The following is a 57,516-nucleotide window of genomic DNA, read 5'->3' as shown; positions in this document are numbered from 1 at the left end:
AAGCCGCCAAGTTGCTTGCCCGGGCGCGCGGTGATCAGGCTGACCAGACCGCCGGTGGAATTGCGGCCGAACAACGTGCCTTGCGGTCCTTTCAGAACTTCCACGCGCTGAAGGTCATACATGGATGTGTTGATGCTGAAGGAACGGTTGGTGAAAAACCCGTCGCGGGCAATCGGCACCGAAGGATCGCCGATTTCGGTCACGTCCGTCGAGGCAATGCCGCGCACCGCGATATAGCCCGCGCCATTGCGCGCGGTGAAATTAACGCTGGGGTCGACGCGCGAGAGATTGGCAACGCTGGTGACGCCCGCCGCGGTCAGTTCCGCGCCGCGGTAAACGGTGAGCGCGACCGGCGTCTTTTGAGCGCTGGATTCCACGCGGTTGGCGGTCACGACAATGTCGGGCACGCCTTTGTCATCGCTCTTCGCCTGCTTGCCCGGCGCCGTCTGCGCCAGCGCAGGCGAACAGGCAACCAGCGCCGTTGAGGCCATTATGACTTTGAAAATTTTACCCATGTCGCTCCTCCCATTTTGCCGCTCATTTTTCGAGCGCGCTCCTCATAGGCTTTTGGGTACCGCGCTATCGGCCGGCTCACCCTTTATCTAAACGACGTTTAATTACTATCTAAACACGAGTCAACTCGAAGCGTGACACGCCGCGAAATTTTGGTTGGAGACTGTGAGAGGTCAGCCCTGACGAACGTAGCGATGACGGAACGCACCCATCCCAATCGCGCCCTTCCCAGCTTTGCTCATACCTTCAGGCGCCCAGAGGGCTGCGCGAACCGATCAGAAAAGAGGGAAGCTGATATTGACCCACTTACGCTTCGGACTTGAGAAATAACGGTAATCCGGCAGCTACAAACACGACCTCATCCACCGTTTTCGCAAGGCGCTGATTGAGCCATCCGGCCGCATCGCGAAAGCGCCGCGCCAGCGCATTGTCGGGCACGATGCCCAGCCCCACTTCATTGGCGATCAGCGCAATCGGCACGCGGCAATCGGCCACCGCCGCGCACAAGGCCTCGCCCGCCGCGTCGCAATCCCGCTCCGCCAAAATCAGGTTCGACACCCAGAGCGTCAGACAATCGACCAGCACCGCCCCATGCTGCGCCGCAGCAACAGCCTCAGGCAAATCGAGCGGCGCCTCCAACGTGTGCCATCGCGGCCCCCGGTCGGCCTGATGATGCGCGATCCTTTCGGCCATTTCCGCATCAAACGCCTGCGCCGTGGCGATATAGGTCAAATCGCCCGCCATGCTCTCGATCCGCGCCTGCCCATAGCTGCTCTTGCCCGAACGCGCGCCACCAAGGATCAGCAACGAGTTCATGCCGCCCCCCGCGCCAGCGCGATCAGCCCGTCCATATCCAGATGCTCCTCCAACGCGGCGGCCACGGCATCCAGCGCCGCATCGACCCCGGCGGCATAATCGCCCCCATCCGACGCCGCCCCCAACCGCGCCAGCAAAGCCCCGCGCAAATCGGTCGAGCCAAACAACCCATGGCAATAGGTGCCCATCACGCGCCCATCGGCGCTGATCGCGCCATCCTCCTGCCCATCATCAAACCGGGCGAAGGGGTGCGCCGCGCCGCTGGTCTGGCCCATATGCATCTCATATCCGGCAAAATCCGCGCCCAGCGCCTCGCCCCGCACCTGCCGCAGCATTTTGCTCTCGCCCAGCACCGTGGTCACATTCAGCAGGCCCAGCCCCGCCGCCTCGCCGGGGACGCCCTCAATGCCTAACGGATCGGCAATGCTGCGCCCAAGCATCTGATACCCGCCGCAAATGCCCAGTACCACCCCACCACGCCGATGGTGCGCCAGAATGTCGATATCCCACCCCTGCGCCCGGATCGCGGCCAGATCGGCCATAGTCGCCTTCGATCCGGGCAGGACGATCAGCCCCGCCTCCGCCGGGATCGGCGTCCCCGGCGGGATCATCACCACCTCGACCCCGCTCTCCATCTTCAGCGGATCAAGATCATCGAAATTGGCAATGCGCGGCAGGATCGGGCAGGCCACGATCAGCCGGTCGCCCGCCATCCGGCGCCCCTTTTCCAGCACCACCGCATCCTCGCTGGGCAGGCGCACCACATCGCTCAGCCAAGGCACCAGCCCGAAACCGCGCCAGCCGGAGCGCTGCTCAATGGCTGCATAACCATCGGTAAACAAAGCGGGATCGCCGCGAAACTTGTTGATGATAAAGCCATGGATCATCGCGGCATCCTGCGGATCAATCACCGCCCGCGTGCCCACCACCGAGGCGATCACCCCGCCCCGGTCAATATCGCCCACCAACACCACCGGCACGCCCGCCGCGCGGGCAAAGCCCATATTGGCAATGTCGCCCTCGCGCAGGTTGATTTCCGCAGGCGATCCTGCGCCCTCGACCACCACAATGTCGCATTGGTCCTGTAACCGCGCAAAACTCTCCAGCACTTCGGGCAGCAGCCCCCGCCGCCCCTCGCGGAAATTGCCAGAACCCAGCGTGCCGCGCACCCGGCCATGAACCACCAGTTGCGATGTCCGGTCGGCCTGAGGTTTGAGCAAAACCGGGTTCATATCGGTGTGCAACGGCACTCGCGCCGCCAACGCCTGAAGCGCTTGCGCCCGCCCGATCTCACCGCCATTGACGGTGACGGCGGCATTGTTCGACATATTCTGCGGCTTGAAGGGCAGGACGCGCAGACCCCGATTGGCCAACGCCCGGCAGATCCCGGCAACCAGCACCGATTTGCCGACATCCGATCCCGTGCCCTGCAACATTATCGCAGCCATATTGCCCCCACGACCACAAACACCATCACGCAAGCCCGCCGATAAATCGCCAACGCCCGCCCCAGATCCTCCCAGCGCGCAGGCGGTCCATCGCCGATCCATACCTTGTCGCGCAAGACGCCATCATAGCTGATCGGCCCGGCAAGGCGCACGCCCAGCGCCCCCGCCATCGCCGCCTCGCTCCACCCCGCATTGGGCGAGGCATGGCGGCGGCAATCGCGCCACATGATCCGCCATCCGCCGCCCACCAGACACAGCGCCACCCCGGACAATCGCGCCGGGATCAGATTGACCAGATCGTCCGCCCGCGCCGCCGCCCAGCCGAAATCGCGCAGGTCCGGCTCCGGGTGGCCGATCATACTGTCGGCCGTATTCAAAGCCTTATAGGCCCAAGCCCCCGGCAGGCCCAGCACCAGCAACCAGAACAGCGGGGCCAGCACGCCATCGCAAAAGCTCTCGGCCAGACTTTCGATGGCGGCGCGCGCCACGCCGTTTTCGTCCAGATCCGCCGTATCGCGCCCGACGATCATCCCCACCGCCCGCCGCGCCGCCGCCGAATCGCCCATCCTCAAAGCCCGCCAGACCGCGCGAACATGATCATCCAGACTGCGCATCGCCAGCGCGGGCCATGCCATCGCCGCCGCCAGCAGCCATCCCGCAGGCCCCAGCGACAGGGCGGCATATTGCAGCGCCCACGCCCCGCCGCCCGCCACGATCAGCAACAGCGCCACCGTGAACACGCCCGCCACGCGCCGTGCCGCCGCGCCGCCGCGATTGCCGATATGCTGCGCCCCATTGATAATCCGCGCAAACAGGCCCACCGGATGGCCCACCCAACGATAGAGCCATCCCGGCCAGCCCAGCGCCACCTCCAGCACCATCGCTCCCAGCGCCACCGGATCAGCCATTCCGCAAAGCCCCGGCCAATCTCACCCACTCCATCTCTGCCGCCGGAATGCCCAGACGCAGCCAATGCGGGTTGTAATCAAACGGGCGGGTCAGAATGCGATGGTGCGCCAGCCGGTCAAACAGGCCATCGGCCCCTTCGATCAGCCGGAAATGCGGACATTCGCCCAAAACCTTGAACCCATGAGCCGCCAGCAGATCGTCCATCCGCCCCGCCCGCGCCGCCAGATCGCGCCGCGCCTGCGCGATCCATGGCCCATCGCGATAGGCCGCCACGCCCGCCACCAAGGCCCCCGCCCCCAGCGGCCAATCGCCCAGAATGGAGCGCAGCATCGCCACCACCGGCCCCGGTCCCAGCACAAAGCCGAGGCGCAGGCCGGCAAGGCCAAAAAACTTGCCAAAGGAGCGCAGCACGATCAGCCGGTGCCAATCGCCAACGCGGCTCGCCACCGAAACCTCGGGCGTGGCATCGGCAAAGGCCTCGTCCACCACCAGCCAGCCATCGCGCGCGGCCAGATCATCATGCCATGCCTGCAAATCCCGCGCAGGAGTGATCCGCCCATCGGGATTGTTCGGATTGGCCAGCAGAAAGGCGCGCGCACCGCCCGGTCCATCAGCCGCCTCGCCATCGGGAAAGGCCGAAGCATGGGTGCGATAGGCGGGCCAGCGATAGGAACCCGCGCCAATCCATTGCCCGATCAGGCGCAGCGCCATCTCGCTGCCCGGCACGGCGCAGCAATAGTCGGGCGAGACGCCAAAATGCGCCGCCGCCCCCGCCTCCAGCGCGACCAAAGCCTCACGTTCGGGCAGGCGTTGCCAGTCAGCCTCGATGGCGCCGGGCCATGGCGCGGGGTTGATCCCGGTGGACAGATCGAGCCAGTCCTCGCCGCCGAAATACCGCGCCGCCGCCGCCAGAGCGCCACCGTGATGGGTAAAACCCTCGCTCATCGCGCGCAGACCATGGCGAGCAGCAGCGCGGTTTCAACCAGTTCAATCCCCGCGCCATGACCATCGCCAGAAATGCCGCCTATCCGCCGCCTGATCCAAAGCGCCCATAGAGCGATCGCCGGAACAACCATCACCAGCCAAGGCGCAACGGGCAAAGCGAGCGCCAGCCCAGCGCCCCACATCACCACATGCCGCCAGCCCACGCCATCGCGAAACAGCGTACCCAACCCTTCATGCAGCGAGGGCAGCACCAGCGTCCAGACCAACGGCCCGACCCGCGCCGCCGCAGCCACCGGCACCAGCCAGAGCGCATCCCCGACATCATGGAGCAGCACCAGTTTGGCCAGCAATTGCATGACGATGGCCACCGCGCCGAAACTGCCGATATGGGGGTCGGACAGAACGGCCTTTAGGCGCGCCGGATCCTTATGCGCCGCGCCCGCCGCATCGGCCATATCGCCCAGCCCGTCGAGATGGAGCGCGCCCGTCATTCCCACCCAGGCCGCCAGTCCGCCCAGCGCGCCCAGCCACGGATCGACCCGCCCCAGCGCCCAGACGGCACCCGCCACGCAGCCCCCCACCACCAGCCCGGCGGCGGGAAACCAGCGCATCGCTTTGGCGTAATCCTGCTTGTCCGCCTCTATCGCGGGCAGCGGCAGGCGCGTCATGAATTGCAGCGCGAGGATCAGATGTTTCATGCGATCAATTCCGTCACCTGCGCCCCATCGCCCCACAGGCGCAGGCTGATCCGCGCGGCATAGGGCAGATGAAAGGCCCAAGTCTGGCGATAGGTCAGGCCCAGCAGCAGGCCCAGCGCCGCGCGCATCGGCCCGGCATGGGTGATGACCAGCGCGTCCTCCTCAATGGCCAGCAAGGCCTGCGCCACGCGGCCCTGCATATCGCCCCAGCTTTCACCGCCGGGGGGCGGATTGGTCTGCGGGTCATCCCAGAATGGCGCGATGGCCCCGCCCAGTTCAGCCGGATCTCGGCCCTCCCACGCGCCAAAATTCAGCTCACGCCAACGCGGATCGATGGTCAGCGCCAGATCCAGATCCTGCGCAATCCCCTCGCCCGCCATCCGCGCGCGCGACAGGTCCGATGCAATCACCCGCGCCGCCGACAAACCATGGGCGCGCGTCCGGCAGGCGATCAGACCCTCCGCCGTGGGCGCCACATCGCTGTGGCCATTGAGGCACCCCGCCCCCTCCACCGCGCCATGGCGGATCAGGTGGAGCGTCCGCGCCTTCACCCCATTCTTCACAGGGCCCCGGCCACTTCGGCCTGCGCAAATGTGGCCATTTCGGCATGGGCGGCCAGAGCGCTGCGCACCAGTTGCGCGGCCACCGCCGCCCCGCTGCCCTCGCCCAGTCGCATAGCCAGATGCAGCAGCGGAGCGAGGCCAAGATGGGCCAGCAGGCGGGCATGGCCCCCTTCGGCCGAGCAATGGGCGGCCATGCAATGTGCGGTGATGTCGGGCTCCGCCGCGGCGATGGGGGCGATCGAGGCGCAGGCGATAAAGCCATCGAGCAGCACCGGAATCCGCATTCCCCGCGAGGCCACAATCGCGCCCGCCATCGCCGCGATCTCGCGCCCGCCCAAGCGGCGCAACGCATCGAACGGATCGCGGATGTCGGCACCATGCAATGCCAGAGCCTCATCCACCACGGCCACCTTGCGGGCCACGCCCGGCGCATCGAGGCCCGTGCCTCGCCCGGCCCAATCGGCCCCGCCCCCGCCAAAGGCCTGCGCGCAAAGCGCGGCGGCGGGGGTGGTGTTGCCGATCCCCATCTCGCCCACGAACAGCAGATCGGCGCGCGGATCGACCGCGCCTGCCCCCGCGTTCAGGGCCGTAAGGCATTCCTCCTCGCTCATCGCCGGGGCTCCCGAAATGTCCTGCGTCGGGCGATGCAGATCTATAGGAACAATCGTCAGATGCGCCCCGCAGGTCCGCGCCAGAGCATTGATCGCAGCGCCGCCCTGATGGAAATTGCCCACCATCTGGACGGTCACTTCGGGCGGATAGGCGCTGACGCCCTTGGCCGCCACGCCGTGATTACCGGCAAAGACGATGCCCTGAAGATGATCGAGCGCGGGGATTTCACGCCCGCTCCACCCGGCCATGAACAGAGCGATTTCCTCCAGACGGCCCAGCGATCCGGCAGGCTTGGTCAATTGCGCCTGACGCGCGGCGGCGACGGCGATGGCCCCCGCATCTGCGGCGGGCATAGACGAAAGCGCGGCAAGGAAATCCGCTGGGCAAGCAAACGCGGTCATGCGACGACAAATCCTTCGGGGGGGGTGCGGGTGATGAAATGGCCCTTCACGCCCGCGGGCCATTGGCGATAGGGCACCTGCCCATGCTCGCTGGCCGCATGAAGCGCGGCGTAATCAAGGATCGCGCGGGCCGCATCGCCATCGGGCGCAAAATCACCCAGCACATAGCCGATCCGCCCCGGCGCGCGGATCTGCACCACGCAATGCCGCTGGCAGGCGAACAGGCAGGGCATTTCCTCCACCCCGACCTCGGCCAAAGCCGGATCACCCTCTTGCGCCCGACGCAACGCATCGGCCAACAACGCGCCGCCGCGCCGCCCCTCATCGTCCTCACGCGCATCGGCCGAAACCCGACATGTCGAACAGACCACCACGCATGGCCCTTGATCCACCGCGCGCAGCATTACCGGAAATCCGCATATAATTCGGGCATGACTATTCCCTCGGCCAGACGTTCACGCCCCGCCCGAGGCGCCCAAGCGACATGCACAAGCATCCCGCCCGAAAGCCCATCCGGCAGAGCCACAATGTCGCTGTCGAGGAAAACCCCGTCCGCGCCGCACACCCTGTCGGAGCGAAAAACGACGGCGTCAGGCAGGTCTCCTGGCTCGCGGGTCCATGCCGGTTCGGCCGCCTTCTCAAGGGGTTACCCCCTCAATGGCATCGGGCCGATGGCTATCCGCTCACAGTTGCAGGGGCAGCCCGGGTCTTGAACCCGTGTTCCCTTTTGATCCCCTCGCGGGGAACCTGTCGCTTGGGGCCGTGGGTATCGGGCGCGGGGGCAAAGGTCAAGCCAAGGTCAAATTGAAAAGGGGCCGGAAATCTCCGACCCCTTTTGGCATCAGTGCGCGGCGGCCGTGTCAATCGGCCCCTTGGGCTTTGGCACCAGCCAGACGATCATGGCGGCGGCCACAAAGCAGACCGCAATAATCGCGAATATATGCACCGTTGCCACCATCACGCTCTGCCCCTGAACCAATTGGGTCAGCGAGGCGATGGCGCCTTCGTTGCTTTGTCCGCCATCGACCATACCGTCGATGGTGGCCTGCCCCTGCGGCATGGCCCCGGCAATCGCGCTCTGCGCGCGGGTGGCCTCGTTTTCCCAACCCGTCTGCACCAGCGAGGTGGCAAAGGCCCCCGCGACGGTGCGCATGAAATTGGACACGCCCGCTGCATTGGCTTCCTCGCCCGGATCGACGCTGGCCATGGCAAGGCCGATGGTGGGGATGAAGAACATCACCATGAAAGGCCCGGTCATCAAGGTGGGCAAAGCCGCCTGCCAGAAGGTGACATCGCTGTTGAAGGTCGTGCGCCATGCGGCAAGCCCGGCCAGCCCCATGATGCCGGTGAAGATGATCTTGCGCGGGTCCATCTTGGCCGCCAATTGGCCGACGATGGGCGCGGACAGGACGGCGAACACCCCCATGACGCCTGTGGCATAGCCCGCCCAGGTGGCGGTATAGCCAAGGTTCTGCTGCAACCACAAAGGCAGGATCACGACCGTGGCGAAGAAGGCGCCAAAACCCACCGAATAGGTCAGCGCCGAGGCCGTAAAGCCGCGATGGCGAAAGATGCGCAGATCGACAATCGGGTTCTTTTCGGTCAGTTCCCAGATCATGAAGCAGGCAAAGCCGATTGCGGCAATCACCGCCAGCGCCTGAATTTCGAACGAGGCGAACCAGTCATGGTTGCGGCCTTCGTCCAGCAGGATCTGAAGCGCACCGACCCACACGATCAGCAGACCAAGGCCGACCATGTCGATAGGTGCCTTGACGATGTCATCGCGCCGCCCGCGCAGCAGCGCCATCAGCAAAAGACCACCACCCGCCGCAATCGGCGCGCCGATAAAGAAGATCGAGGGCCAGCCGACATTATCGCACAGCGTCCCGCCCAGCACCGGCCCGACAATCGGCCCGATCAGCGTGGTCATCGCCCAGATCACCGTGCCCAGCACCTGCTTTTCAGGCGGCAAGAGACGCAGCATCAAAGTCTGCGCCAGAGGCATGATCGGCCCCCCGCACAGGCCCAGTGCCACGCGGCAGGCCACCAGCATGCCCAGCGAGGTGGACATGCCGCAAAGCGCCGATAGCACCGCAAAGGCCAGATAGCAGGTGAGAAACACCCGCATCGCGCCAAACCGGGCCGAAAGCCAGCCGGTCAACGGCACCGTGATCGCCTCGGCCACGGCATAGGATGTGATCACCCAGCTGCCCTGAGACGAGGAAACGCCCAGCGACCCGGCGATGGTGGGCACCGAGACATTAGCGATGGTGGTGTCGAGCACCACCAGAAAATTGCCCAGCGCAATGGCCAGCACCACCAGCCATAATTGCGCCCCCTCCAAGGGCCGGTCAGGAGAGGTGGCGGCGATCATTTCGAAACGTCGATGTCAGCCGTCATCGACAGGCCGACGCGCAAGGGATGCGCGGCCAGTTCCTTGGGATCGAGCGCCACGCGCACGGGCAGGCGCTGAACCACCTTGATCCAGTTGCCCGTGGCGTTCTGGGCCGGGATCACGGCAAAGGCCGCGCCCGTACCGCCCGAAAAGCCCACGACCTTGCCATGATAGGTGACCGAGGAGCCGTAGAGATCGCTCTTGAGCGTCACGCTCTGTCCGGCATGGACCTTGGAAAGCTGGACTTCCTTGTAATTGGCATCGACATAGGCCGCATTGACCGGCACCACCGACATCAGGCCCTTGCCCGGCTCGGCGCGCTGGCCCACCTGAACCGAGCGGCGCGCGACAATGCCGTCAAAGGGCGCGCGGATGATCGTGCGTTCCAGATCGACCTTGGCCTGATCGCGCGTGGCGCGAGCGGCAAGGACTTCGGGGTTGGTTTCGGGCGTGGTGTTTTCGATCAGCACGCGGTTGGCCTCGCGCGTGCCATTGGCGGCCTGGCGGTTGGCCCCGGCCAGCGACACGGCGGCCTCGGCGGCGCGCAGATTGGCGGTCGCGGTGGCCAAAGCGCTGCGCGCCACGGTCAGTTCCTCACCCGAAACCGAGCCGGATGCGGCCAGAGCCTCGCGGCGCTTCATATCCACGCTGGCCTTTTCCAGATCGGCGCGGGCGGCGGTCAGGCTGGCGGCGGCGCGGGCTTCATCGGCGGCGCGCGCGGCAATCTGGGCGCCCAGGCCAAGGTCGGTGGCCGACAGCCCCTTCACCCGCCGTTCGGTCAGCGCCAGATTGGCCTCGGCCTTGGCCAGAGCGATACGCGCATCGGTGTCGTCCAGACGCACCAGCACATCGCCCTTTTTCACCGCCTGCGTGTCCGACACCAGCACTTCGCGCACGGGGGCTGTCACCTGCGTGGTGATCTGCGCCACATCGGCGCCGACATAGGCATTGTCGGTTTCGACATGGTTCGACGCGATCAGCACGTCATAGGCGGCGTAAGCCACCGCAATCGCGGCAATGCCAAGGCCCAGCCGGGTGAACATCTGTTTGCGCTTGCCCGTATTGGCGGCGTCATTCTGAGCGTCGATGGTTTCCACTTCGGGCTCCACATCATGTTCGTGAATACGGGCGACAGTCGAGTGAGGAGAGGACATGGGGGGAACTCCTTAAGCCTGAAAGCCGCCGCCCAGCGCGCGCACCAGCGCGACATCCAGGGCGAAAGCACGTGTTTTGAGGGCAGCCGTGGCACGGCGCGCGGCAATCAGTGAATCTTCGGCCACCAGCACATCGAGCACCGTGGCCAATCCGCCGCGATAGCGGTTGTTGGCGACATCCCACGCCGATTGGGCGGCGGCCTGCGCGGCCTGCGCGCTGGAAAGGCGGCGGGTCAGTTCCTGACGGCTGGTGGCGGCATCGGCAATTTCCTGAAGCGCATGGACCAGCGTGCCGTCATATTGCGCGACGGCCACCGCATAATCGGCCTGCGCCCCGCGCTTGCGCGCCACCAGACGCCCGCCGTCAAAGATCGGCAAGGTGACGGCCGGGCCGACCGAGCCATATTCCGAACCGGATTTGACCAGATTGGACAGGCCCAAAGATTGCAGGCCGATCAGCGCCGACAGGTTGATATTGGGATAGAAAGCGGCGCGGGCAACCTTGATGCGTTCCCCGGCGGCCTCGGCACGGGCGCGCGCGGCGACCATATCGGGACGGCGGCCCAGCAATTGCGCCGGAATATTCTCGGGCAATCCGGGGCTGGCCAGATGGGACACGGCGGGGCGCGCAATCGACAGGCCGCGATCCGGCCCTGCCCCGATCAGCGCGGCAAGCCGGTGGCGGCCCAGCGCGATCTGTTCGTCAATCGCAGCCAGATCACCCTGCGCGCTGGCCAGATTGGCGCGGGCGCGGGCCACGGCGCCTTCATTCTCCAGCCCCTGATCGCGGCGCTGTTCGATCAGTGAAAGCGTCTGCGCGCGGATCTTGGCGGCCTCTTGCGCGGCATCCTGTTCGGCATAGGTCGCGGCCAGATCGGCATAGGCGGTGGCGATGCCGGTCGAAACCGCCAGACGGGCGGCGGCGGCCTCGGCCTCGGCGGCCGAGCGATCGGCCTTGGCGGCGCGCAGGGCGGCGCGGTTCTTGCCCCAGAAGTCGATTTCCCAGTTCAGGTTGAGCGAGGCCTGACCGGTCTCGCGCCATCCCTTGGGGGCAAAGGCGGCGGGGAAGAGGTAGTTGTAGCTCTGCTTGGCCAAGCCGCCATCGGCATTGCCCGACAGGCGCGGCATGAGCGCGCCGCGCGCATCGCCAACCGTAGCGGCGGCGGCGGCATAGCGCGCCTGCGCCACGCGCAGGTCGGTCGCGCCCTCCATCCCTTCGGCAATCAGCGCCGAGAGCTGCTCGTCCCCATAGGCCCGCCACCAGCCATCGACCGGCCATTGTCCCTGGGTATCGGACAGGCTCTGGCTGGCGGCGAACGTTTGGGGGGCCTTGGGCGCCGGGGATGGGAGGGGGTTGGCGCCCAAGGCAGGCGTGGCCAGCAGGCTGCCCGCCAAAAGGGTCAGGGCTGCTGTGGGGTGCCACGCCGGGGGGAGGAAGCGACTCATTTGCTCACCTTTAAAACCATACTGAACGGTTCAGTTATCGATTTTGCTTGCTTCGTCAAGAGAAAACTGTACAGGCCAGTTTAGAAAAGAGAGGGACATATGCGGCAGAAATCTGATTCCCGCCGCCAATGCATTCTGGAAGCGGCCACAAGCCTGTTTCGCGAAGTCGGCTTCGGACGGGTCAGCATGGCCCAGATCTCGGCGCGTGTTGGTGGTTCAAAAGCTACTCTTTACAGCTATTTCCAGTCCAAGGAGGAGCTGTTCGCCACCGCCATGATCGAAGCCATGGAGGAACAGGGTCAGGCCATGATCGACCTGCTGGACCCCAGCGAACCCGATGTTCGCAAGGTCTTGCAGCGCTTTGGCGAGACCTATGTGAACTTCATCGCGCTGCCTCAGCATCTGTGCTGTGTGCGCACAGCGATTGCCGAGGGCGGGACCAATAACGGTCTCGGCGCCACGCTCTACCGCCTTGGTCCCAAGCGCGGATGGGAAGAAATCGCAGGTTATATTGCCGCGGTGATGGAGCGGGGCAACCTGCCCAAAGGGGACGCGAAGATGGCCGCGATGCATTTCAAGGGCATGCTGGAATCGGGCGCGCTCTATCCGATGCTCTATGGCGCAGAGCCCGAACTGGACACCAAGACCATGGTGACGGGCGCGGTGGATGCTTTCCTGCGCGCCTATGGCTAGCGGTGTCATTTGGGCGATGATTATCGCTCGGTTTCGTGTACCGTCCGGTTAAGCCCGACAGGCTCAACCGGAACGGAGATTATGACCACAGATTCCCCAGCGCGCAGCATCTTCCTCTGCGCGGGATGCACAGGCCTTGCCTATTTCGCGGTGGGCCTGCCTTTGGCGGTGCTGCCGGGATGGGCGCTGAAACTGGGCTTTGGCCCGGTGGTGGCCGGTTTTCTCATTTCCGCGCAATATGTCGCCACGGTGCTCAGCCGCATCGTGGTCGGCCCGATGATCGACCGTTCGGGGCCGCGCCGGGCCATCGTGCTGGGCTTTGTCTGCTGCCTTGGCGCAGGGATCACGACCGTTGCCGCGCTGTGGATCACCGCACCGATGGCGGCCATGGCGGTGATGATGGCATCACGCATTCTGCTGGGTTTCAGCGAAAGTCTGGTCAGCACCAGCGCGATGGCATGGGGCATCATGCAGCTGGGCGCGCATCAATCGGCGCGGATGATCTCGTGGAACGGGATCGCCACCTATGCCGCGATTGCGGGCGGCGCCCCGGCGGGCGTGTGGATTTTCGGGCTGGGCGGAGTGATGGCGCTGGGCGTGGCGCTGCTGCTGCTGGGCGCGGCGGGGCTGGCTTTCGTCTGGCCTCAACCGGCGGCCCGCGTGCCGAGCGCCCAGCGCTGGCCGATGCGCACGGTGTTTGGCGCCGTGCTGCCCTTTGGCGCGGCGCTGGCCATGGCGACCGTCGGCTTTGGGGTGATAACCTCTTTCGTCACGCTTTATTTCAACGCCTTTGGCTGGGCCGATGCGTGGATGGCGCTGACCGCTTTTGGCTGCGCCTTCATCGTCTCGCGCCTGTTGTTCGTGCGCAGCGTGGCGCGCCATGGGGGCCTGCCGGTCTCGGCGGTGTTCATCGCGGTGGAACTGGCGGGTCTGGCCATCATGGCCGCCGCGCCCAGCGCGCATCTGGCGATTGCCGGGGCGGCGGTAACCGGCTTTGGCTTTGCGATGGTGTTTCCGGCGCTGGGCGTGCTGGTGATCGAGCGCGTACCCGAACAGAGCCGGGGCACGGCGCTCAGCACCTTCGCGCTGTTCATCGATGTGGCGCTGTGCCTGACCGGGCCGCTGGCGGGCGCACTGGCCCAACATGCGACCTATGCCGCGCCTTTTGGCGGCGCGGCAATAGGCGCTGGGCTGGCGTTGGGGATGGTGGCGCTTTTGATGCTGCGGCCTAAACCACAGCCTTGACGATCAGGAACAGCACCGAGGGCGCAAGCAGGCAGCCCAGCCCGGTGTGGAACGTCGCCGTCAGCGCGCCATAGGGCACCAGTTTCTCGTCAGTGGCGGCAAGGCCCCCTGCCACGCCGCTGACCGTTCCGGCAAGACCGCCGAAGATCATCGCGCTGCGCGGATTGTTCAGGCCCATGAAGCGCGCAGCCATCGGCGTGGTGGCCATCACCAGCACGGCCTTGAGCACACCCGTGGCGATGGAGAGCGCCATCACCGGCGAGGATGCGCCCAGCGCCGCCCCCGTCACCGGCCCGACGATATAGGTGACCGCCCCCGCGCCCAAAGTGGCAAGCGAGACGGCATCGCGATAGCCGAAACTCCACGCGATGCCCGCGCCCACGGCAAAGGGCACCACCGTGCCCAGCAGCAGTGCAAAGGCGCCCAGCAGGCCCGCCTTGCGCGCCTCGATGGGATCCACCTCAAAGGCGGTGGCGACAATGGCAAAGTCGCGCAGCATCGCCCCGCCCATCAGCAACAGTCCGGCAAAGGCGGGCACATCGGCCAGCCCCTTCTTGCCCCCGGTGATGATACCGCCATACCAGGCCAGCGCCAGCGCAGCCATGATCGCAATCGCGCTGGCATGGATGCGACCGGCAAACAGCAGGCGCGAGAGCATCGCACTGATCCACATCAGCGCGCCGACCGCCGCAAAGGCGAGCACCAGCGACTGATCGGCGATGACCTTATGGGCGATCTCAATCATGATGGGTTCCTGCGGTTCGGCTGAGCAGCGCGACAAGGCCAAAGCAGATCGCCACGACAACCACGCCGGTCAGCACCGCCATCGGCCCGCCTTCCAGCGCCGCCAGCACATTTTGCTGCGCCGCCATGGCCACGACGATGGGAATATACATGAAGGCCCAGAACTCGACCCCCAGCTTCAGCCCCGGCGTCAGCCGCCCCGTCCGCGCCAGCCACAGCCGCGCCGCGATCAGCAGCATCATCGCAATGCCCACCCCGCCGACATTGGCCTTTACATGCAGCGCCATGCCCAAAGCCTCGCCCAGCGCCACGCCGATCAGCGTGCAGAGCGCGAGCAGCGCAGTTCCATAGATTGCCATTACATCCCTCTCCTGCGCCCGTATTTTTCAGCGCCGCTATTCTCAGCGTCCCGCAGTAAATCTTTCCAGCGCCAGCGAGGCGTTGAACATATGCGAGCGCATACAGCGCGCCGCCTCCTCGCCATCGCCGCGCATGATCGCGGCCAGCAATTCGCCATGCTCGGCCCGCGATTTGGCCGGGCGGCCGCCCCCGCGCAATTGCGTGCGCCGAAAGGCCGCCATCCGGTCGCGCAGGCCCAGCGCCTGTTCGGCGATGAAGGCATTGTGGGTGCCTTCATAGATCGTCTGGTGGAAATCCCAGTTCATCCGGTCATAGGCGTCAATATCGCCCGCCGCGACCATCGCCTCGGAATCCTCGTGAAGCTGGGCCAGACGGCTGCGCTCGACCGGGTTCATGCGATAGGTGGCCAGACGCACGCACATGGCCTCGATCTCGGCGCTCATTTCGAACATGTCGATGATGCGCTGGGTGCTGACGCCCGAGACGACCGCGCCGCGCCGAGGCCGCATTTCGACCAGGCCCACGGCGGACAATTGCCGGATCGCCTCTCGCACCGGCGTGCGCGAGGCGCCGAAGCGGTCGCCGATCTGCTGCTCGTCCAGCGCGCTGCCCGGCGCCAGTTGCCCGGTGGTGATCTCATCGGCCAGCGCGATGCGGATGCGTTCGGAGAGCAGCAGATTGGGCGCTTCCTCAGACATGATCCACCCCGTTTGCCATCGCGCCGCGTGTATGCGATAATTTTCTCATTCCCACTTCTTGCATACACTAGAACCGCAATCAACCATGTTGTATGGGCGTGCGTTCACGGATTCCCAAAATCGGTTCAAGGGACACATCATGGCGCAAGACCTCTTCTCGATCTTCCTCAACCGCAGCATCGCCGCGCCCGATGCGCCCTTTCTGATCCTGCCCGATGGCGGCGCGATCACCTATGCCCAAGCCGTCGCGCGCAGCGGGCAGATGGCCAATCTGTTCCGCGCCTCCGGCGTCAAGCCCGGCGACCGTATCGCGGTTCAGGTGGAAAAAAGCGCCGATGCGCTGCTGACCTATCTGGCCTCCTTGCGGATCGGGGCGGTCTATCTGCCGCTCAACACCGCCTATACCGCTGCCGAGGTTCGCTTCTTCCTCTCGGACGCCACGCCCGCCCTGTTCATCCATCGCCCCGAGGATGAGGCCGCGATGGCCGCGCTTTGCGCCGATCTGGGCATTGCCGCGCGCTTGACGCTGGGCACCCCGGGCGAAGGCAGCCTGCCCGTCGGCGCCGATGCGCAGAGCGCGCAAGCCGATATCCACCCCGTCACGATGGATGATCTTGCCGCGATCCTCTACACCTCGGGCACCACGGGCCGGTCAAAGGGCGCAATGCTGACGCAGGGCAATCTGGCCTCCAATTCGGCCACGCTTAAGGATTACTGGCGCTTTTCCGAGGGCGATGTCCTGCTCCACGCCCTGCCGATTTTCCACACGCACGGCCTGTTTGTCGCCACCAACATCACCATCACGGCAGGCAGCGCGATCATCCTGCTGCCCAAATTTGATGTGCGCGAATTGATCCGCCTGATGCCGCGCGCCACTGTGCTGATGGGCGTGCCCACCTTCTATTCGCGCCTGTTGGGCGAGGCGGATTTCACCCGCGAACTGGTGGCCCATATGCGCCTGTTCGTGTCAGGCTCGGCCCCGCTTTCGGCCGAAACGCATAAGGAATTTTCCGCGCGCACAGGCCATGCCATCCTCGAACGCTATGGCATGACCGAAACCAATATGAACACCTCGAACCCCTATGAGGGCGACCGGGTTCCGGGCAGCGTGGGCTTCCCCCTGCCCGGCGTCGAATTGCGCATCGCCCATCCGGAAACCGGCGAGAGCCTGCCCCAGGGCGAGGTCGGCGTGATCGAGGTGCGCGGGCCCAACGTGTTCAAGGGCTATTGGCAATTGCCCGAAAAGACCGCCGAGGAATTGCGCGAAAACGGCTTTTTCATCACCGGCGATCTGGGGGTGATCGATGATCGCGGCTATGTCTCGATCGTGGGCCGGGCCAAGGATCTCATCATCTGCGGCGGCTTCAACGTTTATCCCGCCGAAGTCGAGGCGCTGATCGACGCCATTCCCGGCATCGCCGAGAGCGCCGTCATCGGTATCCCGCATCGGGATATGGGCGAGGGCGTGGTGGCCGTGGTGCAGGCGCGCGATGCCGCGCTGGACGAGGCCGCCGTGCTGGGTGCCATCGCGGGCGATCTGGCGCGGTTCAAGCAACCGCGCCGGGTGATCTTCCTGCCCGAACTGCCGCGCAACACGATGGGCAAGATCCAGAAGAAGGCCCTGCGCGAAACCTACGCTGACCTTTTCGCGAAATAAGCCTCACCCGCCGCGCGCCATAATTTGCGCGGCGGGGCCAGCAACCCGTTGATCGCCGCGCTGGCATTGACGACACGGTGGCGGGCATAGGCATTGTGGTTGCTCTCCACCGTTTTCAGATCATACAGATAATTGACCATCAGCGCGTGGGATTGCGCCATCCCCCGCGCGCTGGTGTCGGCCATCCAGCACAGGCGCTCGACCCTTGCGCCATTGCCGACATGAAAGCGCGCAACGGAATCGAGCAGGCGCCCTTCCCCATCGCGTTCGCCCACCAGATAGCGTGCGCCCAGCCGCATCAAAGCGGCGCGGCGCGGATCATGGGCATGCCATTCATGCATCGGGCCATGTTCGAGCGCAGCCTGCGCGGCCTCATCGCCATCGCCCGCCGCCTTTTTCAGCCAGCGCGCAAAGCCGGGTATGGGCGAAAGCGTGACATAGGTTTCAAGGCCGGGATATTCCGCGCCCAGATCCTCAACCACCTGTTTGATCAGGAACTGACCAAAAGAAATGCCCGCAAGGCCCGCCTGACAATTGGAGATCGAATAGAAAACCGCCACCTTGGCCTGCGCCGGGTCCAGCTCGTCGCGCCCCTGCGCCAGCAGTGACTGGATCGAGGAGGGCACCTCGGCGCACAAAGCCACCTCGACAAAGATCAACGGCTCATCGCCCAGCGCGGGATGGAAGAAGCCATAGCAGCGCCGGTCCGAAGGCAGCAGGCGCGCGCGCAATTCGTCCCATGTGGCGATGGAATGCACCGCCTCGTATCGGATGATACGTTCGAGCAGATCAGCGGGGCTGGACCAGTCGATCCGCCGCATGACCAGAAAGCCCCGGTTGAACCATGAGCGCAGCAGATGGGACAGATCCTGATCCAGCACGCGCAAACCGGGATCATCGCGCAGGAAGCGCAACAGATCGGCGCGCATATTGACCAGCGCCCCGGTGGCCATCGGCGCCTGATTGAGGCGACGCAGCACTTCCTGACGCGGGGCTTCGGCCACGCGCGAAATGGCGGCCATGCACAAAGGCGACGGGTCGGCATCATAGGCGGCCATCGCGCCCCGGATCGCCTCGGCATCCGGCGCAAAACCCTGCGCCAGCGCGCTCAGGAAACGGTGCTTGTCCTCATCCGCCAGCGCGCCATAGGCAGCCAGGATATCGCCCGCCAGATGGACGCCCGAGGACTGGCTGCGTTCATCGAGCAGCGCCTGACATTGCGCAATCAGCGCTTCGGGGTCGGATGGTGCGGCCGGGGGCCGCCCCGTGGCCTGCGCGAGTTTGCGCAGGCGGCGAAACAGCGTTTCGAGCAGATCCTTCGCGGGGCGATTACGATCATGGCCAGATGGGGCATGGGCTGTCATGGACGGACCTTTGGCAAGAGTCGCATTGAGTGTGCGCAATGTATCGCAATTTGCCAAAGCGTATACATGAAAAAGACAAAGCGAATTTTACGTATATCGCAGCAAACCGCCCGGACATGAAAAGAGGCGCCCATCCCTAACGGATGAGCGCCTCTCCCCGTCCTGACCCTACAAATCAGATCGAGGCCGCTAGTTCCCGGATATATTCAAGCGCGCCCGCCGTGGAGGGCACGGTGGGATTGCATTCCACCCCGATCGCGCCCGCATAACCGGCCCCGCGCAGCAGGCCCAGCATCGCGGCCCAGTCAATCGCGCCCGAACCCGGCTCGCCCCGGCCCGGCGCATCGGCAATCTGCACATGCTCAATCAGGCCGATATGCTGCGCCACTTGCTCGGCGGGATTCTCGCCCTCGACCACCGAGTGATAGAGATCATAAAGCAGGCGGACATTGGGCGAATTGACCGCCTTGATGACGTTCACCGCGTCAATCGTCTGGCTGAACAGAACGCCGGGATGATCGACGCGGGTGTTGACCGGCTCCAGCATAGCGGTCACGCCCAGTTCCTGCGCAATCGGCACGATGCCCGCGACCGCCTCGGCCACGATGTCCAATTGCATCGCGCGCTTCATATAGGGCACGCCCGGCCCCGACCCCACCACCACGCGGTTGCAGCCCAGCACCAGCGCATCTTCTGCCGCCTGACGAAACAGATCGCGGAAAGCGGCATGGGTGTCGCGCTCGATCAGACGCGTGCGCGGATCGGCCAGCACCGAGATCAGCGCCACCCCATGATCGCCCAGCGCCCGGCCCAGCGAGGCCAGATCGCGCCCGGCAGTGGTGAACATCTCGGCCTTGGCAAAACCGGCGGCGGCGGCGGCGGCAATGCGATCCTCCAGCCGCTCGCCCGCTTCGTGGAACATATATTCAAGATTGACGGAAATTTCGTAAGCCATAGAAAAACCTTTCCAATATCAGAACAGACGCGCCGGCAAGCGCAGCGCCAGAACCACACAGATCGCCAGCATCGCATCAATCACCCCCGCCGCCGCCAGCGCGGGAAACGCATGACCCCATGCAAAATAAAGGCTGCCCACCAGCGCCACGCCCAAGGCGCTGCCCAATTGCTGGCTGGTTTTGAGCAAGGCGCTGGCCGCGCCCGCATGGTCGCGCTCGACCCGCGAAACGACGATGGGGCCGATGCAGCCGCTGGTCATGCCCATCCCCGCGCCCGACAGCACCAGCAGCGCGCCGATCACCGCCCAGGACCATTGCGCAAAGGTCGCGCCATAGAGCACCGCCGTACAGGCAGGCAGCATCAGCCCCGCCCCGATCACCAGCACCCAGCGACCAAGGCGAGGCAGGAAATTGCGGCTCATCACCCCGATGCCGAACATCGCGCCAAAGCCATAGGGCATATGCAAAAGTCCGGTGAACAGCGGCGTCTGCCCCCGCTCGGCCTGAAGCGCGAAGGCAAAGACCAGCAGGAAACCCGCCCCCGCCGCGGCAAAGACCACCGAAAGCGCCAGCCCTTTGCGAAAGGTGGGAATGGTGAAAAGCGCCGGGTCGAACAGGGCAGAATCGCCCGCCCTCACCCGCCGCGCGACATGGCGCCACGCCGCCCAGCCCAGCGGAGCCGCCGCCAGCAACGTGACGAAATGGAACGCCCCTCGCCCCGCCTCGCCCGCCCCGATCAACGGCCAGAACAAAGCCGCCATCGCCAGCCCAAACAGGCCTATGCCGACAAAATCATAGCCCGCAGGCCGCCCCGAACGCGCTTCCGGCAACAGCATCAGCCCGGCGATGACCGCCCCGATCCCCACCGGCAGATTGATGAGAAACACCGCCCGCCAGCCCAGCTCGAACAGATTGGCCTCGATCAGCATCCCGCCTAGAATAGGCCCGGCAATCGCCGCCAGCCCGCCGATCACGCCAAACATCGCCATGCGCGAGACACGTTCGAGCGGGCTGAACAACACCTGCACCAGCGCCATGGATTGCGGCGCCATTATCGCGCCGGTCGCCCCCTGCATCAGCCGCGCGGCGACAAGACCCGTGCCGGTCGTGGCCATGCCGCAGGCCGCCGAGGAAAGCGTGAAGCCGATCACCCCAAATACGAACATCCGCCGATAGCCATAGGAGTCGCCCAGCCGCCCCCCCGCCATCAGCAAGAGCGCAAAGGCCAGCGAATAGCCCGCCACGATCCATTGCGAGGCCCGCGCGTCGGCGCCAAGGCTGGCCTTGATCGAGGGCAGCGCGGTGTTGACGATCGTCATATCGACAATCTCCAGCACCAGCGCTGTAATCAGGGTAATGAGCGCCAGCGTCTTTTGCCGGGGCGAAAGTTCGGCCGGATTCCGCATCTTAAATCCGCCCCTCGCGCAGCATTCCCACCGCCGCATGAGCTGCCCGGGCGGTCAGCGCCATATAGGTGAGCGAGGGATTCTGGCACGCGCTCGATGCCATTTGCGCGCCATCGGTGACGAAGAGATTGGCGATGTCGTGCGACTGGCTCCATTGGTTCAGCACGCTGGTCTTGGGATCATGTCCCATGCGCGCGCCGCCCATTTCGTGGATCGCGGTGCCGCCCGGCCCCGGCTGGTCAAAGCCCATGATGACCTTGCCCCCCGCCGCCGTCAGCATTTCGGCCGCCTCGGCCTTGGCCTGCGCAAGGGCTGCATGTTCCTCTTTGCCAAAGGCGAAATCGATCTTGAGCTGCGGCAGGCCGTTGGCATCCACCTTGGTCCGATCCAGCGTCAGCCGGTTGCTGGCCCGCGGCACGCAATCGGCAAAGCCCACCAGCACCATCCGCCACGGGCCGGGATGGCGCAGCTTGTCCTTATACTCCGCGCCGAACCCTTCCATGCGGTTGCCCTGGGTCCATGTGCTTTGCAGCGCGCCGCCCTGAAAGGAAAAGCCGCGCGTGTGGCCCACGCCGTCCATCTGATCCATGTTGCGATAGCGCGGGATGACGACCCCGGTAGGTCGATTGCCGAAACTGGTTCGGGTTTCAAAACCGGGCATGAGCGCGGCGGCCGACAGGGTGTTGGCATGGTCCATGATATGGGTGCCCAAGGTGCCGCTGCTGTTGGCCAGACCGCCGGGCGCGGAATTGAGCAGGATGTGGACCGAATTGAACGCGCCGGCGTTCAGGAACACGATCCGCGCGCGGACGGTCTGGCGCTGCTTCTTCGCGTCGATGTATCGCACGCCGGTCACCCGCTTGGTCGCCGGATCGTATTCCAGCGCCTCAACCACGGCATCGGTGATGACGGTCAGATTGCCGGTCTTCATCGCCGCGGGCAGCGTGGAGGATTGCGTCGAGAAATAGGCGCCATAGGAACAGCCCCGCGCGCAGAGCGAGCGATACTGGCAAGGCGCGCGGCCTTCCTCCGGCTTGCCCTCGGTCATATTCGCAGTGCGCCCCACGGTCAGGCAGCGTTCAGGCCAGCGCTTGGCGATTTCCGCGCGGACATGGGTTTCAACCACGTTCAGCCCCATCGGCGGCTGAAACTGGCCATCGGGCAATTGCTTCAGGCCCTCTTTCGCGCCCGAAACGCCGATGAAGCTCTCCACCTTGTCATACCACGGCGCGATATCGACATAGCGGATCGGCCAGTCGGTGCCGTGCCCATCGCGCGCGTTGGCGCCGAAATCATAGTCCGACCAGCGATAGCATTGCCGCCCCCAAGTCAGCGACCGCCCGCCCAGTTGATAGGAGCGGAACCAGGTGAAGCGCGTGTCTTCGCCGGTCTGATAGGGATTTTGCGCGTCATTGACAAAATTGGGCTGGGTAAATTCGGTAAAATGGCGGTTGAGGCGCTGGACCGCATATTCGCGGTCATACAGGTCGCTGTCGCCATGGCCCCGGAACGGCATGTCCCATGGCATCTTCATTTCGGTGGCATAGTCCTGCTGATGCCGGATCTCGCGCCCACGCTCGATCATCAGCACTTTCAGGCCCGCCTCGGTCAATTCCTTGGCCGCCCAGCCCCCGGTAATGCCGGAGCCCACCACGATTGCATCGAAATCCATCGCCTCGCTCCTCTTATCCGAAATCCACGGCCGACCAGTCGCTGGAAAAAGCGCGGTCGGTGGGTTTGAGCGGCAGGTCCGGGTCCCAGCGGCCCGGCACATGTTCATAGCGCAGCTCTTTCGAGCCGCCGGTTTCGGACGTGTAATAGCCCAGCAGGATCAAGCGCTTGATCGCCAGCCACGGCTTGGCCGCCGCGTCCCCGGCAAAGGCGCGGGCGTCGAGCGCGGCCAGCGCTGCGCGGCGTTTGGGCAAAGGCTGCGCCAGAAAACCGGGGCCCAGCGTCGATTTCAGCCATGCCGCATGGTCAAACCCCTTGGTCCCCTCCAGCCCATGCGCCAGCGCCAACAGGACAAAGGCCCCCACGCCCACCTCGCCTGCGCCCGGCGTTGTGCTGCGCGGGATCACCAGTTGCGCCACCTCGCGCAGCAAGGTCTGATAGGGGCTGGGCGCGATTTTGGCCTGCACCAGCGAAGGCGCCACCGTCATCAGCAGCGCCATTCCAGCCATAAATTCCCGGCGCGCCATGGGGCTTTGGATCTTGGGCATAAGGGGGATGCTCCGGATTAGAACAATAGAGGTGGCCCCATGCGATGGAGCCACCCCAAGAATTCAGGCCATAAGCCTATGTTTCAGATCAGAAATCCACGCCCAGCCGGACGCCATAGGTGCGCGGCGGGGTGAATTGGAAATTGTAGATATTGGCCACGCCCGGCACCACCGTGTTGCCGGCATAGGCCAGCGAGCGGTAACCCTCTAGATTGCGGACAAAGGCCTGAACGCTGAACCGCTTGTTCTGCGGCTTATATTCCAGGCTCAGGTCGGTCTGCGTGCGCGCATCCTGACGCGCCGAGGCGTAATTGTAGAAGTCGAGATAGTAGTCGCCCTTATACCGGCTGAAGGCCGAGAAGGTCAGCGTGCCCGCCGCGCCAAGGCGGAAGATATGGTCATAACCCAGCGTGATCACCACATTGGGCGTCTGCGGCAAACGGTTGCCCTTGAGATTGGCGGTCAGCGGCGTGGCCGAGGATGCGCCAATGTCATAGGAAGCCACGCTGGCGACAAAATCGGTGTATTTGGCATGCATCAGATTGGCCGATGCGGTGATCGTGTCATTATCGGTCAGGCGCAGCGTGGATTCCACTTCCAGACCATAGATCTGCGCCTTGCCCGCGTTGAAGGTCTGCGCGCCGATGGCCGGGTTGAGCAGCACGTCATTTTGCAGGTCCTTGTAATCATAATAGAACCCGGCAAAATTCAGGATATGGCGGCCCAGCTTGAACTTGGCCCCGCCTTCATAGGCGGTGTTGGTTTCGGGGCGAAACGCCGTGCCCGCGCCGTCGAAGCCGCCCGCCTTATAGCCGGTCGAAACCTTGCCGTAGATCAGCGTGGCCGAATTGGGCTTGTAATTCAGGCCCGCCAGCCAGGTGAACTTATTGCCCGAATATTTGAGCGGGCTGGTGGTCGCGGGCTGGTTGGTCAGTTCGATCGGCCCGCTGCCAAAGGCGAAGGCGTAATTGGTGAAGGCCGCGTCGCGATCATCCTGCGTATAACGCCCGCCGACCACGGCGGTCAGCGTATCGGTCAAGGGCACTTCGGCCTGGCCGAAGGCGGAAACGCTCTTGGTATTGGTGGGATGGCGGAAATAGTTCACATAGGAGCCGGTCGAGCCGATGAAGGGCGAATAGAGGCCGCCGTTCGAATTGAGCTGTTCATAGAAATAGAACACGCCGCCCTGCCATTGCACGCCATGGGTCAGGCCATTGAGGCGCAATTCGTGGCTGTTCGTTTTCACCGTCCCGCCGAAATTGGTGAAATAAAACGCGGGCGAGAGCGTGTTGCCCCCGGTGTTCTTGGTGGTGCGATAGCCACCGGTGTAGGTCAGCGTGGCAAAGCCCATGTCATAGGCCAGCCGCCCGCGCACAGCGGTCGAGATCTGGTGCAGGCTGCCCACACCGATCAGCGGCGAATTATAGGTCGAGCGGTCCCGCCCGGCCAGAACGTTGATATTGGCCGGAACGCAGGAAACCCCGCCCGTGCGCGCCGCCGCAACAGTCCAGCCATTGCCGCAGGAGGTGGTGCTGGTGCCGGGATTGTAGCCGGCCGCGGTCATGTCGGTCCACATTTGTGCGGCCGGGATGATGTTCTGTTCGACATGCTCGACCGAGCCGTCCACCGTCAGGCCATTGAGCGGCTTCAGACGCAGGCTGATGCGGCCGCCGCCGGTGTTGTCCGTGTCCGAACGATTGGCGGTCGAAGGGGTAAAGGCCGAGGTCGGGCTGAAGGGCGTGTTGGGGTGATAATTATACCCGTCATGGCTGCGATAGAAGCCCGCCACGCGTACCGCTGCGCCCTCGCTCAGCACCAGATCCGCGCCGCCATCGACCAGCACCGAGTTGAAATTGCCATAGGACACCGAGCCGTTGACGGCGGTGTGATCGCCCGGCTTGCGGGTGATGAAATTGACCGCGCCGCCGGTAGAATTGCGGCCATAGAGCGTGCCTTGCGGGCCACGCAGCACTTCAACACGGTCGATATCGAAAATCGCGGCGTTCAGAATGGTCGGGCGGTTCAGATATTCGCCGTCGATGTTGACGGCAATCGACTGATCCTGCGCCTCATTGTTGGTCAGCGAACCGACGCCGCGCACAGTGACGCGGGTGTTGTTGGTGTCGCTGGTGATGTTGAGTGCCGGCGAAACCTTCTGGACCGAGGTGAAATCGGTCACGCCCTGGGCCGCCAGCGCAGCGCCGGTGACGACCGAGATGGCGATGGGAACGTTCTGGACGTTTTCCTTGCGGTTTTGCGCGGTGACGATGATTTCGCGGGCGTCGGGTTCGGCGGGTTTTTGCGTCTGCGCCAATGCGGGCGCCACCGTCATCAACGCGCCGCCAGCCAGCAGAATGGGCACAATTTTCCTGTAGGTCATTGGCAATCCTCCCTCTTTTACAATTTGTGATTTCTTGACGCCGGAGGCCCGGTTCACGGTGCCTCCGATGAATCACTAAATTAGAATTATGGTTATGATCCATCGCGACGAGCTGTCAAGAATAATAATTCTAATTTCTCTGGATGCATTTTCATAAATACCGTGAATGGGAGGAATTGCCGGGCAAAGGCGGTTGCAATGGCCGCACAACCACTATAACAATAATCATTATTCTAATAATAACCCGCGCCAAAGCGGTGCCGCATAGCGGAGAGAGCCATGCGTCTATCCCCATGTATCCAATGGCATTTCTCAAGGCGACTTGCGCCTGTCGGCTAGGCGGCGAGCACCATCAAACCACAAGGGAGAAGGAAGCATGAAACGACATCTCTGGATGGCGCTGGCGGGCGCATCGACATCCGTGGCGGGGGCCGCAGCGGCCATTGCGCAGCCCATCGTCATCATCAATTATCGCCCGCCTGAAACGGTGCAAAAGGTCGCCATCCCCGTCAATCCGGCGGAAAAGCGGCTGCGCGTTCTGATTATTTCCGGCCAGAACTCGTATGAGCATGACTGGACCGGCATGAACAACATGCTGCGCACTCTGATGCAGGAAAGCGGGCGCTTTGACGTGCGCGTGACCGAGGATTTCGACCATGGCACGCTGGCCATGCTCAAATCCTATGACGTGGTGCTGCTCAATTATTCCAGCCGCTGGAACTATGCCGATGCGGAACAACACCTGTGGTCGGACGAGGCCTTCAAGGCGCTGTACCAATATGTCCGCGAGGGCGGCGGGCTGGTGGCCTATCACTCGTCGTTCACATGGGGCCGCGACATTCCCGAATACAAACGCCTTGTCGGCGCCGTGATGCAGCCCGGATCGAGCCGCCGCGCGCCGCCCGGTTCCTTCCCCATCCATATCATCGACAAGAGCCACCCGATCACGGCGGGGATGCGCGACTATATCTGGACCTTCAACGATGACATGTACACCAACATGAGCATCGACCCGGAGGCCAAGATCCACGTTCTGGCCACCGCCCGCGACGCGGCGGCCGATTATGCACCCAAGCTGATGAGCAACAAATATGATCCGGCTGCCTATACGCCCGAAAAGCTCAAGGCCATGAAGGGCATCGACGCCGATCATCCGCAATTGTGGACCGCCGATTACGGCAAGGGCCGCGTCTTTTCGATGACCGTGGGCCATGATGAGGTCTCGCTGCATTTCTCCGGGCTTCAGGACATGATGCTGCGCGGGACCGAATGGGCGGCGACGGGCAAAGTGACCTTGCCGCTGCATGAGGACAGCCGGGATGACGGGCGGCGATAACAGGCGTCGATAATAGGCTTGACGGCCCTCGGTGAATATAGGAATAATGATTCTAAATAGGGCGCAAAGAAGCCCCAGGGGAGAGAGAATGCCGTCATGACCGCCGTCGCGGCCATGGTCGCATCGCTTTGCCTACCCGCTCGAACGAAACCGCGTATGAGACGGAGGTTGCTGTGAGCAGCACTATCAAGCGGGGCGTCAGCCTCTATTCCTATCAGAACGAGACGTTTCAGGGCAAAATGAGCCTTGAGGACTGCCTCCGCACCAGCGCGGAACTGGGCGCGCATGGTATCGAGGTGATCGGCGAGCAGACCTTCTGGGGCTGGCCCGAATGCGGCGCGATGCAGGAGGATATCGACAACTGGCACCGCTTGATCGCCAAATACAATTGCGTGCCGGTCTGCCATGACTTCATGCTGGATTACAAACGCTACAAGGGCCGCGAGATGCCCTTTGCCGAGCAGGTCGCCAGCGTGAAGAACGACATCGACTTTGGTGCTCGGCTCGGCGTGAAATTCATCCGCGCGCTGGTTTCGATTGATCCGGCGGTGCTGGTGGCTGCTGCGGATTATGCGCAGGAAAAGGGCATCAAGATCCTGATCGAGGTGCATGCCCCGCTGCATTTCGACCACCCCTGGATCATCCGCCATGCCGAAGCCTTTGAGAAATCGGGTTCGGACGCGCTGGGCTTCCTGCCCGATATGGGCATGTTCCTCTTCAAATTCCCCCCGGTGTGGAAGGAAAAGTTCCTGCGCATCGGCGTGCCCAAGGCGATCGCCGATTATGTCGAGAAAGCCTATGAGGACCGCGTGCTGTCCGAATATGTGATCCTGAATGTTCAGGAGATGGGCGGCACCGGCCCCGCCGTCGCCATGGCCGAAACGCTGCGCCACAATGCCGCGTTTGAGCCCAAGCGCATGCTCGATTACATGCCGCGCATCCACAATATCCACGGCAAGTTCTATCAGATGGACGAGGATTATGTCGAACCCTCGATCCCCTATGACCAGATCGTCAAGGTGCTTAAACAGGGCGGCTATCAGGGCTACATCTGTTCCGAATATGAGGGCAACCGCTGGATCGAGGACGCACAGGAGCCGGACTCGGTCGAACAGGTCCGCCGCCAGCAGGTGATGCTGGCCCGCCTGCTGGGCGAGAGCGTCGAGCCTTCCCTCAACACCACCGTCGCGGCCTGAAAGGAACCCAAGCCCATGATGGACAACAAAATGATCGTCGAAGGCAGCCTTCAGCGCGAAGAGGGCGGTTTTTCCTTCCTTGGCCGCCTGCCCTATTATCGCGGCCTTGGCCTCTCCATGATCGAGGACATTATCGTCTCGGTCGATGGCGCGGCCATCCCGCGTGAGGCGATCCGTTTCTGCGTGCGCGACCAGACCTATACGCTCGATGAAATGGAGACGGTCTATGACAATCGCTGGAACTTTGGCGAAAAGGCCCGGATCGTCGCGCTGAACGGCGGCTTGCCTGCGGGCAATCACGCGATCACTTTCGCCGTGCGGATGCGCGTCTCCTATCTGCCCTTTGTGCCCACCACAAAGGACACCAAGCAACTCGCGATGGCCGCATAGGCCTCTGGGCGGCGGTGAGGCGATCACCGCCGCCTTTTTTTCAAAGACCGGATGAGGCAAGCATGATGCTCTTTTTGCGCCATTTCTATCGCAGCCTGACCCTGAAGCCGCAGGGTTTCACGATGATCGTGGCGGGCTTTCTGCCGGTCTTTGCCATTATCGCGATGTTTCCGGTGGTGGCGGCCATCATCGGCCATTTCAAGGATCTGCCCGATGCGGCGATCCGGGTGCCCGCGATGGTGACGGCGCCGGGCTATGCGATTGCGCTGCTGGCCCCCTTTGCCGGGGCGCTGGCGGATCGCTATGGCCGCCGACCACTGCTGCTGGCCTGCACGCTGGCCTATGGCGTGGTGGGGGCCGCGCCGTTCCTGATGGAAAATCTGGACGCCATCATCGCCTCGCGCATCCTGCTGGGCGTGTGCGAGGCGGGCATCCTGACCATCGTCAACACGCTGATCGCGGATTATTGGGATGACAATGGACGGCGCAACTGGTTGATGCTGCAGGGGCTGGTCGGGCCGTTCTTTCAGCCTTTGGTGTTCATTCTGGTCGCGGCCGTGGCGGCGGTGCGCTGGAATGGCGGCTTTCTGGTCTATCTGATCGCCTTTCCGATCTTCATCTCGATGTATTTCTTCCTGTTCGAGCCCAACCACTCCAAGGCGGAAAATCCTGCCGTCAAGCCGCCCGCCGAAGCCTTTCCGATAGGTTCGGCGCTGGCCGTGGGCGGACTGACGCTGTTCGCCTCGGTGCTGTATTACGTGTTCATCGTGAATGGCAGCATCGTCTGGCGCGAGGTGGGCCTGAGCGATCCGATGGCGATCAGCAAGGCCACCTTCGTGCCCAGCTTCTTCATTCTGGCCGGATCGGTGCTGTTCCGCATCCTGTCGCGTTATGGCAATGCAGTGCAGATCGGCGGCTTTCTGGCAATGCTGGGGCTGGGGCTGGCGGGCATCGGCCTGGCGCATAATGTACTTTCGATGCAGGCCGGGCTCATCCTGCAACAGACCGGCGCGGGCATGGCGGTCCCGGCGCTGATCGCATGGGCGCAGTCCAAATTCTCCTTTGCCCATCGCGGGCGCGGCATGGGTCTGTGGACCAGCGCCTTCTTTCTGGGACAGGCCATTTCGCCCATCATCGTCGGCTTTGTGGCGCAGGCTTTGGGCACGATGCAGATGGCCTTTCTGGCCGCGGGCGGGGCGGCTTTGGCCGGCGCTGTCATCTGCGGCCTGCTGGCCATGCAGATCGGCAAACCCGCGCTCCAAAAGCCGTTTGGTGCCTAGGGCGATTACGGTTATGGGCCATAGCTTCCGCCGGTCCCATGCAGGTTGCCCTTAATGCCCGAAGAAACCCCCGCTTCCTCCCTGCCCCCCTCGTCCCTGCCCGCCCCCCGCGCGCCTTTGCAGGGCCGCAGCAAGGCCTCACTGGAGCGGATGCAGGCCACGGCGCGCGAATTGATGCTGGAGCGCGGCAATGAGGATTTCACGCTGCAGGAGGTGAGCAGCAGGGGGCAGGTTTCCATCGGCTCGATCTATCTGCGTTTCGAGGGCAAGGATGCGCTGGTGCGCGCGGTTTTGGTGCAGGCGATGCAGGACCTGCGCGATGCCGAGGATGCGATGTTCGAGCGGCTGGTGCGCAGTTGCGATAATCTGGGCGATTTTGTCGAAAACTACATCGCCGATTATGCCGAGGTGCTGCGCCTGCATGCGCCGCTGCTGCGCCTTGCCATGTTGCGCGCCGAACAGGACGGGCAGATTTCCGGCCTTGGCAAACAGGCCGCCGACGATGCCGTCGCCGCCTCGACGCGGGCCTTTTTGGAATATAGCGGGGAGATAGGCGGGGCGGACGCACAATTGCGCGCCCAGTCGGTCTATCAGATCATCTTCGCCACATTGGCGCGGCGGCTCAGTCTGGGTTCAACCAGTGAATCGAGCCCGACGCAGGACTGGGACATTCTGAAAGGCGAGTTGGCGCGCATGTCCATCGCCTATCTGCGCTCGGCCTGACACGAAAAAGGGCGACGGGTTGGTGCCCCGCCGCCCCCTTCGATCTTCACGCGATCCCGGCCTTAGGCCGCAACCGGCGCCTCGGCCAGAATGCGGCGGCACATCGCCTGATGGCGGCGCACCTGCTCAAAGGCATCGGTGGTGCAATAGGCATGGCCTTCCCATTCCGAAACGATGGTGCCGGTAAATCCGCCATCGCGGAACAGCGGCAGGATCTCCTCATAGGGGATCGCTTCTTCCACGCCCTCATCGCTCACGCCATAAAACTTGCCGTGGATATGGATCGTGCGGTCCACCAGTTCGGCCCAGCTCTTGGGATCATTGTTCGACAGGATGAAGAAGGAGAGCGTGCAGGCCTGAAGATGCGCCTGCTCATAGCCCTTGGCCGCCGCGATCTCGCGCAGCTTGCCGGCCTTCACATAGGAGGGGCCATCCTCGGCCCAGATCTCCTTGGTGATCTCGATCAGCGCCTCGGGCGTGCCGATGGCGCGCGCGGCGTCCAGCAGGCTGGGCGGAATGGCGCGAGCCGTGCCGCCGAAATCGGGAATCCAGCCCAGCATCGGCGAGTTCAGCTTTTCATACATCTCACGGTATTCCAGAACCGCAGGATGGCGCGCCCACATCGGAGCGTGAACCTCAACCCCCATCTGCATACCAATATCTTCGCAGAAAGGTGCCAGTTCGGGCAGGAGATGCGCAGGCAGCGCGAATTGCGAACGCGCCAGTTTGAAGCCCAGCTTCTTGGCGCTGCGCAATTGCCGTTTGTGATATTCAACCAGCGATGCGTCATCAATCGGCTGCTGGCCGGGCTTGAGGAAACGGTCCGAATTGATCGCGCAGGACACCGGGTTCAGCCCCGTTTCTGCGATCAGATCCTTGAAATAGGAGGCGAAATCATCCGAAATATCGGGAAATTCCTTGAAGCTCTGAAAGCCGATGATCTCGATATTCGGCCCCAGATTGCGCTTGGCGACCTCGCGCAGCAGCGTGTCCAGCTCGAACTGGCGGGTCAGCCATTCGTTGGTGAAGGAATAAAGGGTGACGCCCATCTGCGGGCCATTGGCAACAGTCATTGTGATAACTCCTGTCGGATCAGTTGACGCGCAGCGTGGCGGTTTGCGGGTTCACCCGCTTCATGCCCGGAATATAGGGCGGGTTCACATGCAGCAGCAGCGAGACTTCATGCTCGCTGTTGGCGGCAAGATTGACACCCGGCAGCACCAGAAACGCGCTGTCGCGCACGAACCAGAACGCATTGGTCTGCTCGCCGATGTCGCTCAGAGGAAAGCTGGTGTCATCAAATTCGACAATCGCATCGGCCAGATCGACCGGCGCGCCATCCAGCGTCACGCCCGCCACTTCGACCGTCGAAAACGGCAAGGAGCGATACCACGGCAGGCGCATCGCCAGCCTTGCCCCGCGCGGGGTGGCCGACAGGCCCTCCTCGCCGATGATTCGTTCTACAGGCAGCATAGCGCACTCTCCCTTTATCGCTGGATTTCAACGGCCCTGATGAGGGGCGGATTTGAATAATTGGAATTTCACTTCTAATTGATGCTTGACAGGGGGTCAAGGGTCGTGCTGAAAGAAAGCGAATAGAGGTTCTATTATCATTTGTGGGATTCGGGCGGGGACACATGGCCAGTTTCGACTATATTATCGTGGGCGCAGGCTCGGCAGGCTGCGTGCTGGCCAATCGCCTCAGCGCCGATCCGCGCCATCAGGTTCTGCTGATCGAAGAGGGCGGCGACAATCAGCACCCCTTTATCAAAATGGCGGGCGGCTTTGTCAAAATCATGGGCAAGCCGGACTATTTCCGCGCCTATCCCGTGGTCCAGCAGCCCGGCCGCCGTAAGGAAATGCAGGCCTATGGCCGGGGCCTTGGTGGCTCTTCGGCGATCAACGGCACATGGTATCTGCCCGGTCAGCCGGGGGATTACAATGACTGGGTCTCGCGCGGCCTGACCGGCTGGGGCTGGGACGAAATGGCGCGCTGCATCAAGAGCATCGAATCCTATCGCGCGCCCGGCGCTCATGCAGGGCGCGGCCGTGACGGCGAATTGCAGATCACGCCCTCGACCTATAAATCGCCCGTGTTCGACGCGATTGCGCAGGCCGCCGCCTCGATCGGCGCGCCTTGGACCGATGACATCACCGCGCCGGGCGCACCCGGCGCCGGCCGCACCCAATATACCGTCAGCCGCACCGGTCAACGCGCCTCCAGCTATGAAGCCTTTGTCGCGCCCATCCGCAGCCGTTCCAATCTGACGGTGCTGACCAACAATCCGGTCAAGCGCATCATCATCGAAAATGGCCGCGCCACAGGCGTGCTCGTCGAGCGCGATGGCGCCGATGTCACCATCCATGCGCGCGGCGAGGTAATCCTGTCGGCGGGCGTCTATGGCTCGCCGCAGATGCTGCAATTGTCGGGCATTGGGCCGGGGGCGGAGCTTCAGCGTCTGGGCGTGGCGGTGCAAGCCGATCTGGCGATGGTCGGACGCAATCTGGTTGACCATCAGAAGATGGGCATTTCCTATGATCTGCACAACAATCCGGGCACCAACCGCGAATATGTCGCGCCGCGCCTCTATGCCAATGCCTTGCGCTATTTCCTGACGCGCAGCGGCCCGCTGGCGCGCGTGGGCCTGCCGATCACTTTGCTGGTCCCGTCGAAGGGCACCGCGCCCGAATGGCCCGATTTCCAGCTTGCCGCCGCCGCCTTTGCCATGCGCACGGTGCAGGAAATGACCGAAAAGCCCGGCAGCCCGATCAGCAACCGCCCCGGCATCACCTTCTCGGCCTATCACCTGCGCCCGCGCAGCCGGGGGCATGTGACGGTGACCTCGCCCGATTTCCGGGTTTCGCCGCTGGTCGATCCGGCGATCTGGTCCGATCCCTTCGATCAGGAAAAGGCCATCGAACTGTTCCACCTGCTGCGCCGCTTTGCCGGGGCCGAGGCGCTCTCGGCCTATGTGGGCGACGAGCGCGTGCCGGGCAACCATATCCAGAGCGAGGCCGAATTGATCGATGCCGTGCGCGCCATGGCCGAACCGGGCCTGCATGGCATGGGCACCTGCGCCATGGGCACCGACCGCGCCACCTCGGTCACCGATGCGCGCTGCCGGGTGCATGGGGTCGATGGGCTGCGCGTGGTCGATTGCTCGATCATGCCCTCGCCGGTTTCGGGCAACACCAATGGTCCGGCCATGGTGGTGGCCGCGCGGGCGGCCGAACTGATCCTTCAGGACGCGCGTTGATTTTTGGCGCCGCATCGGGATCTCTCCCCCCGATGCGGCGTTAAATAGGCAGGGTCATCCCGGTCTTGACCCGATCCAGCGCCACCAACGTGTGGAACCTCTGGACCAGATCGCTTTCCGAAAACAGCCGCCGCGTCAGCGCGTCATAGGCGCGCATATCCGGGCTGATGATGACCAGTACAAAGCTGATGCCGCCGGTGACATAATAGCACTGCTGTACCTCGCTTGCGGCGCAGAACAGCGCCTTGGCCGCGTCCACCGTGGCCGCGCGTTCATCGCGCAGATGCACCTGAACAATCGCCGTGATCGGCAGCGCCAGCGCATCGGGATCGACCAGCGCGACATTGGCGGCGATCACGCCGGCCTCCTCCATCGCGGCGATCCGCCTTTGCACGGCGGCGGCGGACAGGTTGACCTCCTCGGCAATCTCGCGCTGGGGGCGTTTGTTATCCTGTTGAATGATGCGCAGAATCGCCAGATCAAAAGCGTCAAGCGTACGGGCGGATTTGGCCATTACGCCCCCTTTTGTGAGTTTTTGTTGCATTTTATCGCCCAAATTCGCGCCAACAAACCGGCACGGTGATGATATAACCCGCCCCATCCCCCTTGGCGAGAACAAGTCCTATGCCCGTCGTCCAAACAATCCCTTCGCGCCGTGGCGTGTCCTTGCTGGGCATCGGCTGCGGCATAGGCGCGGGGGCGCTGTGGGGGCTGGTGTTTCTGGCGCCGGAACTGGCGGGGATGTTTCGCCCGCTTGAACTGACCATCGGGCGCTATATTGCCTATGGGCTGATCGCGCTGATCGCGGTGGCGCCGCGCCTGCGCCGCCTGGTGCATCATATCGGTGGGCCGGGGCTGATCGCGTTGGTGTGGCTCTCGCTGGCGGGCAATACGGTCTATTATTTCCTGCTGTCCGCCGCCGTGCAGATGGGCGGGATCGCGATGACCTCGCTCATCATCGGCTTTCTGCCCGTGGCTGTCACGATCATCGGCAGCCGCGAGCATGATGCCGTGCCGTTGATCCGGCTGATGCCTTCGCTGCTGCTGTGTGCGGGCGGGGGTCTGTGCATCGGGTGGCAGGCGGTGGGCCAAAATTCGTTTGATCAGTTGATCGGCATGGCCTGCGCCACCGGGGCGCTGATTTCGTGGACCGCCTATGCGGTGGGTAATGCACGCTGGCTGGTGCGGTTTCATGCCATCAGCGCGCAGGACTGGAACCTGTTGATCGGGGTGATGACCGGCGCGCAGGCACTCTGCCTGGTGCCGGTGGCGATGGTGATGGGTGTGGCACATCATGCGGGCGCAGATTGGACGCGGCTTCTGATCGTGTCGGGCGGGGTGGCGCTGCTCGCCTCGATTGCGGGCAATGCGTTGTGGAACCGGGCGAGCCGCCTGCTGCCCCTCACCCTTGTGGGCCAGATGATCCTGTTCGAAACGCTCTTTGCCCTGCTCTATGGCTTCCTGTGGGAGGCGCGCTGGCCCACCATGGCCGAAGTGGGCGCCTTTGGCCTGCTGGTGGCCAGCATCACGGCCTGTCTGGCCGCGCATAGGGGGCGCGGGGGCGCATAAAATCCCGGCAAAGAACGAATACAGCCTTGACCGAAAGGGGGCCTTGGGAGATTTTGCGCAAACTTGAAAACGATACCAAGCAGAGGACCTGAAATCATGGACAGACGCAATTTCCTCGCCTCAGCGGGCGCCTTGGCCGCGCTCAGCGCCGCTTCGCCCGCCTTGGCCGCGCCCAAGGGCCGCGCCTTTGGCATCCAGCTGTGGACTGTGGCTAAGATGCTCTCGCAGGATTTTGAAAAGACCATCGCGATGCTGGCCGGGCTTGGTTATCGCGAATTGGAAATGTACGGTCCCTATGATTTCAGCGACGATCGCGGCAAGGCGAGTTGGGCCGCCGTCACCCCCAGCCTCGGCTTTTCGGGCAGCGGTTTCTTTGGCCATACCGCCGCGCAGGTCAAAACCATCATGGCGCGCCACGGGCTGAAGGTCCCCTCGCTCCACACCGACATTTTCACCCTGCGCGACGGCATGGGCAGGCTGGCCGAAGCGGCCCATGCGCTTGGCTCGACCTATGTGACGCTGCCCTCGCTGCCCGCCGACATGCGCAAGACGTTTGACGATTACAAACGCGCCGCCGATGTGTTCAACAAGATCGGCGCCGATGCCGCCCACCACGGCGTCCGCTTTGGCTATCACAACCATGGCTATGGCCTGATGCCGGTCGATGGTCAGATTCCGCTGCGCACCATGCTGGATGCCACCGATCCCAAGACGGTGTTCCTTGAACTCGACGTCTATTGGAACTTTGCCGGGGGCGGTGATCCCAAGGAATATCTGACCCGCTACAAGGGCCGCTACAAGATGGTCCACCTGAAGGACATGAAGGGCATCCACCGTTTTGACCATGATGGCGGCGATTCCACCCAGTGGATAGAATTGTTCAAATATCTGACCTATCTGGGCGATGGCAATCTGGACATGAAGGGCATCATCAAGACCGCCGAGGCCACCGGCGTCGAGCACTTCTTTGTCGAACAGGACCGCGCCGACGATCTGATGGTTGCCATCAAGGGCAGCGCGGACTTCCTGAAAAAGAACGGTTTCCGTTGATGCGAAAAGGGGCGCCGGTCTGACCCGGCGCCCCTTTCATTTTCACCCGCCGATCTTGCTGGCGGTAAAATCCAGCCGCGCGGTATAGGGATCTTCGGTGTGGCTTGCGCCCTTGCCGTCGATCCATTGCACGGTGGTCGTCGTGGCGGTCGCCTGCGGCCATGCCGGAACGCCAGCGGCATCGGGCTTGCCGGTCTTGGCGAAATTCACCCAATAGCGATGCGTCAGGCTGGCCACGGGCTGTTCCTCGGCCAACGGGGCATCGCCCTTGCGCGCGGGGACCGTGTCAAACACATAGGGCAATTCGCTGGCATGGGCCGCGCCGCCGATGGCCTGCGCCATTTTGGGCACGGCATAGCCAAAGCGATAGAGCCAGACCTTCTGACCCCGCGCCGCCATCAGACGGGCGACATGGCGCGAGGATTCGATGAACATCTTGTCCGCGCTGATGCCCATGGCGATATGACCCGCAGGCTTGGTGCCATCGGCGTCATAGACCTTGCGCGCGGCATCGGCGTCCGCGCCAAACTGGGCAAAGACCTTGTCCTTATCCGTGCCGAACGCGAAACCATCGGCCGAATTGGCGCCCACGATCACCGGCACATCGGCGGTCAGCCCGGCCGCAATCGCATCATCAGGCGCGCCAAGGATCGTGCGCCCATCGACCATCGGCCCGGCATAGCCCTTCTGGCCCATCGACATCATCGAGAGATCGCCCGTCACCTGCGCCTCGGGCAGAGCGCGCAATTGGGCCGCCGTCAGGCCGGGGGCGAATTCGGCCCCCACCCGCGCGGCCTTGGCCATCGTCGGCTGGGGCAAGGTGCCGTTGCGCCCGCCGCCGCTCTCGATCACCACCTGGCTGAACAGCCCGCGCGCCAGCGGGGATTGCAGCAGCATATGCATGCTCATCCCGCCCGCGCTTTCGCCAAACACGGTCACGCGTGAAGCGTCACCGCCGAATTTGGCGACATTGGCATGTACCCATTTCAGCGCCGCGATCTGGTCAAGGAAGCCGAAATTGCCCCCCAGCCCTTCGGCGGCCAGACCCGGATGGGCAAAGAAGCCAAAGCGGCCAAGGCGATAGTTAAGGCTGACGAAAACCACACCATCGCGCGCGAAATTCTGCCCCGAATAGACGCCCGGCGACGAGCCGCCGTTCACAAAACCGCCGCCATGGATCCACACCATCACCGGCAGCTTGTCCCCGGCCTTGGCCGAGGCGGGCTTCCACACGTTGAGGTAAAGGCAGTCCTCGGCAGGCGTGGTGGTGATCGGCGCGGCGTCGGGCGGGAATGGCGCTTGGGCACAATCATGGCCAAAGGCGCTGCCGTCGCGCACGCCCTGCCATGCCACAACAGGCTGCGGCGCGCGCCAGCGGTTCGCGCCGGTGGGCGCGGCGGCATAGGGAATGCCCTTAAAGGCGGTGACGCCTTCAAAGAGCACACTCGACACCGCGCCACCGGTCACGGCCACGTTTTCGGCATGCGCCGAGGCCGAAGCCATCAGCGCAGCCGCCAACAAAGCAAATTTGCGCATGAAATCAATCCTTCCATGTCTTGGCGGCAACCGTTGTGGAAACCGGCGTGCCCAGATGCTCGGCGTCCTGACCCAGCGCGAAGCTGTAAGCGCCGCCCTTGATCGACCAGCCCTTCGCCGTCCAGTCGGCCAGAATGCGCGGATCAATGGTCAGCGTGACCGGCTTGGCCTCGCCAGCCTTCAACTCTACGCGGGCGAAACCGGCAAGGCGCTGCTTGGCCTCGCCGCCACGCGCGGTCAGGTAAAGCTGGGCAACATAGGCGCCCGAACGCGCGCCGGTGTTCTTGACCGTAAAGCTGGCCGAAAGGCCCTTCACGCTCAGCCCATCGGCGGCAAAGCTGGTGTAGCTAAGCCCATGGCCGAAGGGGAACAAAGCCTTCTGGCCCTTGCGCGCAAACCAGCGATAGCCGACATCGGAACCTTCGATGTTATAATCGGCCAGAACCTTGGTGTCGGGCGTGGGCGGGTTGCCCATGAAGTCGGTTTCCAGATCCCAATAGCCATCGACCACCGGGCGCGGCAATTGCGAAGCGCTGGCCGGGAAGGTGATCGGCAGGCGGCCCGAGGGGTTGGTTTCGCCAAACAGCACGCTGGCGATGGCATCGCCGCCACGGCTGCCGCCATACCATGCCTCAACCACGGCGGGCACCTTGTTCAGCCAGGGCATGTCCACCGGATTGCCGGTTTCCAGCACGACGATGGTGCGCGGATTGGCCGCAGCCACCGCCGCGATCAACGCGTCCTGACCATTGGGCAGGCTGAAATCAGCATGGTCCTGCCCTTCGGTCGACCACTTGGTGGCAAAGATGATCGCAACATCGGCCTTCTTGGCCTGATCCACCGCATCGGCGATGATCGTGCCGTCGCGATAGGTGACATTGGCGTCCTTGGCCTGCGCCTTGATCGCGGTATAGGGGGCAACGCCATGATAATGCTGGCTGAAGAAGGCCGCCCACGGACCATCACCGCCCAGCGGGATCGAGGCCTTGGGGCCGCCTTCGGGGTCGGTCTGGCTGGAGCCGCCGCCCGACAGCACGCCCGAATTGGCATAGCCGCCGATCACCGCGATGCGCTTGGCCGTCTTGGCCAGCGGCAGCAGGTTGCCGTTGTTTTTCAGCAGCACTATGCCCTGCTTGGCCGCTTCCAGAGCCACTTCGCCATTCTTGGCAAAGTCGATCTTCACGCCGGGCTTGGCATCGCTCTTGTCCAGATTGGTAGCATAGATCGCGGTCAGCACGCGGCGGTTCATATCATCCAGACGTGCGGCCCACTTGGGATCGGCCTTGGCCTTGGCGGCCAGATCGTCGGTGAAGAACAGCTTGGGATCGAGTTCGGCGCCCGACTGCTGATCCAGCCCGTGGATGGCGGTGTCGAGCGTGGGCACCGCACCCCAATCGGACATGACAAAGCCCTTCCAGCGCCAGTCCTTCTTCAGCACCGTGTTGAGCAGATAATCATTGTCGCAGGCATTCGCGCCATTGACGCGGTTATAGGCGCACATCACCGAGAGGGGCTGGCCCTGTTCGATGCCGATCTTGAAGGCCAGCAGGTCGCTTTCGCGCGCATTGGCGTCGGTGATCTGGATATCAACAAATTTACGGCCGGTTTCCTGACCGTTCAGCGCGAAATGCTTGATGGTCGAAATGATGCCGTTGGACTGAATGCCCCGGATCGCCGCGCCCACCAGATAGCCCGAGAGCAGCGGATCTTCGGAAAGATATTCAAACGTGCGGCCGTTGCGCGGATCGCGGGTCAGGTTGACGCCGCCCGCCAGCAGCACGTTGAAGCCCTTGGCGCGTGCCTCGGACCCGATCATCGCCCCGCCCTGTTCCAGCAGCGCCGGGTTCCACGAGGCCGCCTGCGCCAGACCCGAAGGCAGCGCGGTCGAGCCATCCTTGCGGATGCCGCCGACATAGGACACGCCCAGCGAAGCGTCCGATTCCTTAAGCGCCGGAATGCCCAGACGCGAAATGCCCGCAATATAGCCCGCGCCGGGGATCGCATCGGCGGGCGCCTTGGGCGGGTTCGGCCCCATGGGCAGCGGCATGATGCCATGGGTCAGGATGGTCTTTTCCTCGGCCTTCATCGCCTTGACCGTAGCCCCCGCGCGCGCATCGGCCGCGGCCACATCGGCAGCCGTGGGAGCAGCAGCATGGGCCATGGCCGATCCCATCGCGATGATGGCCACGCCTGCGAGACATTGAAACTGGATTTTCATGGTCTTCTCCTGCCACTCCTGTGGATCGGTAGATTGAATTTTTCTCAAGAACAGCCGCAAGCCGGATAGGTGGCTTGCGGCTGTCTATCAACAGGTAACTATTAGATTTATATTAGAATTTTATGCCAGCGCGAACGCCGAAAGTGCGCGGATCCTCAAACACGGCGGTGCCCACAAAGGAAGACGAAGCCGTCTGGCCGGTCGCCCCGGTCAGCACGATGCGGTTTTCCAGATTCTTGGCAAAGGCGCCGACGTAATATTTCTTGTCAGGCGAATTGTAGGTCACCGTGATGTCAGTCTTGCTATAGCCGGGCTGACGGAAGAAAGCGCCGTTGCCCACGTCGGTCAGCGCATAGCTGGCCGAGATGCGGGTGCGCGCGTTCAGCACCACTTCGCCGCCGTTGGAGAGCGGCTGGTTATACGTATAGCCCAGCGCGACCACCGACTTGGGGCTGCGGTTGAGCTGCAGGCCCGAGAAGTTGGCATTCGCCCCGTTGATCGGCGGCGTGTAGCTGCCATAGCGAGCGTCGAGGAAGGTCACCATCGCGTCGATCGTGTGGTTCTTGGCCGGGCGCAGCACGGCTTCGAGTTCCACGCCATCGACCTTGGCGGTCGCAGCATTGGCCGTCACCTGGCAAGGACCGCCGCAGACATTCTGCACCGACGACACCTGCAGGCCGTTATAGTCATAGTGGAAATAGTTGCCGTTGAAGCGCAGCACGTTGTCAGGCGTGTGGACCTTGAAACCGGCTTCATAGGCGGTCAGCGTTTCGGGCTGATAATAGAGCGCCGAGGCAGGCAAGGCGCAGCCCGTGCCGGTGCCGATTTCGCAACCGTCGTTGAAACCGCCTGCCTTGTAGCCGGTGGCCACGTTGGCATAGAGCAGGCCGATGCCGGGCAGGTCATAGTCCACGCCCACGCGCCAGGTGGTCTTGCTGAAATTGCGGCTTGCATTGTTGGTCTGGAACGTGGTGCGCACGCCGGTCAGCAGGTTGTCATTGACGGTGGCGCCCACGCGGCTCTTGTCGTCGCTGGAATAGCGAACGCCCGCGGTCAGCTTCAGGTTGTCGGTGAAATTATATGAACCCTGCGCAAAGGCGCCCTTGGTCACGGCCTTGGTCGGGTCCTGCGGGAAGCCGAACTGGCTGTTGGGGCCGAAGAAGTCGAGGATGAAGAAGGCAATGCCCGACTGTTCCTTGAAATAGTAACCGCCCGCCTGCAGGAAGACAGGCCCCTTCTTGAAGGCCAGACGCGCTTCATGGCTGGTCTGCCAGTAATGGCCGGTGAAGGTGGTGCGATTGCCCGCCGTCGGGCCGGTGACCGAGGCCAGCGAACCGAGGCTGTAGCGATCCATCGTGCGATAGGAACCCAGATAGGTCGCGGTCAGTGAATCCGAGACGTTCCAGTCCACCTGGCCCATCACGCCAGCACCCTTATTGTGGTTTTTGCCCTGCCACTGTTCGTTCAGGTTGCTGGTCCGCAGCGCGTCGGAGGAAGCGTTGATGTTGTAGGTGGGCGTGGCCATCACGCCTGCCGACTGGCTGCCGACATTGCCGGAGAAGAAATTGGTGATCGGCACCGAGTTGACGCCATAGCCATCGTCGAGCGAATAGTCGCCTTTGACCAGCACCTTGAGGTTGGGGGTCGCCTGCCACAGCGCCGAGAGGCGGGCTGCGAACACGTTCTTGAACGGACCCCAGCTGAACTTGTCGGTCGAAGCCTTGTTCACATAGGTGTCGCGGCGGTCATAGTTGACGGCGGCGCGCAGGGCGAAAGTTTCGGTGACCGGCACGTTGAGCGTGGCCGTGCCGTTGACGTGGTTGAAGCTTTCATAGGACGCATCGGCCGAGGCGCCGAACTTCTGCTTGGGCGATGCGGTGATAACGTTGACCACGCCGGCCGTGGTGTTGCGGCCATAGAGCGTGCCCTGAGGCCCGCGCAGCACTTCGACGCGCTCGACGTCAAAGAAGCTGACTTCCTGCGCCTGGGGACGGGCCAGATAGATGCCGTCGGCAAGGAAGGCGGCCGAAGGATCACCCTTTTCGGTGCCGTCGGTGCTGGTCACGCCGCGGATGGTGATCTGCAAACCGTTGCTGCGCACGATCGACACGTTGGGCACCGAGTCAGCCAGCTGCGTGGTGTTGGTGATGCCCTTTTGCACCAGCTGATCACCGCTGACGGCGGTCATGGCGATCGGGGTTTTGGACAAAAGCGTTTCGGTGCGGGTGGCGGTCACGATGATGTCGCCATCGGCGGTGACCTGGGTGGTTTGTGCATAAGCCTGCGTTGCAGCGGCCAAAGCCATAGCTGACGCAACGCCTGCAAAGACGTTTTTCTTCATAGCCCCTCTCCATGTTTGAAAACGATCTCATGTCGTTTCGTCTATCTTGGTCCCTCAATCAGACATCGCTGTCAAGCAGGGCCTTGCAATAGGATTTTTGTGTGGCTTCGCGGGCACAGGGATATTTCCTGTTTAGAATATTCAATTGTTTTACATTGATATTTTTTGTGATCTTTAACCAAAAATTCCGCTCCAGCCGTTTTGCGGCGCGCCAAAACGGCGCGTTCCGCATTGCTATTCACACTAACTTTTGTGATCGATTGCGCCTCACCCCCGCATTGCACCCGCACAGCGCAAATGCAGCAAGAGCACCCATCGAATCCTTTCCACGCATGCTTGACAATCGGGACAGGGCCACCACAACAAAACTGCAACACCAAGGCCGGATCAGCGCTCTTGCCCGATGGGCGGAGACCTGCCGCTGCCGGAAAAAAGGCATGATGACCCAGACCAGACATGACATTGTCCCGCGCGCCCACGCCACCATGGCCGATGTGGCCAAAGTGGCGGGCGTGGCGATCAAGAGCGTGTCGCGCGTCATCAACAACGAGCCCCACGTCTCGGCCCAGTTGCGCGACAAGGTCGAGGCCGCCATCGCCGCGCTCAATTACGTGCCCGATACGGCGGCGCGCTCGCTGGCGGGCGCGCGCAGTTTCACCATCAGCGTGCTGTTCGACAACCCAAGCCCGAATTACACGATGAAAGTGCTGGCGGGGGCCTATCGCGCCTGCGTCGCGCGCCAATATCACCTGCGCATCGATTCCATCGACACCAGCGCCGATACGCCCGCGCTGCAATCCGCGCTGGAGGCAATTTTCCGCAATGCGCGCTGCGACGGCTTTGTCCTGACCCCGCCGATCAGCGACGATCCGCGTGTGCTCGACGTGCTGGAGGCTTACGGCGCGCGCTATGCCCGCCTTGCGCCGTTTATCGATGCGGAGCGCTCGCTTTCGGTCACGATCGACGATGCCGGAGCCGCCGCGCGCATCGCCGATCTGCTTTATCAGAACGGCCACCGACGCATCGGTCTGGCTAACGGCCCGCGCGAACATGGCGCGGCCCATACCCGCCGCAAGGGCTTTGTCGAAAGGCTGCATCAGATCGACCCATCGATCATCATCACCGAGGCGGTGGGCGGCTTTGCTTTTGAAATGGGCATCCATGCGGGCCGCGAATTGCTGTCTGCGCCCGAACGCCCCACCGCCATTTTCGCCACCAATGACGATTCGGCCGCAGGCGTTATGGTGGCATGCAGCCAGCTTGGCCTGTCGGTGCCGCGCGATGTGTCGGTCTGCGGTTTCGACGACAGTTGGGTCGCGCGCACGACATGGCCCTATCTGACCACGGTTTTTCAGCCCATTGAGGGTATGGCCGAGGCCGCTGCGCTGATGATGATCGACCGTGAGGATGGCGCGCGCCAGCTTGAGCTCGGCTTCGAACTGATCCTGCGCGATTCGGTGGGCCCTGCCCCGGCCTGAACGAAGGCATCAAAAATTTCCCAGCTATTTCCATAACGACCTGATCTTGGGCGGTGCCTTTCTGCGCCCGCATAATTAATCTTGAAATTGAGAGTGAGTTGCAATAGCGAGTCGCGGCAACAGATAATCTCCCCGAAAGGTTGCCATGTCCCTGCGTCTCGCCCTGCTGTCCACCGCTGCCCTTTGCGCACTTGCCACCCCTGCCCTTGCCGCAGAAAACGCGGCGGACAATGCCGAGGATGCCAACTCCATCGTCGTTACCGGCAGCGCCCAGCGCGAAACCCCTTCGGCAACCGGCCTTTCCCTGACACTGCGCGAAACGCCGCAGTCGGTCACCGTGATCGACCGCCAGCGCATCGAGGATTTCGCCCTCACCAATGTCAATGACCTGCTGGCCCAGGCGGTCGGCATCAATGTCGAGCGCGTCGAAACCGACCGCACCGAATATACCTCACGCGGGTTTGACGTGACCAATTTCCAGATCGACGGCATCGGCCTGCCGCTGCGTTGGGGCATTTCCTATGGCGACATCGACACGATCCTTTACGAACGGGTCGAGGCCATTCGCGGCGCCAATGCGCTGCTGACCGGCATCGGCAATCCGTCGGCCACGATCAACTATGTCCGCAAGCGTCCGACCAAGGACTTCCACGTCAAAGCCAATGCGCAAGGCGGAAGCTGGAATCAGTGGCGCGTGGATGGCGATGTTTCGGGCGCGCTGACCAAGGATGGCAAGTTGGCCATCCGCCTGATCTACGCCCATGACCAGCGCGATTCCTATCTGCGCTACAACCATGTGAACCGCAATGTTTACGGCGCGCTGCTCTCTTATGATTTCACGCCCGAACTGACCCTCAACACCGGCTATACGCGCCAGGAAAACAACGCGCGCGGTGTGCTGTGGGGCTCGCTGCCGCTGCTTTATACCAATGGCACGCGGGTCTCCTATCCCGTCTCGGCCAGCACGTCGGCGCCATGGACCTATTGGAACATCACCGACCAGACCGCCTTTGCCGAACTGGAATGGAAGGGGCACAATGGCTGGCAGGCGCGCGGGCGCTATACCTATAATCACCGGGATTCGAACGCCAAGCTGCTCTATGGCTATGGCTATGCCGATGCCGCCACGGGCCTTGGCAATGGGGCATGGCCGGGGATCTACCGCTCGCCCTATGACCAGAACCTGTTCGACGGTCAGGCATCCGGCCCGGTCAAACTCTTTGGCCGCGAGCATCAGATTTCGCTGGGCGTGTCGCATGCCACGATGCACGGTCGCGAATATTCGCAATCGACGCTCTCCTATCCGGCCTATGCCTCGGTCACGGACTGGGCGGTCAACGGCATCTATCCGGCCGAAGGCGGCTATGCCGCGCAGGTCCTGTCCGAAGACAGCCGCGACACGCTGACCCGCGTCTATGGCGCGATCCATGCCAATTTCACCGACCGGCTGAAGGGCGTCTTCGGGGCCAGCGCGATCTGGCTGCGCTCATCGGGCACCTCTTATGATGTCGATCAGACCCGCCGCAATTCCGCGCTCAGCCCCTATGCGGGCCTTGTGTTCGATGCGACCAAAAACATCTCTTTCTACGCCAGCTATACCGACATCTATAACCCGCAAAAGGAAGTGAACGCCAACAATGTCCGCCTGAACCCGGCCAAGGGCACCAGCATTGAGGGCGGCATCAAGACCGAATGGTTCGACAAGCGTCTGTTCGCCAGTGCGGCGATTTTCCGCGCGCGCCAGACCGGATTGGCTGAGGCGGCGGGCGTATTCGGCGTGGGCGATGCGGGCCGGGTGGGCACCACCTATTATCGGGGCGTGGACACGACCTCACGCGGGTTCGAACTGGAAGTGACCGGCATGATCACCCCGCAATGGTCGATCAGCGGCGGCTATACCGGCCTTGAGGTCCATGACCAGACCGGCGCCCCCACCCGCACCTACCTGCCCACCAAATCGTTCAAGATGGCCAGCACCTACACGATCCCGACCTTCCACGATCTGAAATTCGGCGGCCAATTGCGCTGGCAAAATGACATCCGCACCACCGACAGCGCGGTCGTGGCCTATGGTGTGGTCAGTGATCCTGTCGTCATCACCCAGAAATCCTATGCCGTGCTCGACCTGATGGCGGGCGCACAGGTCGCGCCCCATGTCCGCGCCAGCCTCAACCTGCGCAATGTGGGCAATGTGCATTATCTGGGCAGTCTGAAATGGGGTCAGGGCTTTTACGCCGCCCCGCGCAGCGTATCGGGCACGGTAACGGTGGCGTTCTAAGCCATGGGGCGGCAATTCTGGGTCGTGGCGCATCGCTGGGCGGGGCTGACGCTGGCGCTGTTTCTGGCGGTGGCGGGGTTTACCGGCATTTTCCTGTCATGGATCGACGAGCTGGAAGTTGCCGCCGCACCCGACATCCAACTGGCTGCCCCGCCCTCGCCCGGCGCCGTGCCGCTTTCCACACTGGAATTGCGACGGCGAGTTTTGGCGCGCTATCCGGGCGCGCGGATCGATTATGTACCCATGGCGGTGGAAGAAGGCCATTCGCTGCGCCTCTATCTGACATGGCCAGATCCCAAAACCGGCCTGAACCGCGCCGATGCGCCCCAATGGGATGATCTTTTCGTCGATCCCTATACGGGCGCTGAATTGGGCCGCCGCCAGTGGGGCAATATCACGCAAGGGCTTAAGAACCTGATGCCCTTTACCTATCGCCTGCATTACAGTCTGGCGCTGGGGAAATGGGGCCTGCTGGCCTTTGGGCTGGCGGCACTGGTCTGGGTGCTGGATTGTTTTGTCGGCTTTTATCTCACGCTGCCGGTCGTGACCAAGGCACCCGCACGGCAAGGCTGGTTTGCCCGCTGGGCCCCGGCATGGGCGGTTCGGTGGGGCGCCTCAAGCTATAAGCTCAATTTCGACCTGCACCGCGCGGGGGGCCTGTGGATCTGGCCCTTGCTGCTGGTCTTTGCGGTGTCCAGCGTCTCGTTCAACCTGCCGCAGGTCTATGGTCCGGTGATGCAGGCGCTGGGCGGGGTGGATGATGGGGCGGTCTATCAATCGGCCCTGCTGCCCGCGCCGCGCTGGAGGCCGCGCCTGTCTTTTGACGATGCCCTCTCGCGCGGCGAGGCGCTGGCCCGCGCCGAGGCCGCGCGCGGGCATTTGGCCCTGCGCAGCGATGGCGAGCGCTATCTCTGGTATATTCCGGCAACCGGGGCCTATGTCTATGGTTTCACCTCCAGCGCCGATATTTCGCACCACGGCGGGGGCAGCTTCGTCGGCTTTGACGGCGACAGCGGGGCCTTGCGCGCCACGCGCATCCCCACCGGGCGGCACGGCGCCAACACCTTCACCACATGGGTAGAGGCGCTGCACACCGCCCATGTCGGCGGCACGGCATGGCGCATCGCGGTCAGCATGATCGGGGCGATGGTGACGATGCTCTGCATCACCGGCATTGTCATATGGATGAAAAAGCGCAGTGGCAGGATCAACCGCAAGGCGCGGCAGGATCACGGCGGCGCTGTCATAAAACCACAATAGATCCAAGGCATTCGCCCCCTGTTGCCAATGCCTCGCAATCGCATCCTTCCTGAGGCATCGGCGTTGAAAGGGTCGTCATGCTTCATCTTCGCCGCCGCGCGCCTGTCCGCCTCGCCCTCGTGCTTGCCTCCACCTCGCTGCTCGCCCTTGCCACGCCCGCATGGGCCGCAGAAGGCGATAATGCCGATGCCGGCCCCGGCGGCGATGTCATCGTGGTGGCGCGCAAGCGGGCCGAAAGCGCCCAGACTGTGCCGATTGCCATCACCGCCCTGTCGGGGGCGGAACTGTCCAATCAGAACATGGCCAATTTCACCAATTTTCAGGCCAAATTCCCCGCCTTCTCGGTCTATCTGACCAATCCCAAGCAGCTCAACCTTGGCATTCGCGGCATCGGCAACAATGGCTTCAACACCGACGGCATCGACGGCTCGGTCGGCATCTTTGTCGATGGCGTCTATACCGCGCGGCAGGGCATGGTCAGCGCCGATTTCAATGACATAGCCGATGTCGAACTGCTGCGCGGCCCGCAGGGCACGCTGTTTGGCAAGAACACCACGGCGGGCGCCGTCATCATCAACACCAGGGCGCCCAGCTTCAAGCCCGAGGCCGCCTTTGAAGGCGCAGTGGGCAATCAAGGCCTGCGCGAAATCAAGGGCAGCGTGTCGGGCCCGATCGTGGCCGACAAGATCGCCATGCGCCTTTCAGGCTATTACAGCCAGACCGACGGCAATTACAAAAACCTCTATAACGGCGCCTATCAGAACGCCCGGCAAGGCGAGGGTCTGCGCCTGCAAGTGCTGGCCACGCCCAATGACAAGCTCTCGATCCGCGTGATCGGCACATGGAACCATCAGGGTTTCAACACAATGTCGCCGATTGCCGTGTCGATCTACAACCCGGCCGCGCTTCAGGCGCGCATGAGCGCGGCGGGCTATACTCTGAACACCAGCGATGCTTCGGCCCGCGCGGTCAATATCGATTCGCCTCTCAACGCCCGCACCGATTTCTACAGCGCCAACACCACGGTGGATTACAATCTGGGCAAGGCGGGCACGATCACCGCGATTGCCGCGTGGGAACATTGGAAATGCTGGACCAACAATGACAATGACTACACGCAGCTCAACGCCATCCAGGACTATGGCTCCTGCAACAATGTCCAGCAGGAAAGCGGCGAATTGCGCTGGGCCACGCCCAAGGGCGGCGTGGTTGAGGCCACGGTCGGCGGCTTCTTCTCGGCCCAGCAACTGGCGGTGGATTCGCGCATCCGCTTTGGCGACCAATATTACATCTGGGCTGCCAATCCTTCGGCCACGGCCTTCCCCACCACGGGCGGCAAGACCTGGGCGCAGGGCGCCTATGCCAATGCGGTGGCGGGCCTCGGCTTTGCCAGCCACGCGGTGTTCCACACCGAAACGCAGGCGCTGTTTGCCAATGCGACGATCCACCCCGATGCCGCGCGTAAATTGTCCATCGACCTCGGCCTGCGCCAGACGTGGGAACAGCGCTCGGAATTTTACGCCGGTTGGGTCGCGTCGAATGCGGGCAATCTGAGCCAGACCCAAATCAACGCGCTGTCCTCCAGCGGGGCCAATGCACAATTGGGCAGCGTCGATCAGCGTCTATCCGACTCCTCGCTCTCGGGCGAGGCAGGGATCAATTACCGCGTGACCCCCGCGGTGATGCTCTATGCCAAATATGCGCGCGGCTATAAGTCCAAGGGTTTCAATCTCCTGCCCGTCAACAGCAGCAACCCGGACAGCAGCATCGCGCAGGTGATCGCCCTTGGCGGCGGACAGACGGTGAAGGGCGAAACCGCCGATTCCTTTGAAGGCGGCATCAAGAGTGAATGGTTCGAGCGCCATCTGACGATCAACCTGACGGCCTATCACACGGTTGTCCGCAATTATCAGGCCAATCAGGCCGTGGGTGTGGGGAATACCGCGATCAAATTCCTTTCCAACGTCGGCTCGCTCACCTCGAACGGCGTGGAATTGGAAAGCGAGGCGTGGTTGCCGCTGGGCCTGCACGCCAAGGGCTTTATCGCCTATAACCATGCCTATTATTCCAGCTTCACCAACTCGGTCTGCCCGGCGCAAAGCACGGCAACCTCGTGCGATCTGACCGGGCGGCAGGTGGCATGGGCGCCCAAATGGACCGGCGATGTTTCGGTGGACGCCACGCACCGTATCGGGGGCGATCGCGAGGTCTATGGGCTGGTCGATGTCAACTGGCGCTCAGCCCAGAACACCACGATCACGCTTGATCCTTCGGCATGGATCGCACCCTATGCGCTGGTCAATGCGCGGGCCGGGGTGCGGACGGGCGGCGGCAAGATCGACGTTCAGCTCTGGGCCGACAATATTTTGAACAAAACCTATTATATCAATATGCTGGGCCTGACCAAATCGACCGGCCTGGTTCAGGGCTATCCCGGCAATCCGCGCAGCTTTGGCCTGCGTATCCGCACCTCATTCTAAGGGCGCAAGCTATGAGCAGACCTTTTGACCGCCGCCGCCTGATGGCATGGATGCTCAAAGCTGGGCTGGCGGCAGGAGGTCTGCCACTGGCGGGAATCGCGGGCGCATGGCCGCGCAATGTCGATCCCAATCCGAAATTGGCCGATTATCCCTTCACGCTGGGCGTGGCATCGGGCGATCCGGCGGTGGATGGTTTTGTCATCTGGACCCGCATCGCCCCGCGCCCCGATGAACCCCATGGCGGCATGGCCCCCGCCCCGGTGCTGGTGCAATGGGAGGTGAGCGAGGCGGAGAATTTCGCGGCTCTGGTGGCCCAAGGCACGGCTCTGGCCAGCCCCGAACTGGCCCATAGCGTCCATGTCGAGGTGGGCGGCCTGCGCCCCGACCGACCCTATTTCTACCGCTTTCGCATCGCGGGCCATGTCAGCGCGACCGGCCGCAGCCGCAGCCTGCCCCTGCCCCATGCGCGGCTGGATCGCCTGCGCTTTGCCGTGGCGGGGTGCCAGCATTACGAGCATGGCTACTACACAGCATGGCGCCATATCGCCGCAGAGCCGGTGGATTTCATCTTCCACTATGGCGATTATATCTATGAAACCAATGAGAAGGGCGATGACACCATCACCCTTCAGGGCCATTCCTATCCCCGCGCGCGGCGGCATAATGCGCCCGAACCGATCTCGCTCGACGATTACCGCCGCCGCTATGCTCTGGGCAAACAGGACGCCGATTTGCAGGCCGCCCATGCCGCCGCGCCCTTCTGGGTCAGTTTCGACGATCACGAGGTCGATAATGACTGGGCCGATGCGGTAGATCAGGACGGCACACCGCCAGAGGTCTTTCTCTATCGCCGCGCCGCCGCGTTTCAGGCCTATTATGAGCATATGCCGCTGCGCCGCCGGGCGATGCCCGATGGGCCGCGCATGGTGATGCACCGCACCGCGCGCTATGGCGATCTGCTGAATGGCTTCGTGCTGGACACGCGTCAGCATCGCTCGGATCAAATCCCCGGCCCCTATTATGCGCCGATCACGCCGGAGGTGGCCGATCCTCGCCGCACCATGCTGGGCGCGGAGCAGGAGGCGTGGCTGTTCAATGGCCTGAGTCGTTCGGACACGCGATGGAACCTGATTGCGCAGCAGGTGATGCTGATGCACCTGTCGCTGGCGGATAAGGCTACGGGGACGCAGGGCTATAATCTCGACCGCTGGTCAGGCTATCTGCATAGCCGCCGCCGTTTGCTGGATCATATCGATCGCGCCTGCCCCGGCAATGTCGTGACGGTCAGCGGCGACGCGCATCTGCATTACGCGGGCGATCTGGTGCAGGATCAGGGTTCAGCCCGAAACCCGGACAAAGTCGTCGCCAGCGAATTTCTCGCCACCTCGATTTCATCGGGTGCCGATGGTCAGGGCGATGACACGATGCACAGTCGCCACGCGCTGGCGCATAATCGCGCGCTTAAGGCGGTGTGCGACCGGCGCGGCTATGTCCTGTGCGATGTGGGGCGCGATGTCTGGCATGCCGATCTCAAAGTGATCGACCACGTAACCCGCCCCGATGGCGCGATAAGCACCTATCGCCGGTTGGCCGTCGAACGCGGCCATCCCGGCGTGGTGCCTGCCTGAATTACCGGCGAGTCAGATAGAGGCCCCGCAGGCGCTGGATTTCCCCGGCGCCAAGGCCCAGTTCATCGCGCAGATAGCCCATCGCCCCGCCCTGATGCGCGTCGATCACGGCAAAGGCCGCCTCGATATAGGAGCGGTCCACGCCCACCAACAGCTTGAGCGCCTCAGGCGGCAGCGCGGCAAAGGGGCTGTTGGCCATCGCCTTGCCGCCCATCAGCTTAGCCGGGTCAAGCGTCTGGTTCGAGAGCATATAATCGGAAATCACCGTTTCACGCGGCACGCCAAGAGCCGTCAGGATCAGCGCCGCGCCGATGCCGGTGCGATCCTTGCCTGCCGAGCAGTTGAAGGCGAGCGGCGCATGGCCCGCCAGCAATTCGCCAAACATGCGGCGATACTGGCTGTTGAATTGCGTCAGCAGGCGCGGATAGGACGAGGCCATCGCGCCGCGCACCTGATCGGCGGTGAACTGGCGCGGGTCGCCCTTGGGCAGGAATTGCCCATTATCCATCCCATAATCATCGGCCAGCACGCGCGGGGTTCCCGCATGGGGCCAGTTCACCGGCTCTGCCTGACGCTCGGCGGTCGAGCGCAGATCGCAGACCACGCGAATGCCGCGCTTTTCCAGCGAGGCATAATCATCGGCGGTCAGCCCGGTCATCGAACCCGAACGATAGAGCAGGCCCCATTTGACCATCCGCCCATCGCCGGTACGATAACCGCCCAGATCGCGGAAATTGCGCCCGCCTTGCAAAGGCACCACGCGCGAGGGCGCGATACCCGCAGGGGCGGCAACAGGCGCGGCCTCAACGGGCCGCGCCTGCAACGCAGGATTGGAGGGAAAAGCCAGCGCCAAAGCGCCCAGCAAAGCGAAAGAAGCGCGGTGACGCATGGCCATTCCCTTCGTTTTCATCAGAACTTGACGTTGATTTCGCCGCCAAAGGTGCGCGGATCGTTGAAGAAACCGCTGACACCCGCCTGCGCGCTGCCCGATTTGTAGAACATGTGTTCTTCGTTAAACAGGTTGCGCGCCCAGATGGCGATGGTCACCTTGGCGCCGGTATTGGCCGCCTCGATGTCGGCCAGAGCGATACGGCCGTTGAACACCAGCCCTGCGTCGCCCTTGGGCTGAGCAAAGCGGACCGAACGGTTGACCGTGTCATAGTTTGAGTCGGTGTAATTGGCGTAATAGCCCGAGTCATAATTGCCATCGAGGTGGAAGCGCAGCTTCGTATCACCCGCGCCCAGCAGCATTTCATAATCGAGCGAGCCGCTGGCCGAATGTTCAGGGGTATAAACCTGATAGATCGGCACGGGAACGGTGATGAACACGCCGCCCGTCTGCGGGAACGGATTGACCGTGGCCGGGATCGACACATGGTTATAGGCATAGGATGCGCTGAGCGTCAGGCCCTTGACCGGGGCCAGCGTCAGCTCGGCCTCGACGCCCTTCATATGGCCGGTGCCGGGCGCATTGACGGTGTCGGTAGTGGTGCGGGTGGTCGCCACGCGCACGCCATTGACAACGTCTTCATACAAGCCGCTGAAATCGAGCTGGATGTTCTTGTAGCTGCCCGTGTAGGCGGCCACGTTGAAACGGGCGCGGTGGTCGAAAAATTCGGTCTTGGCGCCGATTTCGAACATCGAAACCGTTTCAGGATTGAACGAGCGGTAGGCCAGCGAGCGCGAATTGGCGCCGCCCGCGCGATAGCCGGTGCTCCACTTGCCATACAGATGCACATCGCGCGAGGCATCGACCGACAGGTTGACCAGCGGATCGACCCGCGACCACGAAGCGTTGAGCAGCACCGGCGCCTGTACGTTCACGCCATTGACCGGCACGATCGGCGCAGCGCCATTGACGAGGAACAGGCTGCCGTTCTTCTTGTCATTGGTCCAGCGTGCGCCGACCGTCAGATGGGCTGCATCGTTCATCACCGGGGGCGTATAGGTCGCCTGACCATAGACGCCGGTGCTGGTGGTTTTCACGTGGCTGGCGCGCTGGATCAGCTGCTTGCTGTAGTCCAGCGGCAGCACCGTATAGGCGCTGCCCGCCGCATCGGTGAACTGCACGGTGTTGAAAGCCTGCGCGCTGTCCTGCACGCGCTCGACATAATAGAGCGCGCCGGCCTGGTATTTCAGGCGGGGCAATTCGCCAACCGCCTGAATTTCCTGGCTGACCTGATTCTGGCGGAAGGGCGCGAGGCTGTAGCGGCCAAAGGCGAAATTGGCGAAGGTCGCGGTCGAGGTATAGCCCTGCTGCATCGAGGTGCTGGCCGAGCCATTGTCATACTGGGTCTGCGTCATGTCGCGATAGGCGCTGATCGAACGCAGGCTGAGATGGGGCGCGACCTGCCATTCCAGACCAAGGCGGAAGCCTTCGGCCTGACCCACGCTGGGCTGCTGCGGCACGCCGACGGCAGCCACCGAGGCGCGATGCGGCTCAAGCTTGAACAGCGCGGCGGTCAGGTTCGCCGGAACGGCGGCGCTGCCGCTGCTCGACGCGGGAAGGCCGGTGCCTGCCGAGATCTGCTGCTGATAGAGCGTGCTCGTCTCGTCATGCGAATTGTCATAGGACAGGTCGGCGGTGAAATTGGCGACGGGCTTCCACAGCGCCTCAACGTGGAAACCGCGCTTGTCATAGGAATTGAAGCCCATCTGGCCTTGCAGCGGGTTCTTCACGAAAGCATCGCGCTGCGCCTTCACCGCGTCGATCTTCAGCGAGATATTGGCGAATTCGGGCAGGTCGAGGTGGATCTCGGCCTTGTTGCTGCCATAGTTGCCGACCCCTGCGGTGGCGTTCATCTTCAGCTTGCCGCTGGGTTTCTTGGTCACGATATTGACCGCGCCGCCCTCGGTGTTGCGACCAAACAGGGTGCCCTGCGGACCCTTCAAAACTTCAATGTTTTCAACGTCAAACAGCGCGGTGCCCAGACCCTGCGCGCGGCCCTGATAAACGCCGTCAACATAGACCCCCACGCCCTGATCGCGCGCGGGCTGGTTCGAGTCCGAAAGCACGCCCACGCCGCGAATGTTGACGATCAGCGCGCCCGGCCGCGAAAAGAAAGGCGCAACCTTGAGGCTGGGGATCGCGCCATCGCCAAGATCCAGCAGCGAGGTGACATGGCGGTTTTCCAGCCCCGTGGCCGTCAGCACCGAGATCGAGATCGGCGTGGTCTGCAGGTCTTCCTTACGCTTTTGCGCGGTGACGGTGATCGTTTCCAGACCATCGGATTCCGCAGCGGCAACATCGGCCACAGGCGCGGTTTCGGCGTGCAGCGGGCAAGCGGCGACAATCGCGGCCAAAGCGCTGGCCGCGAGCAAACGTGAAGACAACATCGAACAAGACCCCCTTATGATTCGTAAGGCGCCTTTCGACGATGCGGATGACAGGGGTTGGTCAATTCCGTGACATTTCAATGTCACCCCGCAAATGTTTTGCTTTGATCGATGTGCTGCTTTACCGGCGCAGGAATGTTGCGGGCGATAGCACTATCGGCGCAAGTTTCGGATTTGAGGATGCAATGACACAAAATCGTGTTCTGATCGCCGGGGGCGGCATCGGCGGGCTGGCGCTGGCCTTGACGCTGCATCAGATTGGGGTGCCCTGCACCTTGTTTGAAAGCATCGCTGAATTGCGGCCCCTTGGCGTGGGCATCAATCTGCAACCCAATGCGGTGCGCGAACTGGCCGCGATGGGCATTGGCGAGGCCGAGATGGACGCCGTCGGCATCGCCGCCAAGGAATGGGCGCTGGTGGGCCTGAACGGCAAGGATATCTACAGCGAGCCGCGCGGCAAGAGCGCGGGCTATCACTGGCATCAATATGCGGTGCATCGCGGGCGTTTCCACCTGCTGCTCTATGCCCATGTGCTCGAACGGCTGGGACCGGACGCGGTGCGGTTGGGCCAGAAGGTGACGGGCTATACGCAGCAGGCCGATGGCAGCGTGGTGGCCCATGTCACGCTGAACGATGGAACGGTGGTGGATGAACATGGCGCGCTGCTGATCGGCGCGGATGGCATTCATTCCAGCGTGCGCGCTCAGATGCACCCCGATCAGCCGCCGATCCGCTGGGGCGGCACGCTGATGTGGCGCGGCACGGCGCGGGGCGTGCCGATCCGCACCGGTTCGTCCTTTGTCGGCCTCGGCACGCATCGTCACCGGGTGGTAATCTATCCGATTTCGGCGCCCGATGAAGATGGGCTGGCCGACATCAACTGGATCGCAGAACAGACCTATGACGCCACGCATGACTGGACCAAGACGGGGTGGTTCCGACCCTGTGAACTGGCTGATTTCGCGCATCATTTCGATGGTTTCGTCTATGATTGGCTCGATCTGCCCGCGCTGCTGGCGCGCTCGGATGTGGCCTATGAAAACCCGATGATCGACCGCGATCCGATCCCCACCTGGGTCGATGGGCCGGTGGCGCTGATCGGCGATGCGGCCCATCCGATGTATCCCACCGGATCGAATGGCGCGTCGCAAGCCATTGTCGATGCGCGAACCTTGGGCCGGTGCTTTATCGAGCATGGCGTCAATGCGCAGGCTCTGGCCGCGTTTGATGCAGAATTGTGCGGGCCGGTAGGGCAACTGGCCATGCGCAATCGCGGGGCCGGGCCGTTCGGCCTGCTCAATCTGGTCGATGAACGCTGCGGCGGCACGTTTGACAATATCGACGATGTGATTCCCGAGGCCGAGCGCAGGCAATTCATGCTGGCCTATCAGACCGCCGCCGGTTTTGCCCGCGATGCGCTGAACGCCGCGCCGCCGATCATTGCCGAGGGTGCGCGCGTAGAGGAAAGGCAGGGTCATGACACCGTTGCTTGAGCCGATATGCACGCTGGCCATCGACCTGACCCGCCCGCATGAGATGGGCGAGTGTCCGGGCGGCACGCGGCGGATCATCCCGATCGTGGGCGGCACGGCCAAAGGCGCGCGGATCAATGGCCGCATTCTGAACATCGGCGCCGATTGGCAAACCGTGCAGGCGGGTGGTCTAGCCCAGCTTGATGCGCGCTATGCCATTGAAACCGATGATGGCGCGGTGGTCGAGGTGATCTCGCAAGGCATCCGCCATATGGCTCCGGAAGTGGCCGAGCGCGCCGCCGGGGGCGAGGATGTGCCTTTTTCCGACTATTACATGCGCACCTTTATCCGGCTGGAAAGCGGGCATCCCGATTATGACTGGGTCAATCGCTCGCTGTTTCTGGCTACGGGCGGCAAGAGGGGCGCGTCGGTGCATCTGGAGATCTTCCGCATCGGGTGAGATCTTGCCAATTTTTGCCAAAGTTGGTATATCGGCGTCATGTCCACGATGAACATCTCGCTGCCCGACGCGCTCAAGGCCTTTGTTGATCAACAGGTCAGCAGCCGAGGCTATGGCACGAGCAGCGAATATGTCCGCGAATTGATCCGCAGGGATCAGGATGCGCAGGCCCTGCGCGCAATGCTGCTGGAGGGCGCACGTTCGCCCGCCGGTGCGCCCGCTGATGCCGGTTATTTTCAGAGCCTTCGCGAACGCGCGGCGCAGCGTAAACCCTCCTGATGCCTCCCCTCCCCGTGGTTCCCCGCGCCCGCGCGCTGGAAGATATTGAGCAGGCCGTCGATCATTATGCGCAGGAAGCGGGGCCCGACACCGCATACGCCTTCATCGACGCGCTCGAACAGGCCTATGGCTTCATCGCCGCCGCGCCCGGCGCAGGCTCGACCCGCTGGGCGCATGACCTGAACCTGCCCGGATTGCGGACGGTGCGGCTGAAGGGTTTTCCCTGGCTGGTTTTCTATATGGGCTTTGCCACGCATATTGATGTCTGGCGCGTGCTGCATGTCCGGCGCGACATGGCCGCATGGATGGATGACGAGAAGGATTGAT

General features: G+C 63.3%; 50 protein-coding genes and 1 riboswitch (1 of these 51 cut by a window edge). Of the genes, 20 read left to right on the top strand and 30 right to left on the bottom strand.

What is annotated here, in order from left to right:
• The 12 genes from GGR38_RS04990 to GGR38_RS04935 all read right to left on the bottom strand — a co-directional run.
• Window positions 1–515, bottom strand: partial view of a TonB-dependent receptor gene (locus tag GGR38_RS04990; RefSeq protein WP_183623309.1) — the 5' end (the start) only. It extends 1,699 nt beyond the left edge of the window; only the first 515 of its 2,214 coding nucleotides appear in the window; the start codon lies at window positions 513–515; its stop codon lies off the left edge, out of view.
• A gap of 304 nt (window positions 516–819) precedes the next feature.
• Window positions 820–1,329 carry a bifunctional adenosylcobinamide kinase/adenosylcobinamide-phosphate guanylyltransferase gene (gene cobU / locus GGR38_RS04985; protein WP_183623307.1) on the bottom strand — a complete coding sequence of 170 codons (510 nt, stop codon included), beginning with the start codon at window positions 1,327–1,329 and terminating at the stop codon, window positions 820–822.
• Window positions 1,326–2,777, bottom strand: a complete 1,452-nt coding sequence (locus GGR38_RS04980) for a cobyric acid synthase (RefSeq protein ID WP_183623305.1) — start codon at window positions 2,775–2,777, stop codon at window positions 1,326–1,328. Before GGR38_RS04980 ends, cobU begins: the two co-directional genes overlap by 4 nt.
• On the bottom strand, window positions 2,765–3,685 hold the full coding sequence (gene cbiB, locus GGR38_RS04975) for an adenosylcobinamide-phosphate synthase CbiB (RefSeq protein WP_183623303.1): 921 nt from the start codon (window positions 3,683–3,685) through the stop codon (window positions 2,765–2,767). The genes GGR38_RS04980 and cbiB overlap by 13 nt, the downstream gene beginning before the upstream one ends.
• The gene (locus tag GGR38_RS04970; RefSeq protein WP_183623302.1) at window positions 3,678–4,631 is read right to left on the bottom strand and encodes an aminotransferase class I/II-fold pyridoxal phosphate-dependent enzyme; all 954 of its coding nucleotides are present in this window, start codon (window positions 4,629–4,631) and stop codon (window positions 3,678–3,680) included. Before GGR38_RS04970 ends, cbiB begins: the two co-directional genes overlap by 8 nt.
• Entirely contained in the window at window positions 4,628–5,329 is a 702-nt protein-coding gene (cobS, locus tag GGR38_RS04965) for an adenosylcobinamide-GDP ribazoletransferase (protein ID WP_183623300.1), read from the bottom strand. The genes GGR38_RS04970 and cobS overlap by 4 nt, the downstream gene beginning before the upstream one ends.
• Window positions 5,326–5,892: a histidine phosphatase family protein gene (locus tag GGR38_RS04960; protein WP_343058985.1), complete on the bottom strand. Its 567-nt coding sequence runs from the start codon at window positions 5,890–5,892 to the stop codon at window positions 5,326–5,328. The genes cobS and GGR38_RS04960 overlap by 4 nt, the downstream gene beginning before the upstream one ends.
• Window positions 5,889–6,905 carry a nicotinate-nucleotide--dimethylbenzimidazole phosphoribosyltransferase gene (gene cobT, locus GGR38_RS04955; RefSeq protein WP_183623298.1) on the bottom strand — a complete coding sequence of 339 codons (1,017 nt, stop codon included), beginning with the start codon at window positions 6,903–6,905 and terminating at the stop codon, window positions 5,889–5,891. Before cobT ends, GGR38_RS04960 begins: the two co-directional genes overlap by 4 nt.
• Window positions 6,902–7,309, bottom strand: coding sequence for a DUF1636 domain-containing protein (locus GGR38_RS04950; protein WP_183623296.1), 408 nt, complete (start codon window positions 7,307–7,309; stop codon window positions 6,902–6,904). The genes cobT and GGR38_RS04950 overlap by 4 nt, the downstream gene beginning before the upstream one ends.
• A gap of 172 nt (window positions 7,310–7,481) precedes the next feature.
• Window positions 7,482–7,671: riboswitch (cobalamin riboswitch) on the bottom strand.
• 75 nt (window positions 7,672–7,746) lie between these two features.
• Window positions 7,747–9,279: a DHA2 family efflux MFS transporter permease subunit gene (locus GGR38_RS04945; RefSeq protein WP_183623295.1), complete on the bottom strand. Its 1,533-nt coding sequence runs from the start codon at window positions 9,277–9,279 to the stop codon at window positions 7,747–7,749.
• Window positions 9,276–10,454, bottom strand: coding sequence for an HlyD family secretion protein (locus GGR38_RS04940; RefSeq protein ID WP_183623294.1), 1,179 nt, complete (start codon window positions 10,452–10,454; stop codon window positions 9,276–9,278). The genes GGR38_RS04945 and GGR38_RS04940 overlap by 4 nt, the downstream gene beginning before the upstream one ends.
• Before the next feature lie 12 nt (window positions 10,455–10,466).
• Window positions 10,467–11,900, bottom strand: a complete 1,434-nt coding sequence (locus GGR38_RS04935; protein WP_183623293.1) for an efflux transporter outer membrane subunit — start codon at window positions 11,898–11,900, stop codon at window positions 10,467–10,469.
• 99 nt (window positions 11,901–11,999) lie between these two features.
• On the opposite strand from GGR38_RS04935, the gene GGR38_RS04930 reads away from it, so the two are divergent.
• Complete coding sequence (locus tag GGR38_RS04930) at window positions 12,000–12,593, top strand: TetR/AcrR family transcriptional regulator (RefSeq protein ID WP_183623292.1); 594 nt, start codon at window positions 12,000–12,002, stop codon at window positions 12,591–12,593.
• An 81-nt stretch (window positions 12,594–12,674) separates the two neighbouring features.
• On the top strand, window positions 12,675–13,838 hold the full coding sequence (locus GGR38_RS04925; protein WP_183623291.1) for an MFS transporter: 1,164 nt from the start codon (window positions 12,675–12,677) through the stop codon (window positions 13,836–13,838).
• Here the strand turns inward: GGR38_RS04925 and madM are convergent.
• From madM to GGR38_RS04910, 3 genes are read right to left on the bottom strand one after another with little or no spacing between them, the layout of a single operon-like run.
• Window positions 13,822–14,583, bottom strand: a complete 762-nt coding sequence (madM, locus tag GGR38_RS04920) for a malonate transporter subunit MadM (protein WP_183623289.1) — start codon at window positions 14,581–14,583, stop codon at window positions 13,822–13,824. The genes GGR38_RS04925 and madM overlap by 17 nt on opposite strands.
• A complete protein-coding gene (gene madL, locus GGR38_RS04915; RefSeq protein WP_183623288.1) occupies window positions 14,576–14,941 on the bottom strand; it encodes a malonate transporter subunit MadL in 366 nt (121 codons plus the stop codon). Before madL ends, madM begins: the two co-directional genes overlap by 8 nt.
• Window positions 14,942–14,983: 42 nt before the next feature.
• Complete coding sequence (locus tag GGR38_RS04910; protein WP_183623286.1) at window positions 14,984–15,640, bottom strand: GntR family transcriptional regulator; 657 nt, start codon at window positions 15,638–15,640, stop codon at window positions 14,984–14,986.
• Between the two features lie 139 nt (window positions 15,641–15,779).
• On the opposite strand from GGR38_RS04910, the gene GGR38_RS04905 reads away from it, so the two are divergent.
• Window positions 15,780–17,297 carry a malonate--CoA ligase gene (locus GGR38_RS04905; RefSeq protein ID WP_183623284.1) on the top strand — a complete coding sequence of 506 codons (1,518 nt, stop codon included), beginning with the start codon at window positions 15,780–15,782 and terminating at the stop codon, window positions 17,295–17,297.
• Here the strand turns inward: GGR38_RS04905 and GGR38_RS04900 are convergent.
• The 6 genes from GGR38_RS04900 to GGR38_RS04875 form a co-directional block, all read right to left on the bottom strand.
• Window positions 17,273–18,661, bottom strand: coding sequence for a malonyl-CoA decarboxylase (locus GGR38_RS04900; RefSeq protein ID WP_183623282.1), 1,389 nt, complete (start codon window positions 18,659–18,661; stop codon window positions 17,273–17,275). The two genes, GGR38_RS04905 and GGR38_RS04900, sit on opposite strands and share 25 nt — an antisense overlap.
• Window positions 18,662–18,836: 175 nt before the next feature.
• Window positions 18,837–19,616, bottom strand: coding sequence for a TIM barrel protein (locus GGR38_RS04895; RefSeq protein ID WP_183623280.1), 780 nt, complete (start codon window positions 19,614–19,616; stop codon window positions 18,837–18,839).
• 18 nt (window positions 19,617–19,634) lie between these two features.
• Complete coding sequence (locus GGR38_RS04890) at window positions 19,635–21,023, bottom strand: MFS transporter (protein ID WP_183623278.1); 1,389 nt, start codon at window positions 21,021–21,023, stop codon at window positions 19,635–19,637.
• Between the two features lies 1 nt (window position 21,024).
• The gene (locus GGR38_RS04885) at window positions 21,025–22,695 is read right to left on the bottom strand and encodes a GMC oxidoreductase (RefSeq protein WP_183623276.1); all 1,671 of its coding nucleotides are present in this window, start codon (window positions 22,693–22,695) and stop codon (window positions 21,025–21,027) included.
• A 13-nt stretch (window positions 22,696–22,708) separates the two neighbouring features.
• Window positions 22,709–23,242: a gluconate 2-dehydrogenase subunit 3 family protein gene (locus GGR38_RS04880; protein ID WP_183623274.1), complete on the bottom strand. Its 534-nt coding sequence runs from the start codon at window positions 23,240–23,242 to the stop codon at window positions 22,709–22,711.
• A gap of 88 nt (window positions 23,243–23,330) precedes the next feature.
• Complete coding sequence (locus GGR38_RS04875) at window positions 23,331–25,622, bottom strand: TonB-dependent receptor (protein WP_183623272.1); 2,292 nt, start codon at window positions 25,620–25,622, stop codon at window positions 23,331–23,333.
• 376 nt (window positions 25,623–25,998) lie between these two features.
• Between GGR38_RS04875 and GGR38_RS04870 the strand changes: the two genes are divergently transcribed.
• From GGR38_RS04870 to GGR38_RS04850, 5 genes are all read left to right on the top strand, one after another.
• Entirely contained in the window at window positions 25,999–26,958 is a 960-nt protein-coding gene (locus GGR38_RS04870; protein ID WP_183623270.1) for a ThuA domain-containing protein, read from the top strand.
• A 173-nt stretch (window positions 26,959–27,131) separates the two neighbouring features.
• Window positions 27,132–28,154 carry a TIM barrel protein gene (locus tag GGR38_RS04865; protein WP_183623268.1) on the top strand — a complete coding sequence of 341 codons (1,023 nt, stop codon included), beginning with the start codon at window positions 27,132–27,134 and terminating at the stop codon, window positions 28,152–28,154.
• 15 nt (window positions 28,155–28,169) lie between these two features.
• On the top strand, window positions 28,170–28,544 hold the full coding sequence (locus tag GGR38_RS04860) for a C-glycoside deglycosidase beta subunit domain-containing protein (RefSeq protein WP_183623266.1): 375 nt from the start codon (window positions 28,170–28,172) through the stop codon (window positions 28,542–28,544).
• A gap of 62 nt (window positions 28,545–28,606) precedes the next feature.
• Window positions 28,607–29,824, top strand: a complete 1,218-nt coding sequence (locus GGR38_RS04855) for an MFS transporter (protein ID WP_246404239.1) — start codon at window positions 28,607–28,609, stop codon at window positions 29,822–29,824.
• Window positions 29,825–29,878: 54 nt separating this feature from the next.
• Window positions 29,879–30,547, top strand: coding sequence for a TetR/AcrR family transcriptional regulator (locus GGR38_RS04850; protein ID WP_183623265.1), 669 nt, complete (start codon window positions 29,879–29,881; stop codon window positions 30,545–30,547).
• A gap of 62 nt (window positions 30,548–30,609) precedes the next feature.
• Here GGR38_RS04850 and GGR38_RS04845 read toward each other — a convergent pair whose 3' ends face one another.
• Both GGR38_RS04845 and GGR38_RS04840 read right to left on the bottom strand, forming a co-directional pair.
• Complete coding sequence (locus GGR38_RS04845; RefSeq protein WP_183623264.1) at window positions 30,610–31,620, bottom strand: sugar phosphate isomerase/epimerase family protein; 1,011 nt, start codon at window positions 31,618–31,620, stop codon at window positions 30,610–30,612.
• Between the two features lie 19 nt (window positions 31,621–31,639).
• Window positions 31,640–32,020: a C-glycoside deglycosidase beta subunit domain-containing protein gene (locus tag GGR38_RS04840; RefSeq protein WP_183623263.1), complete on the bottom strand. Its 381-nt coding sequence runs from the start codon at window positions 32,018–32,020 to the stop codon at window positions 31,640–31,642.
• A 164-nt stretch (window positions 32,021–32,184) separates the two neighbouring features.
• Here GGR38_RS04840 and GGR38_RS04835 point away from each other — a divergent pair, with 164 nt between their 5' ends.
• Window positions 32,185–33,804, top strand: coding sequence for a GMC family oxidoreductase (locus tag GGR38_RS04835; protein WP_183623262.1), 1,620 nt, complete (start codon window positions 32,185–32,187; stop codon window positions 33,802–33,804).
• A gap of 40 nt (window positions 33,805–33,844) precedes the next feature.
• Here the strand turns inward: GGR38_RS04835 and GGR38_RS04830 are convergent, their stop codons facing one another.
• Entirely contained in the window at window positions 33,845–34,318 is a 474-nt protein-coding gene (locus GGR38_RS04830) for an Lrp/AsnC family transcriptional regulator (RefSeq protein ID WP_183623261.1), read from the bottom strand.
• Window positions 34,319–34,428: 110 nt separating this feature from the next.
• On the opposite strand from GGR38_RS04830, the gene GGR38_RS04825 reads away from it, so the two are divergent.
• Both GGR38_RS04825 and GGR38_RS04820 read left to right on the top strand, forming a co-directional pair.
• On the top strand, window positions 34,429–35,373 hold the full coding sequence (locus GGR38_RS04825) for a DMT family transporter (RefSeq protein WP_183623259.1): 945 nt from the start codon (window positions 34,429–34,431) through the stop codon (window positions 35,371–35,373).
• A gap of 96 nt (window positions 35,374–35,469) precedes the next feature.
• Entirely contained in the window at window positions 35,470–36,423 is a 954-nt protein-coding gene (locus tag GGR38_RS04820) for a sugar phosphate isomerase/epimerase family protein (protein ID WP_183623257.1), read from the top strand.
• 42 nt (window positions 36,424–36,465) lie between these two features.
• On the opposite strand, the gene GGR38_RS04815 is transcribed toward GGR38_RS04820, so the two are convergent.
• From GGR38_RS04815 to GGR38_RS04800, 4 genes are all read right to left on the bottom strand, one after another.
• Window positions 36,466–37,959: a carboxylesterase/lipase family protein gene (locus GGR38_RS04815; protein WP_183623255.1), complete on the bottom strand. Its 1,494-nt coding sequence runs from the start codon at window positions 37,957–37,959 to the stop codon at window positions 36,466–36,468.
• Window positions 37,960–37,963: 4 nt separating this feature from the next.
• Entirely contained in the window at window positions 37,964–40,177 is a 2,214-nt protein-coding gene (locus GGR38_RS04810; protein WP_183623253.1) for a beta-glucosidase family protein, read from the bottom strand.
• 112 nt (window positions 40,178–40,289) lie between these two features.
• Window positions 40,290–42,518: a TonB-dependent receptor gene (locus tag GGR38_RS04805; protein WP_183623251.1), complete on the bottom strand. Its 2,229-nt coding sequence runs from the start codon at window positions 42,516–42,518 to the stop codon at window positions 40,290–40,292.
• A 71-nt stretch (window positions 42,519–42,589) separates the two neighbouring features.
• Window positions 42,590–42,976: a hypothetical protein gene (locus GGR38_RS04800; RefSeq protein WP_183623249.1), complete on the bottom strand. Its 387-nt coding sequence runs from the start codon at window positions 42,974–42,976 to the stop codon at window positions 42,590–42,592.
• On the opposite strand from GGR38_RS04800, the gene GGR38_RS04795 reads away from it, so the two are divergent.
• The 5 genes from GGR38_RS04795 (at window position 42,959) to GGR38_RS04775 (ending at window position 51,642) form a co-directional block, all read left to right on the top strand.
• Entirely contained in the window at window positions 42,959–43,996 is a 1,038-nt protein-coding gene (locus tag GGR38_RS04795) for a LacI family DNA-binding transcriptional regulator (RefSeq protein WP_183623247.1), read from the top strand. The two genes, GGR38_RS04800 and GGR38_RS04795, sit on opposite strands and share 18 nt — an antisense overlap.
• A gap of 145 nt (window positions 43,997–44,141) precedes the next feature.
• Entirely contained in the window at window positions 44,142–46,274 is a 2,133-nt protein-coding gene (locus GGR38_RS04790; protein WP_183623245.1) for a TonB-dependent siderophore receptor, read from the top strand.
• 3 nt (window positions 46,275–46,277) lie between these two features.
• The gene (locus GGR38_RS04785; RefSeq protein WP_183623243.1) at window positions 46,278–47,534 is read left to right on the top strand and encodes a PepSY-associated TM helix domain-containing protein; all 1,257 of its coding nucleotides are present in this window, start codon (window positions 46,278–46,280) and stop codon (window positions 47,532–47,534) included.
• Between the two features lie 77 nt (window positions 47,535–47,611).
• On the top strand, window positions 47,612–50,014 hold the full coding sequence (locus GGR38_RS04780) for a TonB-dependent receptor (RefSeq protein ID WP_183623241.1): 2,403 nt from the start codon (window positions 47,612–47,614) through the stop codon (window positions 50,012–50,014).
• 11 nt (window positions 50,015–50,025) lie between these two features.
• On the top strand, window positions 50,026–51,642 hold the full coding sequence (locus GGR38_RS04775) for an alkaline phosphatase D family protein (RefSeq protein ID WP_183623239.1): 1,617 nt from the start codon (window positions 50,026–50,028) through the stop codon (window positions 51,640–51,642).
• A gap of 1 nt (window position 51,643) precedes the next feature.
• On the opposite strand, the gene GGR38_RS04770 is transcribed toward GGR38_RS04775, so the two are convergent.
• The gene (locus tag GGR38_RS04770; protein WP_183623236.1) at window positions 51,644–52,531 is read right to left on the bottom strand and encodes a tyrosine-protein phosphatase; all 888 of its coding nucleotides are present in this window, start codon (window positions 52,529–52,531) and stop codon (window positions 51,644–51,646) included.
• Between the two features lie 20 nt (window positions 52,532–52,551).
• Entirely contained in the window at window positions 52,552–54,978 is a 2,427-nt protein-coding gene (locus GGR38_RS04765; RefSeq protein WP_183623234.1) for a TonB-dependent receptor, read from the bottom strand.
• Window positions 54,979–55,163: 185 nt separating this feature from the next.
• Between GGR38_RS04765 and GGR38_RS04760 the strand changes: the two genes are divergently transcribed.
• From GGR38_RS04760 to GGR38_RS04745, 4 genes are read left to right on the top strand one after another with little or no spacing between them, the layout of a single operon-like run.
• Complete coding sequence (locus GGR38_RS04760) at window positions 55,164–56,471, top strand: flavin-dependent oxidoreductase (RefSeq protein ID WP_183623232.1); 1,308 nt, start codon at window positions 55,164–55,166, stop codon at window positions 56,469–56,471.
• Complete coding sequence (locus tag GGR38_RS04755; protein ID WP_183623230.1) at window positions 56,455–56,910, top strand: DUF3237 domain-containing protein; 456 nt, start codon at window positions 56,455–56,457, stop codon at window positions 56,908–56,910. The genes GGR38_RS04760 and GGR38_RS04755 overlap by 17 nt, the downstream gene beginning before the upstream one ends.
• A 39-nt stretch (window positions 56,911–56,949) precedes the next feature.
• On the top strand, window positions 56,950–57,189 hold the full coding sequence (locus GGR38_RS04750; RefSeq protein ID WP_183623228.1) for a type II toxin-antitoxin system ParD family antitoxin: 240 nt from the start codon (window positions 56,950–56,952) through the stop codon (window positions 57,187–57,189).
• Entirely contained in the window at window positions 57,189–57,515 is a 327-nt protein-coding gene (locus GGR38_RS04745; protein WP_183623226.1) for a type II toxin-antitoxin system RelE/ParE family toxin, read from the top strand. Before GGR38_RS04750 ends, GGR38_RS04745 begins: the two co-directional genes overlap by 1 nt.
• Window position 57,516 lies beyond the last annotated feature (1 nt).

The sequence above is a fragment of the Novosphingobium sediminicola genome (assembly GCF_014196525.1).
Taxonomy (GTDB): Bacteria; Pseudomonadota; Alphaproteobacteria; order Sphingomonadales; family Sphingomonadaceae; genus Novosphingobium; species Novosphingobium sediminicola.
Note: the sequence above shows the minus strand (reverse complement) of the source record. Positions and strands in the feature narration are given on the sequence as shown.

Excerpts from the sequence above, each read along its gene's own strand:
- cobU (WP_183623307.1), bottom strand. The coding sequence starts at position 1,329 with ATGAACTCGTTGCTGATCCTTGGTGGCGCGCGTTCGGGCAAGAGCAGC.
- GGR38_RS04980 (WP_183623305.1), bottom strand. The coding sequence starts at position 2,777 with ATGGCTGCGATAATGTTGCAGGGCACGGGATCGGATGTCGGCAAATCG.
- cbiB (WP_183623303.1), bottom strand. The coding sequence starts at position 3,685 with ATGGCTGATCCGGTGGCGCTGGGAGCGATGGTGCTGGAGGTGGCGCTG.
- GGR38_RS04970 (WP_183623302.1), bottom strand. The coding sequence starts at position 4,631 with ATGAGCGAGGGTTTTACCCATCACGGTGGCGCTCTGGCGGCGGCGGCG.
- cobS (WP_183623300.1), bottom strand. The coding sequence starts at position 5,329 with ATGAAACATCTGATCCTCGCGCTGCAATTCATGACGCGCCTGCCGCTG.
- cobT (WP_183623298.1), bottom strand. The coding sequence starts at position 6,905 with ATGACCGCGTTTGCTTGCCCAGCGGATTTCCTTGCCGCGCTTTCGTCT.
- GGR38_RS04950 (WP_183623296.1), bottom strand. The coding sequence starts at position 7,309 with ATGCTGCGCGCGGTGGATCAAGGGCCATGCGTGGTGGTCTGTTCGACA.
- GGR38_RS04945 (WP_183623295.1), bottom strand. The coding sequence starts at position 9,279 with ATGATCGCCGCCACCTCTCCTGACCGGCCCTTGGAGGGGGCGCAATTA.
- GGR38_RS04940 (WP_183623294.1), bottom strand. The coding sequence starts at position 10,454 with ATGTCCTCTCCTCACTCGACTGTCGCCCGTATTCACGAACATGATGTG.
- GGR38_RS04935 (WP_183623293.1), bottom strand. The coding sequence starts at position 11,900 with ATGAGTCGCTTCCTCCCCCCGGCGTGGCACCCCACAGCAGCCCTGACC.
- GGR38_RS04930 (WP_183623292.1), top strand. The coding sequence starts at position 12,000 with ATGCGGCAGAAATCTGATTCCCGCCGCCAATGCATTCTGGAAGCGGCC.
- GGR38_RS04925 (WP_183623291.1), top strand. The coding sequence starts at position 12,675 with ATGACCACAGATTCCCCAGCGCGCAGCATCTTCCTCTGCGCGGGATGC.
- madM (WP_183623289.1), bottom strand. The coding sequence starts at position 14,583 with ATGATTGAGATCGCCCATAAGGTCATCGCCGATCAGTCGCTGGTGCTC.
- madL (WP_183623288.1), bottom strand. The coding sequence starts at position 14,941 with ATGGCAATCTATGGAACTGCGCTGCTCGCGCTCTGCACGCTGATCGGC.
- GGR38_RS04910 (WP_183623286.1), bottom strand. The coding sequence starts at position 15,640 with ATGTCTGAGGAAGCGCCCAATCTGCTGCTCTCCGAACGCATCCGCATC.
- GGR38_RS04905 (WP_183623284.1), top strand. The coding sequence starts at position 15,780 with ATGGCGCAAGACCTCTTCTCGATCTTCCTCAACCGCAGCATCGCCGCG.
- GGR38_RS04900 (WP_183623282.1), bottom strand. The coding sequence starts at position 18,661 with ATGACAGCCCATGCCCCATCTGGCCATGATCGTAATCGCCCCGCGAAG.
- GGR38_RS04895 (WP_183623280.1), bottom strand. The coding sequence starts at position 19,616 with ATGGCTTACGAAATTTCCGTCAATCTTGAATATATGTTCCACGAAGCG.
- GGR38_RS04890 (WP_183623278.1), bottom strand. The coding sequence starts at position 21,023 with ATGCGGAATCCGGCCGAACTTTCGCCCCGGCAAAAGACGCTGGCGCTC.
- GGR38_RS04885 (WP_183623276.1), bottom strand. The coding sequence starts at position 22,695 with ATGGATTTCGATGCAATCGTGGTGGGCTCCGGCATTACCGGGGGCTGG.
- GGR38_RS04880 (WP_183623274.1), bottom strand. The coding sequence starts at position 23,242 with ATGCCCAAGATCCAAAGCCCCATGGCGCGCCGGGAATTTATGGCTGGA.
- GGR38_RS04875 (WP_183623272.1), bottom strand. The coding sequence starts at position 25,622 with ATGACCTACAGGAAAATTGTGCCCATTCTGCTGGCTGGCGGCGCGTTG.
- GGR38_RS04870 (WP_183623270.1), top strand. The coding sequence starts at position 25,999 with ATGAAACGACATCTCTGGATGGCGCTGGCGGGCGCATCGACATCCGTG.
- GGR38_RS04860 (WP_183623266.1), top strand. The coding sequence starts at position 28,170 with ATGATGGACAACAAAATGATCGTCGAAGGCAGCCTTCAGCGCGAAGAG.
- GGR38_RS04855 (WP_246404239.1), top strand. The coding sequence starts at position 28,607 with ATGATGCTCTTTTTGCGCCATTTCTATCGCAGCCTGACCCTGAAGCCG.
- GGR38_RS04850 (WP_183623265.1), top strand. The coding sequence starts at position 29,879 with ATGCCCGAAGAAACCCCCGCTTCCTCCCTGCCCCCCTCGTCCCTGCCC.
- GGR38_RS04845 (WP_183623264.1), bottom strand. The coding sequence starts at position 31,620 with ATGACTGTTGCCAATGGCCCGCAGATGGGCGTCACCCTTTATTCCTTC.
- GGR38_RS04840 (WP_183623263.1), bottom strand. The coding sequence starts at position 32,020 with ATGCTGCCTGTAGAACGAATCATCGGCGAGGAGGGCCTGTCGGCCACC.
- GGR38_RS04835 (WP_183623262.1), top strand. The coding sequence starts at position 32,185 with ATGGCCAGTTTCGACTATATTATCGTGGGCGCAGGCTCGGCAGGCTGC.
- GGR38_RS04830 (WP_183623261.1), bottom strand. The coding sequence starts at position 34,318 with ATGGCCAAATCCGCCCGTACGCTTGACGCTTTTGATCTGGCGATTCTG.
- GGR38_RS04825 (WP_183623259.1), top strand. The coding sequence starts at position 34,429 with ATGCCCGTCGTCCAAACAATCCCTTCGCGCCGTGGCGTGTCCTTGCTG.
- GGR38_RS04820 (WP_183623257.1), top strand. The coding sequence starts at position 35,470 with ATGGACAGACGCAATTTCCTCGCCTCAGCGGGCGCCTTGGCCGCGCTC.
- GGR38_RS04815 (WP_183623255.1), bottom strand. The coding sequence starts at position 37,959 with ATGCGCAAATTTGCTTTGTTGGCGGCTGCGCTGATGGCTTCGGCCTCG.
- GGR38_RS04810 (WP_183623253.1), bottom strand. The coding sequence starts at position 40,177 with ATGAAAATCCAGTTTCAATGTCTCGCAGGCGTGGCCATCATCGCGATG.
- GGR38_RS04805 (WP_183623251.1), bottom strand. The coding sequence starts at position 42,518 with ATGAAGAAAAACGTCTTTGCAGGCGTTGCGTCAGCTATGGCTTTGGCC.
- GGR38_RS04795 (WP_183623247.1), top strand. The coding sequence starts at position 42,959 with ATGACCCAGACCAGACATGACATTGTCCCGCGCGCCCACGCCACCATG.
- GGR38_RS04800 (WP_183623249.1), bottom strand. The coding sequence starts at position 42,976 with ATGTCTGGTCTGGGTCATCATGCCTTTTTTCCGGCAGCGGCAGGTCTC.
- GGR38_RS04790 (WP_183623245.1), top strand. The coding sequence starts at position 44,142 with ATGTCCCTGCGTCTCGCCCTGCTGTCCACCGCTGCCCTTTGCGCACTT.
- GGR38_RS04785 (WP_183623243.1), top strand. The coding sequence starts at position 46,278 with ATGGGGCGGCAATTCTGGGTCGTGGCGCATCGCTGGGCGGGGCTGACG.
- GGR38_RS04780 (WP_183623241.1), top strand. The coding sequence starts at position 47,612 with ATGCTTCATCTTCGCCGCCGCGCGCCTGTCCGCCTCGCCCTCGTGCTT.
- GGR38_RS04775 (WP_183623239.1), top strand. The coding sequence starts at position 50,026 with ATGAGCAGACCTTTTGACCGCCGCCGCCTGATGGCATGGATGCTCAAA.
- GGR38_RS04770 (WP_183623236.1), bottom strand. The coding sequence starts at position 52,531 with ATGCGTCACCGCGCTTCTTTCGCTTTGCTGGGCGCTTTGGCGCTGGCT.
- GGR38_RS04765 (WP_183623234.1), bottom strand. The coding sequence starts at position 54,978 with ATGTTGTCTTCACGTTTGCTCGCGGCCAGCGCTTTGGCCGCGATTGTC.
- GGR38_RS04760 (WP_183623232.1), top strand. The coding sequence starts at position 55,164 with ATGACACAAAATCGTGTTCTGATCGCCGGGGGCGGCATCGGCGGGCTG.
- GGR38_RS04755 (WP_183623230.1), top strand. The coding sequence starts at position 56,455 with ATGACACCGTTGCTTGAGCCGATATGCACGCTGGCCATCGACCTGACC.
- GGR38_RS04750 (WP_183623228.1), top strand. The coding sequence starts at position 56,950 with ATGTCCACGATGAACATCTCGCTGCCCGACGCGCTCAAGGCCTTTGTT.
- GGR38_RS04745 (WP_183623226.1), top strand. The coding sequence starts at position 57,189 with ATGCCTCCCCTCCCCGTGGTTCCCCGCGCCCGCGCGCTGGAAGATATT.